A 42,574-nucleotide genomic window follows, 5' to 3' on the forward strand; every position below is an offset into this window, starting at 1 on the left:
AGCAGGGCGCGCAGCCGCGCCGCGACGTCCGCCACGCCCGCCTGCCTATCACGCGCCGCGGGTGGAGGCCTATCGTCTCGCAGGTGCCGCGTGACAGGTCAGCCGCTACGGTCGCGCTGCCCGCCCCGCAGGGTGGCGAAGACGTCGCCCGGACGCGCCCCCCGCGGCCGGCCACGCTCGACGAACCACTCCCGGCCGAAGGCCAGCCGGAACAGCCACGCCGGCAGCCGCAGGAAGATCGCCAGCGACCGGTCGCCGGCATCGGCCGTCGCCTGGCTCACGTGCGCTGCCATCGCGGCGCGCTTGGCGCCGATGTGCTGCCGCACGTCGATCCGATGGGTGATGTCGGCGGCGTCCGTGTAGGCGTGCGCGTAGCGCTCGGGCGACCAGTCCGGTGGCGAGAGCCGCACGGCGTGCAGCAGGCGCAGCAGCCGCAGCAGCCCGCGCCGGGGGACGGTGGCCTCGAGCACGACGGGCGTGCCGGCGAGCTCGGCCGCCCGCACCCCGACCCGGTGCACCTGGACGTGGTCGGGGTGCCCGTAGCCCCCGGCGGCGTCGTAGACCGTCAGCACGTCGACGCGCTCCTCCTGCAGCACCGCGGCCAGCCGGCGCGCGGCGCCGTCGACGTCGGCCCGGGCGAACGCGCACCCGTCGCGGCCGGCGGTGCCGTCCATGCCCGAGTCGTCGTAGCCGAGCCGCACCACGCGCGCGACGCCGAGCGCGCGGGCCGCGGCGTCGAGCTCGGCCGCGCGCCGGTCCGCCAGCCGGCCGTCGCCGGTGAAGGCCGCTGCGGCCAGGCCCGCGGCCCCGTCGGTCGCCACGACCAGCACGACCCGGTGCCCCTCGGCCGCCGCGCGGGCGAGCGTGCCGCCGGTGAGCAGCGCCTCGTCGTCGGGGTGCGCGTGGAAGGCGGCGAGGGTATAGGGCACGTTCGTATGGTCCGGTACGTGCGCGGCAGTGGGTCCAGGAGGGCGCGATGAGGATCGCGCACGTCACCGACTGCTACCTCCCCCGGCGCGGCGGCATCGAGCTACAGGTGCAGGGGCTGGCCAAGCGGCAGCAGGCCGCCGGTCACGACGTGACGATCGTGACGTCGGTCGCTGCCCCGCCCGGCTACGACGAAGGCGGCGAGCTGCCCGTCGAGCGGCCGGCGGCAATCGGGCACGACGAGGCGATCCGCTACGGGTTCGCATGGCGCGGGCGTACGGCGGTGCTGGCGGGTGACTACGACGTGGTGCACGTGCACGCGTCGACGTTCTCGCCGCTGGCGTTCTTCACCGCGCAGGCAACGGCCCGGGCGGGCGTGCCGACGGCGATGACGATCCACTCGCTGTGGCGTCGCTACACGCCGCTCTACGCGGCCGCCGAGCGGCTGACCGCATGGGGCGACTGGCCGGTCGCCTTCTCGGCGGTGAGCCAGGCCGCGGCAGATCCGCTGCGGCGAATTCTGCGCGGGCGGGCGGAGGTCACGGTGCTGCCGAACGGCGTGGACCCCGCCCGGTGGCGGCTGCGCCCGGTCTCCCGCACCGCCGACGAGGTCCGGGTGGTGGCCGTCATGAGGCTGGCCCCGCGCAAGCGGCCGCGCCAGCTGCTGGAGATCCTGAGGGACGTACGCCGGCGGGTCCCGGCGCGCGTGCGCCTGTACGCGGAGGTCATCGGCGAGGGCCCGGAGCGCCGGGTGCTCGAGCGCGCCATGCGCCGGCACGGCATGACGGACTGGGTGGCACTGCCCGGGTGGCGCAGTGCCGAGGAGATCGGCGACAGCTTCGCCCGGGCCGACGTCTTCATCGCACCCGCGACGCTGGAGTCCTTCGGGATCGCGGCGCTGGAAGCGCGCGCGGCGGGCCTGCCGGTCGTCGCCCGGCGCGACACCGGCATCGCCGACTTCGTGCGGCACCGGCGCGACGGGCTGCTCGGCGGGTCGGACCGGGAGCTGGCCGACGCGGTGGTGGAGCTGGCCGTCGACCGGGTGCTGCGCGAGCGGATCGCGCAGCACAACCGCACGGTGATGCCCCCGGTGACCTGGCGCGACGCGCTGCTCGGCGCCTCCGCGCTCTACCAGCAAGCCGCCGCGCTCGTCGGCACGCAGCTGCAGCACCCCACGCTGCGCGCGGCCGACGCCGCCTCCGGCCCGTGACCGAGGCCGTCGTCGTCGCCAGCGCTCTGGGTTCTGCAATGGCGGCGGCATCGTCCAGCGTGCTGCAACACCGCAGCGCGCGGAAGGCTCCGGCCGTCCACGCCCGCGCCGGCCGCCTGCTCGGACACCTGGCCACCCGGCCGGACTGGCTGCTCGGCCTGGTCTTCGCCGCCGTCGGGCTGGGCCTGCACACCTACGCCCTGGCAGGTGGGCGCCTCGCGATCGTGCAGCCGCTGCTCGTCTGCGGCGTGCTCTTCGCCCTGCCGGCGAGCGTCGCCCTGGAGGGCCGCCGCCCCTCGGCGACGCAGTGGCTCTGGGGCGTGGCGCTGCTGGCCGGGCTCCTGGTGTTCCTGCTCACCGCGCGGCCGAGCCCGGGCCGGGTCTCGATCGACGCCGACGTGCTGGCGGTCACCACCGCGGTGGGCGTGGTGGTCGCCGGAGCGGTGGCCCTCATCGGGTTGCGCTGGCCGCACGGGCACCAGGCCGCGCTGCTCGCAACCGCCGCCGGGATCGGCTACGGGCTGGTCGCCGCGCTCCTCAAGCAGAACGCCGCGCTCGCGGCCAACGGTCCCGCCGCCGTGCTGGGCGACTGGCCGCTCTACGTCCTGCTCGCCGTCGGTGCCGTGACGCTGTCGCTCACCCAGCACGCCTACCGCGCCGGGCCGTTGAGCGGCTCGCTCCCGGCGCTGACCGTGAGCGATCCCGCGGCCTCGGTGGCGATCGGCGCGCTCGCCTTCCACGAGCACCTCGCCCACTCCCCCGGCGCGGTCCTGCTCGAGGCGCTGGCGTTCGCCGTCATGGGGCTGGCCACCGCCCGGCTCGCCCTCGCCGACTGATCCGCCAACAGGCGATCGTCAACTAACGGTTGACGGCGAATCATGCGTCAACTTATGGTTGACCCATGACGCAGCACCCCGTCCGGCTGGGCGACCTCATCGACGAGGTCCTGGCCAAGAGCCCCGAGGGCGACGCCCTCCAGCACCTGGCCGACGCCGTCGACAGCTCGCAGCGGCTCGGCGAGCTCGCCGACCACCTCATCGGTCACTTCGTCGACCAGGCCCGCCGATCCGGTGCGTCGTGGACCGACATCGGCGCGCACATGGGCGTGACCAAGCAGGCCGCGCAGAAGCGCTTCGCGCCGCGGGAGTCCGAGGATCTGGACTTCCCGGCGGGTGGGCGGCTGAGCAGGTTCACCCCGCGGGCGCGCAACAGCGTGCAGGTGGCGAAGGCCGAGGCGCAGCGGCTCAACCACGACCGGGTGACGAACGCCCACCTGCTGCTCGGGCTGCTCGGTGAACCGGAGGGGCTGGCCGCGAAGGCGCTGGTGGCGCTGGGCGCGCCGGCCGAACGCCTCCGCGAGGCGACGCTCGCCGCCCTGCCACCGGGCCGGACGGCACCGAAGCACTTGCGGTTCGGCCGCGGCGCGAAGAAGACGTTGGAGCTCTCGCTTCGCGAGGCGCTGCGGCTCAACCACAACTACATCGGCACCGAGCACATCCTGCTCGGACTGCTGCGCAACGACGACGACGTCACCAGCGACCTGCTGCAGGGCTTCGGCATCACGCGCGACGGCGCGCACGACTGGCTCGTGCAGGAGCTGGCGACGATCGCCGCGGCGAAGCGGGGCTAGTCACTCCTCGAACATCGACATCGGGTCGAAGCCGGTCGGCGCCTCGACCTCGACGATCGGGTCGTCGCGGTCGTCGAACTCGACCCGCAGAGCGCGCGACATCACGGCGTGCATGAGGTAGAGCGACGTCGTGTAGGTCAACTCGAGCACCTCCTCGTCCGACAGGTGCTGCTGCAGCGCCTCGACGACCTCGTCGGCCACCCGGCCGCGGTCGTAGACGAGCCCGTCGGTGTAGGCGAGCACCGCGCGCTCGAGCGGCGTGAAGCAGTCGGCGACCCCCCAGTGCGGGATCGCCCGCACCTTCTCCTCCGGGATGCCGACGCCGCGGGCCGACTTGCAGTGCTGCGAGAACACGAACTGGCTGCCCACCGCCCAACCGGCGCGGGTCATGCCGAGCTCACGCAGCTGGGGGTCGAGCCGGCGGTCGGGGCTGCGGTAGAGACCGAAGCCCTGCACGGCGTGCTTGAGGACGTCGGGCACCAGCGCGAAGACCGTCCACCAGTCGCCGGGCGTGCCGGTCGCGGTGCCGGGCTCGGCGACCGGGTCGCGGTCGGGACCGAAGAGCCGGTCGTAGAGCCGGGTGGCCAGCGGGCCCGCCTCGGCCCGGCCGACCTGGCGCAGGCGGGGCATCAGCCGGCCACCGGGTTGCTCATCGCCAGCTGCACGGGGTTCGCCACGGTGGCCTCCTGTCGGGTCGTGCGGTCGACGCCGAGGATGCCACCACGCGCGCTCACCCCGGGAAGCCGTCGCTGCGGCGTACGACGCCGGCCCGGTCGACCGTGAGCAGCGTGTAGCCGTCGAGCCGGCCGAACCACGAAGGCTGCGGGTCGCCGCCCGCGATGACCGCGGTGGCGTAGGCGTCGGCCCGGGTCAGGTCGGGACCGACGACGGTGGCACTGAGCAGCCGGGTCGCCGGGGCGCCGGTACGCGGGTCGATCACGTGCTCCCCGCGCTCGGCGACTCCCGAGGTCGCGACACCTTCGTCGCGCGCCGGCACGACGACCAGCACGCGGTTGCGGTCGTACGGGTCCGCGACACCGACCCGCCACGGCTCACCGGGGCCGGGCTCGCCGGCGCAGGCGACGTCGCCGCCGGCGTTGACGACGTGGTCGGACAGGCCGGCTCGGCGCAGCAGGACGCTCGCCTCCTGCGCGGCCCAGCCCTTGACGATGCCGGTCGGGTCGACCGCGCCGCCGATCAGTGCGGTGAAGAACCCGTCGGTCTCCGCCGCCGCCTGGGCGCACAGGTCCAGCACGACGGCGACCTGCGGGTCGCAGTCACGCAGCCGCAGCTCGCCGCGGCGCAGCCGGCTGAGCTGCGACTCGGGCTGGTACGTGGAGAACGTCGCGTCGACCCATCGCAGCCAGTCGCAGGCCGCCTCGACCGCGCGCGCCGCGTCGTCGGGATCGATGCGGATGCGGCGTACGTCGAAAGAGGTGACCGTCCCCATCACCGGCAGGACGCGGCGGTAGCTGTCGCCGGCGGCCTGTCCGGTGCTGGTCACGCCTTCAGTCTGTCGAGCGCCGACTGCAACGACCTGACGTAGCCCTCGGAGGTGTAGGTCGCGCCGGACACCGCGTCGATCTGCGCGGACTGCGCCTGCAGCGCCTCGGCGCGCAGCTGCGGCACGGCGTAGTTGTCGATGTCGATGTCACGGCCGCTGCCCTGCGGCAGCTGCAGCGCCGCGACGTCGGTGATCCGGCCGTTCGACTCGGTGACCTGCACCTGCACCGGGCCGTACTGCGTGTCGTAGGTCCGGCCTGCGACGGTCCGTGGCCCGGACGCCGCCGGCGCGGCGCCGGCCTTCGTGCTGCCGCTCGTCGCGCCCGCGGGGGTGCCGGAACCTCCACTGCCGGACGCCGTCTTGCCCCCGGCGGTCGGGGCGAGGGCGGCGGTGCCGCCGCCGATGGCGGGGCTGCCGTGCGTCTTGAAGCCGAGCAGCAGCACGAGGCCGGCGATGGTGGAGACGATGGCGAGTGCGGCGCGACGCACGGGGCGGTCCTTTCGAGAGGGGGGGTCAGAACGCGAAGTTCTCGCTGTGGATGTGCCGCCGGCTGACGCCGAGCCGGCGCAGTGCGGCAGTAGCGGCGTTGACGAATCCGGGCGGGCCGCACACGTAGACGTCGTGCGCGCGCAGGTCCGGCAGCAGCCGGCGCAGCCGGTCGCCGACCAGCACGTCGCGGTCACCGCCGACACGACCGGGCAGGAAGTGTGCTGCCTGCTCCCGGCGCTCGGCCAGGGTCTCGATCTCGCGCCGCAGCACAAGGTCGTCCGGACGCTCGGCGCGGTAGACCAGCGTCAGGTCACCGGGTGCCGCCGGCAGCGACTGGAACAGCGCCCGCAGCGGGGTGATGCCGATGCCGCCGGCGAGCAGCAGGACCTTGCGCCGCGTGCGCCGCTGCGCGGTCAGCGCCCCGTAGGGCCCTTCGACCAGCACGCGGGTGCCGTGCCGCAGCGCCGGCATGTGACCCGTGTGGTCGCCGAGGTGCTTGACGGTGACGCGCAGCAGGTCGCCGTGGGGTGCGGCGGACAGGGAGAACGGGTGGGCCGCCCACCAGAGGTCGCGGCTCAGGAAGCGCAGCCGGACGAACTGGCCGGGCTGCACCCCGAGCTCGTCGACGTGCCGGCCGCGCAGGACGATCGACACGACACCCGGCCCCTCGGCGACGACGCGGCCGACCCGCATCCGGTGCCGCCACGTGCGGTAGGCCGGGGTGGCGATGCGGTGCCAGACGACGGCGCCCGCGGCGAACAGGTAGAGCGCCGACCACAGCACCCGCGCGAACGGGTGGCTGGCGAACTCCTGCCCGGTCGCGAAGACGTGCGCGAACGACAGGGCGATCGCGAGATAGGTGTAGAGGTGCAGGTAGTACCACGTCTCGTAGCGCATCCGGGCCCGCGCCGCGCGGGCCGACACGACGCCGACCCCGACCAGCAGCAGCCCGCCGACCGTCGCCATCAGCACGTCGGGATAGCTGAGCAGCAACGTCGACGCCTGGCGTACGACGCCGGTGTGGGCCAGCACGGCGTAGCCCCAGGTGACGAGCAGCCCGTGTGCCACGACGAGGCCGACCGTGTAGCGGCCGGCACGGGCGTGCCAGCGGGCGAGGACGTCGGCGCCGACGTGGTGCTCGAGCAGCGGCGTACGCGCCATCAGGATCAGCAGCCAGGCCAGCAGGTAGCCGGCGAGCAGGCCGGTGATGCGCCCCGCGTTGGTCAGCCAGTCGCCGAGGCCGTGGACGGTGGGGGTGTTCACCCACCACCAGCCGACCACCGCGGCGGCGCCGGCTGCGACGGCGAGCGCCGTCAGCGGAGCGACCAGCCGCCCGCGTCCCGGCCGCGCGGCGAGCAGCGGCCCACGCGTCGTGGCCGGAGTGTCGGCGAGAGCGGTCATGCATCCACCGTCGCCGCGGTTCCTTAAGGCACGCTCGCCCTTCGCTCTGTGTTTCCTCTGAACGTGCCGGCGAGGAATCTCAGAGCGTTCTCAGAGGTTTCGCAGAGCATCGCGTCACGTCCCCGATGTGAAGGTGACATCCGTGACCGCCTCCTCCGCCGCCTCGCCGCGTACCGCCCCCGACCTGCGCCGCCCCGACGGCTCGCCGATCCGGGTGCTCGTCGTCGACGACGAGCCGAGCCTCGCGGAGGTCCTCGGCAGCGTGCTGCGCTACGAGGGTTGGGATGTCCAGGTGGCCGGGTCAGGGCAGGAGGCCGTGCGGACCGCGCGGGAGTTCAAGCCCGACGCGGTGATCCTCGACGTGATGCTGCCGGACTTCGACGGCCTGGAGGTGCTGCGCCGCATCCGCGCGGATCAGCCGCACGCCTGCGTGCTCTTCCTCACCGCGCGCGACGCGGTCGAGGACCGCATCGCCGGCATCACTGCGGGCGGCGACGACTACGTCACGAAGCCGTTCAGCCTCGAGGAGGTCATCGCCCGGCTGCGCGGCCTGCTGCGCCGGGCCGGGCTGGCCCGGGCCAAGGCGTCGAGCAACCTGCTGAGGTTCGCCGACCTCGAGATGGACGAGGACGCACACGAGGTACGCCGCGGTGGTGACCTGGTAGAGCTGACCACGACCGAGTTCGAGCTGCTGCGCTTCCTCCTGCGCAACCCGCGCCGGGTGCTGTCCAAGGCGCAGATCCTCGACCGGGTCTGGAACTACGACTTCGGCGGGCAGGCGCACGTGGTCGAGCTCTACATCTCCTACCTGCGCAAGAAGATCGACGCAGGCCGCGAACCGCTGATCCACACCGTCCGCGGTGCCGGCTACGTGTTGAAGGCAGTAGGCGGGTGACCTTGCGGTTGCGCCGGTGGTGGACGGCGCGGACGTTGCGCTGGCGGCTGATCGCCGGGCTGCTCGTGCTGCTGCTGGCGACCTGCGCGGCGATCGGCATCGCGACGACGCTCGCGCTGCACAGCTTCCTGATCCAGCGGCTCGACCAGCAGCTGGCCGACGCCGGGCCACGGCTGGCGTTCAGCCTCGAGCACGACAACAGCGGCGGCCGTGGCGGCGCGCCCACCGACTTCGACGACAGCCTGCTGCGCGGACAGCAGCTCGGCACCTTCGCCGCCCGGCTCAGCGGCGGTCGGGTGACCAACGCAGCGGTGGCCCGCGAGTCCGACCACCAGGTGCAGCTCGTGCAGGTGCCCCTCGGCGGCGACGAAGCCGCGCGCCTGCGCGCGCTGCCCACCGACGGCCGGGCGACCTCCGCGCAGCTGGGCGTGCTCGGCGACTACCGGCTCACCGCGGTGCACGGCGCGGACGGCGACGTGCTCGTGACCGGGCTGCCGCTCGACAGCGTCGACAGCACCATGCACCGCCTGGAAGGCATCGAGGTCGTCGTCTTCCTGTGCGCGCTGGCACTGGCGGGTCTGGTGGGCGCGGCGTCGGTCCGGCTGTCGCTGCGACCGCTGCGCCGGGTGACGCACACGGCGCTCGACGTGGCGCGCACGCCGCTCGCCAGCGGCGAGGTCTCGCTGCCCGCGCGGGTCCCCGACAGCGATGCCGATCCGGCGACCGAGGTCGGCCAGGTCGGCGCCGCGGTCAACCAGATGCTCGGCCACGTCGAACGTTCGCTGGCCGAGCGGCACGCGACCGAGGAGCGGCTGCGCCAGTTCATCGCCGACGCGAGCCACGAGCTGCGCACCCCGCTGGCCGCGATCCGCAGCCACGCGGAGCTGGCCGGCCGCGACGAGGAGACCCTGCCCGACGGCGTACGCCATGCGCTGCGCCGGGTCGAGGCGGAGGCGTCGCGCATGGGGGTGCTCGTCGACGACCTGCTGCTCCTGGCCCGTCTCGACGCGGGCCGCCCGCTGGCCAGGGAGGCCGTCGACCTGACCCGCGTGGTGATCGACGCCACGAGCGACGCGCAGGCGGCCAGCCGCGGCCACCGGTGGATGCTCGAGCTGCCCGAGGAGCCGATCGTCGTCACCGGCGACGGGCACCGCCTGCACCAGGTGCTCGCGAACCTGCTGGCCAACGCCCGCACGCACACCCCGGCCGGTACGACGGTGACGGTGGCGCTGCACATGGATGTCGCGAACGACCTTGCGCTGCTGCAGGTCTGCGACGACGGCCCGGGGATACCGCAGGAATTGCAGGACCGGGTCTTCGAACGCTTCGCGCGGGCCGACGCGGCGCGCACCCGCACCGCCGGCAGCACCGGGCTGGGGCTGGCGATCGTCGCCGCGGTCGTCGAGGCGCACGGCGGGACCGTGCGCGTCAGCAGCCGGCCCGGTCGCACCTGCTTCGAGGTGTCGCTGCCACTGGCTCCGGCGATGCAACCGGCGCGCTAGTCAGGACTCGGCGAGGACGGCGGCGAGCTGGTCGAGTGCCCAGTCGAGATCGCTCTGCTCGATGACCAGCGGCGGAGCCAGCCGGATCGTCTGCCCGTGGGTGTCCTTCGCGAGCACGCGGTGCTGCAGCAGCCGCGCGCAGATCTGCCGGCCGGTGCCGACCCGCGGATCGATGTCGATGCCGGCCCACAGGCCGACGCCGCGGACCGCCGTGACGCCGGACCCGACGAGCTCGCCCAGCCGTGCGTGCAGGCGGGCGCCGAGGTCGCGGGCACGCTGCTGGTAGGTGCCAGTGGCAAGCATGCGTACGACGGTGCGCCCGATCGCGCAGGCCAGCGGGTTGCCGCCGAACGTCGAGCCGTGCTGGCCGGGGCGCAGCACGCCGAGCACGTCGGCATCGCCGACCACGGCCGAGGCCGGGACGATGCCGCCACCGAGCGCCTTGCCGAGCAGGTAGAGATCCGCCTCGACGTGGCTGTGCTCGCAGGCGAGCGTCGCGCCGGTGCGGCCGAGCCCGCTCTGGACCTCGTCGGCGACGAGCAGCACGTCCTGCGCGGAGCAGATGCGCCGGACCGCGGGCAGGAACTCCGGCGGCGGCACGATGACGCCCGCCTCGCCCTGGATCGGCTCGAGCAGCACGGCGACGGTGTCGCCGTCGACGGCCCGGGCGACCGCGTCAGCGTCCCCGTAGGGCACGGTGACGAACCCCGGGGTGAACGGGCCGAAGCCGTCGCGGGCCTCGGGGTCGTCGGAGAACCCGACGATGGTCGTCGTACGCCCGTGGAAGTTGCCCGCCATCACGACGATCTTCGCGCGGTCAGGCGCCACGCCCTTGACCTCGTAGCCCCACTTGCGGGCGACCTTGATGCCGGTCTCGACGGCCTCGGCACCGGTGTTCATCGGCAGGACCATCTCCTTGCCCACGAGCGCCGCGAGCTCGGCGGCGAACGGGCCCAGCTCGTCGTGGTGGAACGCCCGGCTGATCAGCGTCAGCCGCTCCAGCTGGTCGCGGGCGGTCGCGAGGAGCTCGGGGTGCGAGTGACCGAAGTTCAACGCCGAGTAGGCGGCCAGGCAGTCGAGATAGCGGTCGCCGGCGACGTCGGTGACCCAGGCGCCGGAACCGCGGGCGGCGACGACCGGCAGCGGCGCGTAGTTGTGTGCGACGTGGGCGTCGACGAGCGCCAGGTGGTCGGCGGCGTCGGGCATCGGTGCGATCTCATGCAGGGTCAAGGAGCACCCCCGGGTTGAGGATGCCGCCAGGATCCACCGCGGACTTGGCGGCGCGCAGCGCTTCGGCGAACAGGTCGGGGCGTTGCCGGTCGTACTGCGGCCGGTGCATGCGGCCGACCGCGTGGTGGTGGGTGATCGTGCCGCCCGCGTCGAGCACGGCCTCGGCCGTCGCGTGCTTGATCTCCTGCCACATGGCGATCTCGCTGCCCTGCCGGCCGACGCCGGACCACGAGTAGTAGGGCGCGGGCCCGTCGGGGTAGACGTGAGTGAACCGGCACGACAGCAACGGGGCGTGGCCGAAGACCTCACGCAGCGCGGCACCCACCCGCTCGCGGACCGAGGCGTCGAAGTCCGGCCAGCGGTCCCAGGTGATCGACGTCTCGAACGTGTCGGCGACGACGCCGAGGCTGGTCTCGACCCCGGGGCGTACGCCGATGAACGCGTCTCGCCACGCGCCGACGGCGCCACCGCGCCCCGTCGGCGTGCCCTCGCCGTCGTCGACCGCCACGTCGCCGTCGTCGATGTGCCCGCCGCAGCCACGAGCGATCTCGACCGCTTGACCGATGGGGCCGCGCTGCGACAGCTCGGCCGACTCGAAGCCGATGATGAGCAGCGACTGGTCGCCGTCGAGCCCGGCGGCGCGACCGGCCTCGGCCGGGTCGAGCAGCCGCAGGTTGGCCGGCCACAGCTTCGCCTGGGCGATCTGCCGGGCGGCGTCGTAACCGGCCGGCCACGAGTCGAAGACGACCCCGGCGGTCGCGCGGAACGCCGGCCGCTTCTGGATGCGCATCCACGCCTCGGTGACGATGCCGAGGATGCCCTCGCTGCCGAGGACCAGCCGGTCCGGTGACGGCCCCGCTCCCGAGCCCGGCAGCCGCCGCGACTCCCACCAGCCCTGCGGCGTCAGCATCCGCACCGACTCGACGAAGTCGTCGATGTGGGTGTGGTTGGTCGCGTAGTGACCGCCCGAGCGGGTCACGATCCACCCGCCCAGCGAGGAGAACCGGAACGACTGCGGGAAGTGCCGCAACGTATAGCCGTGCGGCCGCAGCTGGTCCTCGAGGTGCGGGCCGAAGACGCCCGCCTGGATGCGCGCCGCCCGCGAGGTCTCGTCGAGCTCGAGCACCCGGTCGAGGCGATCGAGCGCGATCGTGACGATGCCGTCGGCCTCGGGCGGGTTGACGCCCCAGACGACCGACGAGCCGCCGCCGTAGGGCACCACCACGTGGCCCTTGTCGGCGCACCAGTCGAGGGTCGCCTCGAGCTCGGCCTCCGTGCGCGGGTGCGCAACGATGTCGGGCGGGTTCGGGAAGTCGAGGTTGAAGGCGCGGGTGCGGTCGGTGAACGCCGCGCCGTAGGAGTGGAACGCCCGCTCCCAGGCGTCGGTCGTGCACCACCTGGCGACGGCGTCGGGTGCCTCGATCCGTGGGTCGCGCAGCTGCGCGTCGGCGAGGTCGGGGATCGGCCGGGGCACGATCTCGACACCGGACCCCTCGGACAGCCGCCGGGCGAGCTTGGCGCGCTCCTGCGAAGTCGGCTCCTCCGACTGCAGGCACCAGGCCCAGAACGACCGCCGAGCGGGTGCCTCCGTCGTTGCCATGCCGATCCTCCTGCGAGCGGCCGACTTATCGTCCTGCCGCTTCCTCGTCCGCCGCTTGCTCGTCGAGCGGATCCCGGGCGCCGGCCGCTCTGCTCTGACGATCCCAGGTGCGCGCCCGAAATGCGACGACCTCACGAACTCCACGTCGAGGCGCGTCGGCCGGACGCCGTTCACCCGAACGGCTGGTTGCCTCGGCCGGCGGCCGGGGCACGCTGGACGTGCGCCGCCCGGCAAACCCCCGTGGCCGGGCGGCGCGTCCCTGGCCCACCGGGTCGAGGCGTCGGTCGTCGCCTGCCTGCACGCACCGACCGCGCCACGGCCGGAGCTGATGCCGCGGTGTGACGTCCGGGTGACAACTGCCTGGCACCCGACAAGTTGAGGAGCGCGATCGGTGCCGCCGCCGTCAACGCGGGTAGGGCGAGGGTGTCCACGAGAGTCGCCCGTGAGGACGTCGCATGAAGCCCGCCGCAGCCGCGCTGCCGGCGATTGCCGCCATCGGTGTCGGGCTGGCGGTCTCCGTGCCGTCCATGTCGGCGACCAGCGCCGACTCGGCGACTCGGGTGTCGTGCACCGCGGCCCAGCTGCGTCCCGGCGTCGCCGCGGAACAGGGCGCGACCGGACACCTTCAGATGGTCATCGCTCTGCACAACCTGTCGGCGACGAGCTGCCACCTCACCGGCTACCCCGGCCTGCGGCTGCTGGACGCGCACGACAAGCCGATGACCACCAAGGTCGTCGACGGTGGCACCTACGACGCCCCGTCGTACACCCCGCGCACCGTCACGCTGCAGCCCGGCGGTGTCGCGTCGTTCGCCGTGGCGTGGGACCACATCCCCGGCAGCACCGGCACCTCGTGCCCGGCGGCGCAGAAGCTCGCGATCCTGCCGCCCGGCAGCAGTGACCACCTCACCATCGACGCGCCGGTGGACGCGTGCGGGGGCGTCGTCCACGTGTCCGCGATCGCCCGAGGGTCCAACGGCCCGTCCTGACCCGGCCCCGGGTCACGTACCGAGAGTCCCCAGGCTGACGCGACGTCCGGAGAAGAGCACTGAGGGCCCGACCCGTGGTCGTGACCCTCAACGCGGGCGGGGATCAACGCGACGACGGGCGCCCACGCGCCTTCAGCGCCGCTTGAGTGCGATCCGAGACCTGCAGCTTGTCGAGGATTCGCGACACGTAGTTCTGCACGGTCTTCAGGCTCACGCCCAGGGCACGGGCGATCTGGGCGTTGTTGGCTCCTTCGGCCAGCAGCGCCAGCACCTCGCGCTCCCGCTCGGTCAGCCCGTCGTCCTCGCGCCCCGCTCCCCCACCCGGCGACGCCAGGGCCAGAACCTGCGTAGCGACGCCTGCACCGAACACTGCACCACCCGCAGCGACAGTGCGCACCGCCGCCACGATCTCCGCTCCCACCGAGCCCTTCAGCACGTAGCCGCGGGCGCCCGCGCGCATCGCCGCGAGCACCGTGTCGTCGTCGTCGACCATCGTGACCGCGAGGACTGCGGGCGGGTCTGGCAGCGCGGCCAGCCGTGCGGTCGCCTCGATGCCCGACATCGTCGGCAGGTTGAGATCCATCAGCACGACGTCGGCGCAACCGTCGGACAGCGCCTCGATCGCTTCCGGGCCGTCCCCCGCCGCCCCGACGACGTCCAGGTCCTCGACCGAACCGAGCAGCGCCACGAGGCCGTCGCGGAACACCGGGTGGTCGTCGACGACGAACACGCGCGTGCTCACCGCTCCGCCGCCAGCACCGGGGCGCTCGGGGCGCGAGCAGCAGGCGGCAACGGCAGCTCGGCGACGACCGTCGTACCGCTGCCGGCTTCGATCCGGAGCCGGCCGCGCAGCTCCTCCGCGCGCTCCCGCATCGTGTGCAGGCCGTTGCCCGCCGGAGATGCGACGGCCATCCCGCATCCGTCGTCGGTGACGGTGACCCGCAACATGCCGTCGACCCCCACGAGACACACCGTGCACTGCGCGGCGCCGGCGTGGCGGACGGCGTTGGTGACCGCCTCCGTGACGATTCGGAAGGCCGCCACCTCGATCGCGGCCGACAACGGGGGCAGCTCCTCGACGTGCAAGCCGACGCGCACGGCGCTGCCGGCGCTGAGCCTTTGCAGCACCTGCGACAGGGCGCCGGCCAGCCCCAGCTCGTCGAGCGCCGGCGGCCGCAGCCCCTCGACGACCCGGCGAACCTCGAGCACCGTGCCACGCAGCTCCTGACGCAGCCGGTCGACCTCGGCGTACGCCGCGGGATCGTGATCCACCTTCGACGCGATCAGGTCCAGCCGCAGCAGGTGCCCCGCGAGGGCCGGCCCCAGCCCGTCGTGCAGGTCCCGGCGCAACCGGCGGCGTTCCTCCTCGCGCGCGAGCACCTGGCGCTCGAGCGCCCGCTGCAGGTCCGCGGTCAGGTGGCGCGCATGCAGCACGCCGCCGAGGTGACCGGCCAGGTCCTCGAGCAGTCGACGGTCCCGCTGGCGCAACGGCTGGCCGGGCCTTTGGTAGCGCAGCGTTCCTACCGGACGACCGAACGCCGCCAGGGGTTGGGCAACCAGGTGGTCGGTCGTCGCAACATCTCCCGCGACGACCCGCCCGTCGGCGTCGTAGACGGCAACGGCGCCGAGCCCGAGCCCGTGCAGCTCGCTCACGACGTCGGCGAGCAGCCGGTCGACGTCTACGCTGGCCTCGAGGCGCTGTCCGAGCGCGGCGAGCACGTCGTAGGGCTCGTCCCAGCGACCGAAGGTCAGCCGGTTGATGCCCCGCTGAAGCACGTCGCGCAGCGGGGCGAACGCCACCGCGACGACTCCGGCGGCCACCCAGGCCAACCAGGCTGCGCCGTGAACGTCCAAGCGGCTGCCGAGACCCTGGATGACCAACGCGTACAGCCCGACGATGAGGGCCGACAGGGTCACCCACACCAGCGTCCGGTTGGCCGCGGTGCGCAAGTCGTAGAGATCTCGCGCCAGCACGGCAAAGCCGATCGCGATCGGCAGCGGCACTGCAGCCGCCCCGAACACCCAGTCCCCGTGGGCCGTGCCAAGGGCGAACACGACCGGCACCGCGAGGATCCCGATCGCCGCGGCACCGATGAACAGCTGCAGCTGCTGGCGCAGCAATGGACCGCCCTGCCGCCAGCGCCGCACCAGCTGGCCGACGATGGCGACGGCGACGACAAGCCCGAGCGGCGCCTGAAGGATGAACGCGAGTGCCTGGAAGAACTGCCAGCCGCCGGTCGGTGCGATCGGGTTCTGCCAGCTTCCCAGACCGGTGAGGTCCGCCTGCTTGTCGGTGATCGGGCCGACGACCGAGGCGACCAGCACGACACCGAGCAAGGTCGGCAACCAGCGACGGCGGCTGGCCAGGAACTTGCCGTCCGGGAACACCGCCGGCACGCCGAGGGTCAACAGGTACCAACCCAGCGAACGGCACGATTGGCCGGCGACCGCGAACGCCGAGGCTCCGGGCAGGCTGCCCGGGTCCACGACGATGCCGTGATGGGCCAGCGATGCCCCGGCGTTGCCGAGGCTCGACACCGCAGCGCCGGCCAGCATGAGCCAACCGACGCCGTTGCCCGGCCGGGCCGCCGCAACGACGGCGCCGGTCGCCGCGAAGGCCACCATGAAAGATGCGACCAGCGCCGTGGAGGCGACCGACTGGTGATCCTGGACGGCCGCCCAGAGGGAACCCGCCACCCCGGTGAGCGACAGGCCGACGGCCGCGGCGATCACCGCGGCCGTCGGCCCCACCCCCCGCAGCCTCACGTCGTCCATAGTGACGCTCTCCGGGAGATCGCGGAACCCATTCAGGCAGGCACGGCGACGGCGCTCTGCGCCGGCAGCTCCACGGTCGACCGGGAGCGCCGCAGCAGGACGACCCCGAGCGCCACGAGCCAGGCGAACCACAGCAGCGTCTGCGGCGCACCCGCCTTCGCCGCCGGCACCGCGGCGATGCACACGACGCCCACGACGTAACCCGCGTAGGCCAGCCACCTCGGCAGCCGTCGCGTGATCTGCCCGGACGCCGATGCGGTGATCGCGATGACGCCGGCAACCCCGCCGGTCAACGAGAATCCGATGTTGCGCATGTCGTTGACCGTGGTGATCGTGCTCAGTGGTGCCCCGTGGTGCCCGTCGTAGAGCGCGGCTGCACCGGCAGCACCGCCGGTCGCGAGCATGACCGCGGCGTAGACGACCGCCGCGCCGGCCACGCAGGAGGACAACCACTGCGTGGTCTGGTCACCGCCACGCAGCAGCCGTGCCACCAGCAGCGCCGCCACGAGGAAGACCAGCGTCGCGACGAACTCGATGTAGCCCCCGGTGAACTGCTTGGTCATCGAGGAGTCGACCAGGGCGGACGCGACCTTGGCGGGCTTGTCGCCGAGGACCGGCTGGTTCTGGAACGCAGTGCCGGCGAACGTCAGCACCACGTAGCCGATCACCAGCCAGCCGGCGGTGAGCCACAGCCGCCGCGGCGTGGCCGCGGTCACGGGAGGCAGTCCAGGACGGAGCCGTGGTTCTGTGCCATCGAGCTGCTGAACTCGCCGACGGCGCCGGGCCCGTCGGTGGTCGCGTGGCCGGACACCGAAGGACCGACCTGCCCGTGCACGATCGGCGGAACGCCGTCGCCACTGCCCGTAGGGTCCACACCGTAGTGGGCCGCGAAGTCGTACGCCGCTCCCATGCACGATGCGCCGCTGCTCGGGAAGCCCGGGGCCGGGTAGAACTGCCCGGCCAGCGCGGGGGTCACCGTGACCACACCGACGCCACCGGCGGCCACGATCGTGAGCGCGGCCTTGGCAATGATTCTCTTCATCTGCTGCTCCCCTCCTGGTTGTCGTTGCAGCACCAGGAGGCTGCAGCCGGCGGTTTCCCACCGCCCAGAGCAGCGGCACTGTCGGGCACCGGGAAGTTGTCCCGGCAGTGTCGGGAACGAGTCCTAGAGCAGGCCGGCGGCCCGGTCGCGTAAGCGCATCTTCTGGATCTTCACGCCGTTGGGCCCCGACACCGTGGGCCACTCGTCGACCACGTGCACGGCGGCGGGCACCTTGTAGTTGGCCAGCGCCCGGCGGCAGTGGTCGACGAGCTCGGCAGAAGTGGCCGTGGCCGCGGCGCCGGGCTCGAGCTCGACGAAGGCGACGGCGACGTCGCTGCCGTCCGGGCCGCTGACGCCGACCACCTGGGCCAACCGGACCGCCGGGTGCTGCTGCAGCTGCACCTCGATCTCGGCCGGGTCGGTCAGGAACCCGCGCAGGCGCAAGGAATCCTTGAGCCGCGACAGGTAGAGAAAGCCCCCGTCGTCGCGGGTGCTGCCGAGGTCACCACTGCGGTACCACCCGTCGGGCGTGAACGCCGCCGCGGTCGCCGACGGGTTGCCGTGGTAGCCGCTGGTCACCGTGTAGCCGCGGAACTGCAGCTCGCCCGGCTCGCCGTGCGGCAGCACCTCACCGCTCTCCGGGTGCACCGCCCGGACCTGCAGGTCGGGCGAGACCGGGATGCCGCCGCAGACACCGCGCCGGTCGGGATCCCACTCCCGCGCCCAGCGCGCCAGCAGGGCGAACACTTCGCTCGCGCCGTAGACACCGGTGACCCGGGCTCCGACCGACTCCTCGATCTCCCGCACGAGATCGGGGCCACCACCGGCGAACGCGGCGTAGGCCCCCTCCCGCCAGCTGCGCAACGACAGACCCTCCGCCGCGGCCACGTCGAGGACGCCGCGCATCATGCCGTCGGCGGCGTGCCAGTGGGTGACGCGGTGCTCGTCGATCGCGTGCGCCGCCTCCGCCGCATCGAACGCCGCCGGGAGCAGCACGGTCGACCCGGCGGCGAGTGCCGACATCACCGCGTTGAAGCCGAACACCCCGCACAGGGGCAGCGCGCACAGCGACACGTCGTCCGGTCCCATGGCGAACGCCGTGGCGTCGTTGCGGGCGTGCGCTACGACACTGGCCTGCCGGTGGGTCGCCAGCTTCGGGATGCCGGTGGACCCGGACGTGGAGAACAGGTTGCAGACGTCGTACGCCGTGCCGAGTTCGGCGTCGAGGGAGCCGTGGTCGAACAGCGACGACCACGGCTGCGCCCCTTCGGGCACGTCCGAGCCGACTCCGACGACCAGCGGCGGCCGCCGGTCCGTCTCGGCGAGGATGCCGGCGAAGTCGATGTCGCGGAACCCCTGGGCCATCACCAGGCAGGCCGGCTCGGCTGCGGCCAGGATCGCGTCGAGCTCCGCCGAGCGGAAGCGCGTGTTGACCCCGACGACGACGGCCCCCAACCGGCCGGCCGCGAACTGCAGCACCAGCGCCTCGGGCAGGTTGGGCAGCCACAGCGCGATCCGGTCGCCGTGCTCGACCCCGAGTGCCGCGAGACCCGCCGCGACCTGCCGTGACCGGCGGTCGAGCTCGCTGTAGGTCAGGCGGCGGCCCGTCTCGGGCACCAGCACGGCCGTGCGGGCGGGCCCAGCCGCGGCGACGGCCGCCAGCAGCCCGGCGACCGTCTCCGTCATGCCGGCAGCATCCCGCGCGGCGAGCCCGGTGTCGCCACCGGGCTCGCAACGAGGTCCGGCTAGCTCTGATCACCCGACGGGAGTGAACTCCCTGGGTGCCGACTGCGGGGTCGGCGGACGCCGGCGGCTCATGAAGAGTCCGACGACGCCGAGCAGGACGAACAGCACCCCGCCGGAGGCCAGCGCGATCGGCAGCGTGACGTAGGCCAGCGTCACGGCGTCACCCTTGTCACGGGCGTCCTGCGCCGCAGCGGCGAGGGTCGCCGGCGGGGACGTGAACGTGAGGTCGAGGACCCGCGTCACGGGCACCGCCGTCGTGCCGGTCACCAGCGCGATGGTGCGCACCTGGTGCTCGGTGGCGTCGACCACGATGCCGCTGTCCGGGGCCACCCAGTAGGTCGCCGTCGCCTGGTAGTTGTAGGCGAACTTCACCGGGTCGGGCAGCGCGGGCAGCAGCTGCTGCAGGCCGGCCAGCTGGTCGCTCGGGAGTCCCAGGCCGCCGGCGAGCTGCACCAGCGCGGCTTTCGGCATCGACGTCGGCAGCTGGCTCAGCAGCTGCGGGTCGGTGATCGGGGCCACCTGGGTGTTGGCGGTGAAGACGTAGGTCTGCACGCCGCCGCGCGTCGCCGTGCCCTTGTAGTGCAGCACGGTGGTGCGGCCGGTGTCCGCGACCCAGCCGGTGTAGTCCTTCTGCTGCGTGCGGATCGGCCAGTTGAACGTGATGCCGGTCTGCTTCACCACGCCGGAGTACCCGGCGCCTTCACCCATGTCCGTCCGGTTCACCGCGTAGCGGTAGTCGACGGCCGCCACGGTCGTCCCACCGGTCCGGACGGTCTTCGCGTCGGACACCAGCGCGTTGTCGCCGCTGGTCCCGAGCACCTTGGTGTGGTGCACGACCGTGATCGGCGCGTTCGTCAACAGCACCTGCCCGCCTGAGGCGATCGCCGCCGGGTTGAGCAGCACCGCCGCGGTGCCCGAATAGGTCCGGGTCGTGTCGGTATCGCCCGGCAGCACGGCCATCGCCGGTGCGACGACCCACCTCATGAGGCCGCCTCCCAGCGCCAGCAGCAGACCGAGAGCGATGCCGGTGATCGAGAGCTTCCTCCACACGGCTCTCACCTCTTCTCCATCTCGAGGAGTTCAGCGTGCGCGCGCCGGAAGCGCGCCCGGTAGAGGCGAACTGCCCGGGCTTCTCCGGCGCCGACCTCGCGAACCTGGTCAACGAGGCGGCCATCGCCGCGGTGCGTGCCGGCCGGCACGTGCTGCGGCCGGTCGACTTCGACGACGCCCGCGACCGCATCCTGCTGGGCCGCCGGGACGGGTCCAACGTGCTGCTGCCCGACGAGAAGTACGCGGTGGCCGTGCACGAGGCGGGCCACGCGCTGGTAGCGGTGTACGCAGAGAAGGCCGAGCCGGTGGCCAAGGTGACGATCCTCCCGGCCGGGCAGACGCTGGGCGTCACCGAGCAGCTGCCCGTGGTCGAGCGCCATCTGTACGGCGAGGACTACCTGCATGACGCCCTCGCCGTTTACCTGGGCGGGCGGGCGAGCGAGCTGCTGGTGCTCGGCCAGGGGTCGACCGGCGCGAGCAACGACCTGTCCCGCGCGACGGAGCTGGCGACGAAGATGGTCCGCGAGTTCGGGCTGTCCGCGAGGGTGGGCCCGGTGAGCTACCCCACCGGTGGCTCGGTGTTCCTCGGCGAGGGCGGCAGCGCGTTCAGCAGCCGCCCGTTCGCCGAGCAGACGCAGGCGGCGATCGACGGCGAGGTCGCCGAGTTGCTGCGGCGGGCCGAGCGCGACGCCACGGAGAAGCTGGAGATGCACCACGACGTGCTCGACGCCCTCATCGCGCGGCTCGTGGCGCTGGAAACCGTCGACGGGCCGGAGGTCTACGAGCTCGCCGGGCGGCCGCTTCCGCAGGATCCGGCCTGGCAGTCCGCCCTGCAGCCGCCGTCGCTGCGCCACACCGGCAGCCCTCCCGGCGAGCGACGCGGCACTACCCGACCTGCGCCCTGAGCCCCGGGACTGGCCTAGTCTCCCGATCATGCAGACGTCGTTCACCCGCCTGGTCGGGTGCCGCCACCCGTTACAGCTGGCCGGCATGGGTGCCGTCGGCAGCGTCGAGCTCGCCAGCGCCGTCACGGCCGCCGGCGGGCTCGGCACCGCCGGTGTCGCCGGGCTGCCCGCCGACCTGGTCGCGACGCTGCTCGACCAGGCGGCCCGGCCACTTGCCGCGAACTTCCTGATGCCGTTCGTCGACCCGGCCGCCGTCGAGGCAGCCGCGTCGCGGGTGCGGGTCGTCGAGTTCTTCTACGGCGACCCCGACGGGTCACTGGTCGACCTCGTGCACGCCGGCGGAGCACTCGCCTCCTGGCAGGTGGGGTCGCTCGAGGAGGCGCGGCGGGCGGCCGACGCCGGCTGCGACTACCTCACCGCCCAGGGCACCGAGGCCGGCGGACACGTCCGCGGCAAGCAGCCGTTGCCGCAGCTGCTCGCTGAGGTGCTGCAGGCGGTCTCGGTGCCGGTCGTCGCGGCGGGTGGCATCGCCACCGCGCAGCAGGTCGCCGGCCTGCTCGCCGACGGCGCCGCCGGGGTGCGCGTCGGCACGCGGTTCCTCGTCTGCCCGGAGGCCGACGTGCACCCGGCCTACGTCGAGGCGCTGCTGGCAGCCGACGGCGACGACACCGTGCTGACCGAGGCGTTCGGGGTCGGCTGGCCGGACGCCCCGCACCGGGTCCTTCGCGACTCCGCCGAGCGCGCGCGGGCCGGGAGCTCCGACGTGGTAGGCACCCTGCAGATGGGCCCGGTGCAGGTGCCCGTGCCGAGGCTGTCGACGCTGCCGCCGACGCGGACCGCCGAGGGCGACGTGGCCGCGATGGCGATGTACGCCGGGATCGGCGTCGGCCACGTCACCCGCGTGCAGTCGGTCGCCGAGGTCGTCGACGACCTGATGCGCGAGGTCTCCGGCTAGTGCCGGTCAGTTGTTGATCAGCGGGTCGCGGGGCAGCCCGAGGAGCCGCTCGGCGATCTGGTTGCGCTTGATCTCCGAGGTGCCACCCGCGATCGACATGCCGCGGTGCATCAGCACGAGCGGGCCGGTGATCGCGCCGGCGCCGTCGAGGTAGGCCGTCTCGGCCCCGCTGAGGTCGGCGAGGATCTCGGCGGCGTCGTGGCCGATCTCCGACAGCACGAGCTTGGTCATCGCACCCTCGGGGCCGGGGCCACCGCCCGCGACCGCTCGGTGCGCGCTGCGCAGGTTCAGCGCGGCCATCGCGTGCTGGTTGGCGATGTAGCGGCCGATCCGCACGGGACCGCCGGTGAGCCGCTCGGGGTGCGCGTCGTACATGCCGATGAGCCCGTCGGCCGGCATCGACCGGCCACCGTCACCGCCGCCGATGCTGACGCTCTCGTTGCCCAGCGTCGCGCGCGCCACGGTCCAGCCGCCGTTGACCGGGCCGACCACGTCCTCGTCGGGCACGAAGACGTCGTTGAAGAAGACCTCGTTGAAGTCAGACGCTCCGCTGGTCTGCCGCAGCGGGCGCACCTCGACGCCCTTGGCGTGCATGTCGATGACCATCATCGTGATGCCCTGGTGCTTGGGCACGTCGGGATCCGTGCGCACGGTCGCGAAGCCCTTGCCGGCCAGGTGCGCACCGCTGGTCCAGACCTTCTGGCCGTTGACGATCCAGCCGCCCTCGACCTTGGTGCCCTTGGTCCGCACACCCGCGGCATCGGAGCCGGCGTTGGGCTCGCTGAAGAGCTGGCACCAGATCAGCTCCTGGCGCAGCGCCGGCGGCACCAGCCGCTGCACCTGCTCGGGAGTGGCGTGCTGGATCAGCGTCAGCAGCACCCAGCCGGTGATGCCGTAGGCCGGCCGCTTGACCCCGGCCGCCGCGAACTCCTGCTCGATGACCAGCTGCTCGACCGCGCCGGCGTCACGGCCCCACGGCTTCGGCCAGTGCGGCATGACGTAGCCGCTCTCGATCAGCGCGTCGCGCTGCCCGGCGGCGTCCTTGTCCTTGATCTGCGCGGCGAACTCCCGCACCTCGGTGCGGATCGACTCCGCCTCGGGCGGCAGGTCGACGCTGCGCTCGCGGCGCACGCCCTTGCGGACGAGGTCGGTCACGTCGGTCGCCGCGGCGTCGGGGTCGAGCAGCCGGCGCAGCACGGTCGCACGACGCATGTAGAGGTGTGCCTGGTGCTCCCAGGTCATCGCGATGCCCCCGTGCACCTGCGTGTTGAGGTTGGCGCAAAGGTAGGCCGCTGGGCCCGCGATCGACGCGGCGACCGCCGCCGTCAACGCACGCTGCTCACCACCGGTGGACGCGGCCCGGGCGGCGTCCCAGGTGACCGCGGACGCGAGCTCGGTGGCGACCGCCATGTTGGCGCAGTGGTGCTTGACCGCCTGGAACATCGCGATCGGGCGGCCGAACTGCTCACGCACCTTGGCGTAGGCCGCGCCCATCTCGGTGCACTCGCGGGCGACGCCGACCGCCTCGGCCGACAGGATCAGCCGGGCGAGGTCGCGCAGCGCCGCACGGCCGCCGGTCAGGACGGTCGCGGCCGCACCCGACAACGTCACCCGGCCGGAGCGACGGGTCGGGTCGAGGTTCGGCGGGATCGACACTTCGACCCCGCTGCCGCCCAGCTCCACGAGCGCGACGTCGTCACCCACGCCGAGCATGAGCACGTCGGCCATCCCGGCACCGAGCGCCAGGTCGACCGTGCCGGTCACGGCGTCCTGCGCGAGCTCGACCGTGCCGTCGAGGGCGATCGCCGCCGTGCGCGAGCCGTCGGCGAGCCCGGGCAGCCAGGCCTTCTTCGCCGCGTCGTTGTCCGAGGCGAGCAGCACGGAGCTGGCGATCACCGTCGGCACGAACGGCCCGGGGGCCACGGCCTTGCCGAGCTCCTCGACCGCGACGACCAGGTCCTCGATGCCGCCGCCGGCTCCGCCGTACTCCTCGGGCACGTGCAGTCCGGTGAGCCCGAGCGAGACGAGGTCGGACCAGAACGCCGGGCGTTCCTCGGTCGGCGCGTCCAGCAGCGCATGTGCGGCGGCGCGCGCGTCGCGGCGGCGCAGCGTCTGCGCGACGGAGTCGGCCAGTGACCGGTGGTCGTCGGTGATCGCGATCGACATGACGAGCCCTTTCTGAGGCTGGTGTCAGGTTGCGCTGGGACGCATCGTGCCACGGCGACGACCACCGGCGCGGCGGAGGTGTCGAACCCGCTGCGAACGGCCCGGCTTGTCGCGAGAATGCAACGGATGACGACGCATCTTCGGCCGCGTCGGGTCGCTCTGCTCCTCGCCGCCGTGGCCGCGACCGGCCTGGTGGCGTGCTCCGGTTCGCCCGCCGCGCCGGCAGCGCGCTCGACCCCGTCAGCGCACTCGACCTCCGGCCGCGCCGCTTCGGCGCCGGCCACGGTGTGGCTGTGCCGTCCGGGTCACTCTCCCGACCCCTGCACCTTCGCCGAGCGCGCCGTCTCGGTCGACGCCGCCGGCCGCACCCAACCCGACCCGGCGCCCTCGGCGGACCAGCGCGACCTGGACTGCTTCTACGTCTATCCCACGGTCAGCACGGAGACGACGGCCAACGCGGACCTGACGATCCAGAAGGCGGAAGACGACGTCGCGGTCGCGCAGGCGTCGCGGTTCTCCTCGGTCTGCCGGGTCTGGGCGCCGATGTACCGGCAGCGGACCCTCACCGACCTGTTCAACCTCGCGCACGCCGCGCCCGACTCGCCGCAGAACCTGCTCGCGCTGTCGAGCCTGCGCAGCGCGTGGCACGACTACCTGGCGCACGACAACCACGGCCGCCGCGTCGTGCTGATCGGCCACTCGCAGGGGGCCGCGATGCTGATCCGGCTGATCCGGTCCGACATCGACTCCGACCCGGCGATGCGCGCCAAGGTCGCACTCGCCATCCTGCTCGGCGGCAACGTGACCGTGCTCTCCAGCCGGACGGTCGGAGGCAGCTTCCAGCGCATCCCGCTGTGCACCCGGCGCGGCGAGAGCGGCTGCGTCATCGCCTACTCGTCGTTCCTGACGCCGCCCTCGGCCGGCGGGCTCTTCGGCACCGCCGGGACCGGCGTCAGCCTCCAGAGCGGGGAGACCGCGCGCGACCGCGAAGTGGCCTGCGTCAACCCGGCCGACTTCAGCGCCGCGCCGGCTCCGCTCCGCCCGTACTTCCCCAGCGTCCGGCTGACGGCAGGTGCCCACTGGGCCACGTACCCGGGTCGCTACGTCGCGCAGTGCCGCAGCGCGAACGGGGTCACCTGGCTGCAGGTGACGCCGCACGCGCCCGATGCCCGGCCCCTGGTGACCGAGGATCCCAGTCCGTCGTGGGGGCTGCACCGGGTCGACGTCAACCTCGCGTTGGGCGACCTCGTCGCGGCCGTCGCCGCACTCCCGTGACGCCCTGGCGGCCGTTCGCCGGGCCGCCCGTGCGAGCCGCGAGGAAGGAGCGACCCCTCCGGGCGTCGAAGAGGGCCGTCGAACAGGGTCGGGGAGCGACCCACGGGCGGTCGCGAAGGAGACGTCACCGGTGCGGAACCACGGCGCGCTCGTCCGGATCTCGCTGGCCGTCACGCTCATCTCTGGGCTCTTCGTCGCGGTCGACGCCGCGACAGCGGGTCCGCCACCCGCCGTCGACGCGCACGGCAGCGTCGGGCAGGTCTACGTCACCGGGCTGCACGCCGGGGCGCAGGCGGCGCTGCTCGACGGCACCGGCCACCAGGTCGCCACGAAGTCGGCCGACTCGCTCGGGGGCCTGATCTTCTACGGCGTCGCGCCGGCCCGCGGCTACCGCGTCAAGCTGCTGCCGCACGGGCCCGAATCGGCTCCGGTCACGGTGCACACCGACCGCCCGGCGCCGTGGGACCCGTCGACCTACCAGCAGTCGATCCCGGACCACGGCTACGGCTACCTGACCACCCGCGACGGCACGCGGCTCTCGATCTACGTGCACCCGCCCACGGCGCCGGCCGGCCAGAAGGTGCCCGACAACAACCTGCCGAGCGGGCTGCCCGACTACGCCCCGCCGTACCCCACGCTGATCGAGTACTCCGGTTACGGCTACTCCGACCCGGCCGGACCGCAGAACGGCATCGCCATCCTGGCCAACGTCATGGGCTTCGCCGTCGTCGACGTCAACATGCGCGGCACCGGCTGCTCGGGCGGCGCCTTCAACTTCTTCGAGCCGCTGCAGAACCTCGACGGCTACGACGTCGTCGAGACCATCGCCCACCAGCCGTGGGTGCGCGACCACAAGGTCGGGATGATCGGCATCTCGTACGGCGCCATCAGCCAGCTGTTCACCGCGCAGACCCGCCCGCCGTCGCTCGAGGCGATCGCTCCGCTGTCGACGATCGACGCGACCGCGACGACGCTCTACCCGGGCGGCATCCTCAACACCGGCTTCGCGGTGGGCTGGGCCCTGGAGCGCCAGCACGATGCGCTCCCCGCGAGCGCCAAGGGGGGCCAGTCGTGGGCCTACCAGCAGATCCAGTCGGGTGACCAGACCTGCACGCAGAACCAGGTGCTGCACGGCGAAGCCGAGAACCTGCTCGCGACGATCCGGGCCAACGCGCACTACAACCCGGCGGTCGCCGACCCGCTCGACCCGATCACGTTCGTGCACAAGATCGACGTGCCGGTGTTCATGGCCTGCCAGTGGGAGGACGAGCAGACCGGCGGCCACTGCCCCGACCTCGCCGCCCACTTCCGCGGCACGTCCAAGAAGTGGTTCACCTTCACCAACGGCGCGCACATCGACTCGCTCGACCCGGCGACGTACGACCGGTGGTACGACTTCCTGCAGCTCTACGTGGCGCACCAGGCGCCGATGCTCAACGCGGCCGTCACGGCCGCGGCCGCGCCGGTCATCTTCCAGCAGGCGATGGGGCTGCCGCAGGACGACGTCGTCACGCTGCCGCCCGACCCGATCCAGACGATCCCGACCTACGCCGCCGCGCTGGCGGCCTTCGAGAAGCTGCCGCAGGTGCGAGTGCTCTTCGACAACGGCGCCGGCCAGTCGCCTACAGGAACAGCAAGCGCCGGCGACCCCTACCCCGGTTTCGAGGCGTCGTTCGCGAAGTGGCCGATTCCCGGGACCGTCGCGCAGCGCTGGTACCTCGGACCCGCCGGCACGCTGACCGACACGCCGCCGCGGGGCCACGGCGTCGACGGCTACACGTCGAACGCGAAGGCGCTCCCCCTCACCGACTTCGGCGACAGCACCGGCGGCGGCGGGCTGTGGGGCAACGCGTCGCAGTGGCAGTGGAAGTGGCAGCAGAACCCGGCGGGCACCGCGGTGGCCTACCTCACCGCGCCGCTCAAGCACGACACGACCGTCGTCGGCGCCGGAGCCCTCTACCTGTGGGTGCGCTCGTCGACTCCCGATGTCGACCTGCAGGCGACGGTCAGCGAGGTCGACCCGGACGGGCACGAGACGTTCGTGCAGAACGGCTGGATCCGCGCCAGCGAACGCAAGCTGGCAACCGGTTCCGACACGATGCTCGCCCAGCCCAGCACGCTGCTCGAACCGATCCCGAGCATGCTCGCCTCCGACGTGCAGCCGATGCCGAAGAACGGGTTCGTCCCGGTGGCGATCCCGCTGTTCTACGAGGGGCACGCCTACCGCGCCGGCAGCCGCATCCGGGTGACGATCGCCGCGCCCAACGGCACGCAGCCGGTCTGGTCGTTCGGCGAGACCGAGCCGGCGGGGACCGCCCAGGTGGCGATCGCCTTCTCACGGCAGATGCCGTCGAGCCTGGTGCTGCCCGTGGTGCCCGGCGTCAGCGTGCCGACCGGCTTCCCCGCCTGCCCGAGCCTGCGCAACGAGCCGTGCCGCGCCTATGTGCCGATGGCCCGGAGGTAGCACCGGTCCGCGAACCGGGTGACAGGAGCAGCTCAGCCGGCGAGATGCTGCCAGTCGGCCGCGAGCTGCGACCACGGCCCGACTGCCGCGATCCGGCCGTCGACCAGCACGAGCACGCGGTCCGCCTGACGCAAGGCCGCCCGCTTCGACGTCGAGGCGATGACCGTCGTACCGCGGGCCCGCAACGCGCCCCACAGCTCGACCTCGGTGCGCGCGTCGAGCGCGCTCGACACGTCGTCGGCGAGCACGAGCTCGGCCTCGGTCGCCAGTGCGCGGGCGAAGGCGAGCCGTTGCACCTGCCCGCCGGACAGCCGCACGCCGCGGTGCCCGACCACCGCGTCGAGCCCGCCGGCGTCCGCGACGTCGAGCGAGAGCCGCGCGTCGGCGATGGCGCGGTCGAGCGCGCGCCGGTGGTCGAGCCGCACGTTGTCACCGAAGGTGCCCGACAGCACCCGCGGCATCTGCGCGACGTAGGCCACCTGGCCCGGCCGCAGGAACACCTGCGGGTCCTCGACGTCGACGCCGTTCCACCGGACGTGGCCGCTGTGGTGCACGAGCCCGGCCAGCGCGGCGAGCAGCGACGACTTGCCCGAGCCGATCGGGCCGAGCAGCAGCACCAACTCCCCCGCGTCGACGGTGAACGTGACCCGCTCGACGCCGATGGTGCCGTCGGCGTGCATCGCGGTCAGACCGACGACCGACAGTCGTCGCAGCGGTGTGCGTGGAGGCAGCGGCGGCGTCGGCGCGGTGCCGCGCACCAGGTCGACGCCCGGGGGGACCGCCATCAGGTCGACACCCCCGGCCAGCGAGGCCGTGGCGTCCTTCCACGCCCGCACCCCGGGCGCCTCCGTGATCACCGAGCCGGCGACCCGGCCGAACCAGTCGAACCCGTTGACCGCCGTCGTCACCAGCAGCGCGGTCGCCAGCCCCCAGCCGCCGGCGAAGTAGACCAGCCAGCCGGCGACGACACCGCACTGCACCATCACGATCGGCACACCGTCGAGCGCCGCCTGGACCCGGTGCTCCCGGACGGCGGCCTCGACACGGCCGGCGTCGACCTGCTGCAGGTGCCGGTGCACCGCCGGGGTGGCGGCGGCGAGCTTGACGGTGCGGGCCGCGTCGAGCGCCGACACGAGTGAGCGGCCGAAGCGCGCCCGGGCCGCGGACGACGCGGCGGCGGAGCGGCCGGCGCGCGGCGTGCCGATGGTCGAGGCCAGCGACGACACCGCCATGACCGCGACGAGGACGACGCCGGCCAGGACGTTCCAGCCGGCGAGCATCGTCACGGCGATGATGGCCATGCCGTTGACGAAGTCGACCCACCGGTCGGCGTAGCGCGCGAAGCGGTCGGCGTCCATGGCGCGGGCGACCACCTCGCCGGGCGGGGTGCGCGGCAGCCGGTGCTGCATCGTCTGGCCGCGCAGCACGGCGTGGCGCACCCGCAGCATCACCGCCGACCACCACTGCGGGTAGACGCGGAACGCGACCGACAGCGCGAGTGGCGCGACGAGCAGCGCGACCACCAGGGCACCGGTCAGCGTCGTGACAGCGCGGCCCGCCCGCAGGTCCGCGACGAGGTGGCCCCAGATCCACCCGGTGATCGCACCCCACGCTCCGGTCACGGCCGCGGTGAGGAACAGCGCCGCCCCACCGATGCCCCACGCCGGATGGATGCGCAGCATCGACACGGTGCTGCGCGCGAGCCCCGGCCCGGTGCCGGGTTCGTCCTCCGGCGGCACGTCGCCGACGCGGCGGGCGGTCGCGGTGACGGCCGACGGGCCGGTGATGTCGAGCGCCTGTGTCTCGGTGCCGGCTGCGACGAGCAGGTCGCGAAACGCCCCGGGGGTGGCGGCCAGCACCGCGCGCTCCCCCAGCTGCACGATCCGGCCGCCGGCGAGGACCGCGACGACATCGGCGCGCGCGGTCGTGGACAGGCGGTGCGCGATGAGTACGCCGGTGCGCCCGCGCAGCAACCGCTCGGCGGCGCCGACGACGCGGGCCTCGGTGACCGGGTCCATCCGCGCGGTGGCCTCGTCGAGCACGACGATCCGCACGTCGCGCACCAGCAACCGCGCGAAGGCCACCAGCTGCTCCTCGCCCGCCGACAGGCTGGTGCCGCCCGGCCCGAGAGGCGTGTCGAGCCCCTCCGGCAGGCCGGCGACCCAGGCCGTCAGGCCGAGCTCGTCGATCGCCGCCGCGACGGTCGCGCGGGGCAGGTCGGCGAACAGCGTGATGTTCTCCGCCAGCGTGCCGGCCAGGATCTCGGTGCGCTGGGTGACGACGCCGACGGTGCGGCGCAGCTGCTGCAGGTCGATCGTCGTGACGTCGACGCCGCCGAGGAAGACGGTGGCCGCGGGCGGTTCGACCGCACGGGACAGCAGCGCGGCAAGCGTCGACTTGCCGGAACCGGTGCGGCCGACCAGCGCGATCGTCGTGCCCGCCGCGACGTCGACCGTGACGTCGCGCAGCTCGAACGTGCCGTGCGGGTAGGCGAAGTGCAGGTGGCGCACCTGGATGCCGAGTAGACCGTGGGGTACGCCGCGCCCGCCGCGCGGCTCGGCCGGGACGGCCATCATCGCGCGAAGCCGGGTGAGGGCACCCAGGCCCTCCTGCAGGTCGGGCATGTGCCGGGCGACCTGGTCGACCTGGCCGACGAACGACGTCGTCACGAGGAACAGCGTCACGAGCCCGGCGGTGGACAGGCGGCCGTGGACGGCGAGCGCGACCCCGGCGACGGCCGTCGCGGCCAGCAGGCCGTGCAGCACCAGGCCGGCCCGGCGGCCGAGGATTCCCGCGGCCCGGCAGGTCGCGCCCACCTTGGCGTGCACCGCGGCCGACAGCTCGGCGCAGCGCCGGATCAGGTAGGCCTGGCCGAGGCTCGAGCGCAGGTCGTCACGCGCTGCGATGCCCTCCTCCATGACCGCGGCGTGGTCGGTCCAGGCGATCTCCTCCTCGACCTTCAGGCGCGAGACCTCTGCCGCAGGACCGCGGATGACGAGCGCCGTGAGGGCCGCCGTGACCGGGAAGAGGGCCCAGGCCGGCCACCAGGTCAGCCCGGCGACCACCCACAGCGGCAGCGCCCGCAGCGCGGTGCGCACGAGGTCCCACGCCACGCGCCGCAGCAGCAGGCCGAGCTCGTGCGTGTCGTCGTCGATCCGGTCGAGGATCTCGCCTACCGCCGTCTCGGACAGTGCCGACAGCGGCTGGCTCAGCGCCGCGGACAGCAGGTCGCCGCGCAGCCGGCCCTCCGCCCGGTCGACGACGCCGGCCCACGCCGTACGACCGGCCGTGTCGAGCACGGCGCCGCCGACGACCGACAGCGCGAGCAGCCCGAGCGCCAGGCCGGTCGGCCGGGCGGCCAGCCGGCCCGCGACCAGGGTGCCCAGGGCGTAACCGACGGCGGCGACAGCGGCGGACGCCACGCACCACCAGGTGACGGCGCCACGCAGCCGGGCGAGGGTGATGCGACGGTCGGCCGCGTCCTCCGACGACGGCACGCCGGGCCGCGCGTGGACGGCCTGAGTGGTCAGCTCGTCGACGCTCATGGCGCGCTCGACGCTACGCGCGCGCGCCCGTGGCAGTCGCCCCGATTTTCGCGCGCGCCCGCACACTGGTGGGCATGGCTACGGGACTGCGTGCAACCAGTGGGGTGTCCGGCGTACGACCGCTCGGCGTCCGCTGATGTTCGACCAGTTCACCCATCTCGTCGCCAACGCGTCCGCCTGGGCCTACGTGGTCGTGCTGCTCTTCGCGATCACCGACTCCGTGTTCCCGATCGTGCCGAGCGAGACAGCCGTGATCACGGCTGGAGTCGTCACGGCCGCCGGCGACCTGAACCTTGCCTTGGTCATCGCGGCAGCCGCCGTGGGCGCGTTCGTCGGCGACAACCTCGCCTACGCGATCGGCCACCGCTACGGCGACCGGGTGCAACGACGGTTCTTCTCCGGCGCGAAAGCGCAGCACCGGATCACCTGGGCCCGTGGCCAGCTCGACCAGCGCGGTGGGCAGCTCATCGCGGTGGCCCGCTTCATCCCCGGTGGGCGGACCGCGGTGACGCTGACCGCCGGGCTCACCCACTTCCCGTGGCCGCGGTTCGCGGTGTACGACGCCGTCGCGGCGATCGTCTGGGCCGGCTACGGAGCGCTGCTCGGCTACTTCGGCGGGCGCGCCTTCGAGCACCAGGCGTGGAAAGGCCTGCTGCTCGCGCTCGGGATCGCGTTCGCCGTGACCGCGCTCACCGAGCTGATCCGCTGGCTGCTACGCCGGCGAGTGCAGGGCATCGGCCGGAAGCGACCGACCGCCCGCACCTGAGGGCCGGCGAGCAGAGGTGGTGCCGGCTACTTCTTGGCGTAGCCAGCCATCCCCTGCCAATCGATCATGACGACCGTTTCGTCGCCGATGACCCACCCGTCGTGGCCGGCCGGGATGCTCACGAAGTCACCCGGCCCGAACTCCATCTCCTCGCCATCGTCCAAACGCACACCCATACGTCCCGAGATCTGGTAGCCGACGTGCGCCACCTGGCAGCTCTCGGTCCCGGCGATCGGCCGCACGTGCTCGGACCACCGCCACCCGGGCCGGAACGTCGCACGGCCGACCGCGCCGTCTTCGACGTTCACCAGTTCGATGTGCCCCATTCCGCCTTCGACCTTGCGGACCTCGTCCGGCGCGTCGAAGTTCTTGCGCACGATGCGTCCCATGGCGCCCCTCCCCGGGTCGATGCCGCGCTGAAGAAGCAACGGTAGGCCCGTCCGATCGGCTTGAACAGCCTGCACTTAGCGCGCGAGAACGGTGCGTTCCAGGCGCGCGTAGCTGGCTTCCATCCCACCGACCATTCCGGTGCCCAGGACCTCGTCCCGGGTCTCGGCATCGGGGTAGGTGACCACCACCGTGACCAGGGTGCCGCCCTCGACGGGGATCAGCGTCATCTCGTTGACGGTGCCGGCGGCGTCGTCGGGGATGCCGTCGCCGTACATCCGCTCGGTGGTCACGGTGCGGTGCGGCGCCGCGAACTCGACCACCTCGCCGGTCGAGGCGAAGCTCCGGTCGCCGGTGTCCTCCCGCCACACGTAGCGGTAGGTGCCGCCGACCTCGGTCGCGACCTCGCAGACGGGCATCGACCAACCGTCCGGGCCCAGCAGCCACCGCGAGACCAGGGCCGGGTCGTGGTAGGCGGCCCACACCTGCGCGACGGTGCCGCGGATGACCCGGCTGATCCGGACGGTCGTGTCACTGAGGACCCCGGCGGCTGCCGGCAGGTCCGCAGCGAAGCTGCGCAGATCGTCGAGCACCGCGTCGATCTGCCCCATGGCCTGGCGCATGCCCTCTTCCATGCCCATACTCATCAGCTGCTCGAGCTCGTCGACGGACGTGAAGAACGTGGTGGTCGTCAACCGCGAGCCGGACGCTGTTGCCTCGAACGCGAACGTCATCCGCATGGTCGGCATCTCGGTGTCGGGCGTGCCGTCGGGGCGGCAGAAGCCGTCGAGGACCTCGAACGAATGCGGCGCCTTGACGTCGAGGAACTCCCAGTAGCCACGGGACACGTCGCCCTCCGGCCCGACCATGGCGTACGCCGACCGGCCACCCGGGAACATGTCGTGCCGGGTGAACGTCGCCGGATACGTCGGGGGCCCCCAGAACTTCTCGAGCTGCCGCGGGTCGGCGTAGGCGTCCCAGAGCCTTTGCAGCGGCGCCGCGAAGTCCGCGACGACCGTCATCGTGAGCGTTTCCGGGTCCTTGTGCACCGAGGTGATCGGCATGACACGGGTCCTCTCCTTGCCGGGCCGGCTCTCGCCGGTTGGTCAGTGGTCGTCGTGTTCGAGCAGTGCGTCGAGGCGGGAGATGCGCGATCGCCAGAGCTGCTCGTAGGAGTCCAACAGCGCACGCGCCCGCTGGATCCCCGCCGGGTTGCCGCGGACCAGACGTTCTCGACCGTGCGCTGCCTTGGTTACGAGCCCCGCCCGTTCCAGCACCGCCACGTGCTTCTGCACCGCAGCGAAGGACACGTCGTAGTCCTGCGCCAGCTGCGACACGGAGTGCTCACCGACCAGCGTGCGACGGACGATGTCGCGGCGGGTCGCATCGGCGAGGGCCCGGAAGATCCGGTCCACCTCGTCGTCGGTCAGATCATTTCCTACAACCATTTGGTTGTACGTTAGCGAGCAAGGTGCGTCGGGTCAATGCCCGCCGTGGCCGGGGGCAGGTTCATCAGCCGGCGAGGAAGGACAGTCGCAACGTGCGCACCGGGTTGTCGCCGTTGGGGTCGACGACGACCACGCTCTGCCAGGTGCCGAGCATGACCCGGCCGTCCACCACCGGCAGTGTCAAAGAAGGGGAGACGAACGCGGGGAGGACGTGGTCGCGCCCGTGACCGGGCGACCCGTGACGGTGCCGATAGCGGCCATCCGCTGGAAGAAGACGAGCGACTGCGTCCTCGAGATCGCTCTCGCTACCCGACCCCGTCTCCATCAGCGCCAGCCCGGCGGTGGCGTGCGGCAGGAACACGTGAACGAGCCCGTCGCCCCCGCCCGCACAGAACTCGCGCACCAGACCGGTCACATCGTGTACGACGCGGGTGCCGGTCTCGATCCGCAGCTCAACCGTCTTCATGACCACATCTTCACCGGCGGTCGTCGACACCGAGACGGAAGCCTTCGGGACAGCAGCGCGGTCACTCCGTAGCCCGTCGGGTGACCTCCGGAGGTGTCGCGCCGTGGGCGAACCGGACGTTGGGCAGGACGCGACGCAACCAGCTCGGGCCGGCCCAAGCCGCGCGGCCGGTCAAGCGCAACAGCACCGGCAGCAGGAGCAGGCGGATGAGCAACGCGTCGAGCAGGACCGCGATGCCCAGAACGATGCCCATCTCCTTGGGTGGCAGCGGTCCGGACAGCGCGAAGGTGAAGAAGACCGCAACCATGACGCCGGCGGCGGCGAAGATGACCCGGCCCGAGTGCGCAACGCCGCTGATCATCGCGTCGCGGGCGTTACCGCGGCTGGCCTCCCAGTGTTCTTTTGCGCTGGACAGCAGAAACACGGTGTAGTCCATCGAAATCGCGAAGATCATGGCGAAGAAGAACACGGGCGCCCACGCGTCGAGAAAGTGCTGAGGTTCGAATCCGAACAGGCTCGCGCCGAGACCGTTCTGAAAGATCAGTCGGGCCACACCGAATGCGGCGCCAACCGCGAGCAGGTTGGTCACCACACCGAGCGCCGCGATGAGCGGCGCCTGCAGCGCGACGAGCAGCAGCAGGAACCCGAGGCCGAGCACGACGCCGATGACGAGCGGCGTGCGAGCGGAAAGCAGCTTCTCCAGGTCGTGGTTCTCCGCCGCAGCACCGCCCACGAGCGCCCCGGGAGGCATCTGTGCGCGGAGCTCGTCGACGATGTGGCCGAGTGTCTTCGATGACGGGTCGACGGTCGGGATGGCTTGGATCATCTGCCAGCGTCCGTCGGCAGAGGGCATCGCCGGCGTCACCTGTGCGATGCCGGGCGAGTGGGTGAGTACCTGTGTCGTCCGGGCGGCTTCGGTTGTCGACGTGACGACCTGCAGTGCGCCCGGGGCGCCGGGACCGAACGCGGACTGGACAAGGTTGTAGCCCACGCGGGCGGTGGCCGTGGTGGGGATGACCTTGATGCTGGGCATGCCGGTCCGCAACCCGAGAATCGGCAACGCAAGGGCAAGAAGGGCGATCAGCGCTGCTGCGCCGTACACGACCGGTCGGCGCCACAGCCGTTCGGCCCATGCCTGGAACCGGAGCGAGCGGTGTTCGCCGGTGTGCACCCACGGCAGCGCGACGCCATCGACGCGCGCACCGAGCTTCGCGAGGACCGCAGGCAGCAACGTCAGGGTCGCGGCGAGGACGAAGATGACGGCGAGCATGATGCCGAGAGCCATCGACCGGAACGCCGGTGACGGCACGAGCATGACCGCGGACAGGGAGACGAGCACGGTCAGGCCGGAGAACAGCACGGCCTTGCCGGCGGTGTCCATCGTCTCGGCGACCGCGTGCCCCTCGTCCTCGTGTCGGCCGAACCGGGCGCCACGGAAGCGGACGACGAGAAACAGGGCGTAGTCGATGCCGAGCGCGAGCGCGAACATCAGCGCGAAGTTCATCGCCCAGATCGAGATCGCGCCGATGTGCGTACCGAGCCACAGCGAGCCGGCAGCCGCCATCAATCCGATGATGGTCAACATCAGCGGCAAGCCGGCGGCGACGAGCGATCCGAACGCGACGACAAGGATCGCCATCGTGACCGGCCAGCTGAACAGCTCCGAGCGCATCATCGCGGTGTGGTTGGCGGCGTTGAAGTCGCTCCACAGTCCGGACGAGCCGGTGAGCGCGACGGTCGTGCCGTTGCCGGACAAGTGCGTCAGCGGCCCCTTGAGCGCGTCGGCGGCGCGGACCATCGCGTTGGTGTCGCCGGCTGCACCGGCCTGGATGACGGCGGTGTGCCCGTCCCGGCTGACCGAGACACCGGCAGTCGGGGGTACGACGCGGCTGATGCGGTCGTCCGTGCGCAGCAGCTGCTCGGCGCGGGTGATGACGGCCTGGACCGTCGGGTCGTGAATGGTGTGGCGGTTGGAGTGGACGACGACCTGCAGGGCGGCGCTGGACAGGCCGGCGAACTGCTTGTCGATGAGCTGACGGGCGGCAACCGACTGCGACCCGGAGGCCTCCCACCCGGCGCCGGCGAGCGCATGCTGCGCCTTCGGTGCGAAGAAACCGAGGCCGAGCGCGACGACGACCCAGGCGAGCAGGACCGCGCGGAAGTGCCTGGCGGTCCAGAAGCCAAGCCGGCCCAACGGCCCGTACGACGCCTCGTCGACTGCGGCTGTGGCTGCTGGGCGGGCAACTGCAGGTTGTGCGGTCACCGCTGGCGCCTCGGCGCGACTCCGGCGCGGCGCAGCACCAGGAACAAGCGACTGACGGTCATGGTCAGCATCACGCTGAGCGCGACCATCGTTCCGGCGGGTGCGAAAAGCACTCGCTCCAGTGGCCAGCGACCGGTCATGCGTTTGCTCCCTCGATCGCCGCGGCGAGCCGGCCGATGTCGCGTTGCACCACGCCGCAGACCTGCTCGCAGATGGCGACCACCGACGCGTCGGTGATCCGGTAGTAGGCGAACGTGCCGTCCTTGCGCCGGCCGACGATCCCAACCCGCGCCAGGACACCGAGGTGCTTGGACACGTTCTGCTGCGAGGTGCCGACGTGCTCCGCGAGCTCCTGCACCGACGCCTCGCCGTCCCGCAGGCGCTCGAGCAGGCGGATGCGGGTGGGGTCTCCGATGGTGCGGAACCGTTCGGCGATCAGCTCGACCAGGGGGTCCGGGAGCGGATGGGGCATCGACATAGTTGCTTATGTAACTGTGTAGTTGTGTAGTTGTCAAATGGGCGGTTGGTCGAGGCTCCGAACCGGCCGGCTGGGAAGGAGAAGACGCGCCGTCCGCGAACTAGAGAGCAGCTGACGCTGCCCCAGGGGAGGACTCGTGTTGCGCAGGACCGCTGTCGCTTTGGCCTGCGCCGTGTCATTAGCCGTCGCTGTGACGCCGGCGCTCGCCGGTGGCGCCGCGCCGGATCCGATCGACTGCGTCGGTCCGGCGGGTGATCCGGCACCCGGCACAGCGGCGTGGCACCAGCGCGACTTGGCCAACGTCTGGTGCGCTACGCAGCGAGAGCAGGACGAGCTGGACAGCCCGGCGTTCGCGTCGGCGTTCGCCCGCCAGACGCCGGGCATCTACGCGACTCAGCTCGGAGAGCAGCTCCAGGAGCCGACCCGACCGCGACTGACGCTGGGGCAGCTGGTCGCCGGCGGGACGACTGCTGATCCTTTCCGCACGCTGTCGCGCTGGCAGGACGACCTGCATCGGGGTCGGGTGTTCCCAGTGCAGTTCACCGCGAGCGATGGCGCGCTGCTGCACGGACACGTCTTCCTCCCGTCAGGCGGCAACGGTCCCTACCCGTCGATCGTGATCACGACCGGGTCCATCCAGGGCTACCAGCAGATGTACTGGTGGGCAGCCGAAGGACTCGCCGAGGCCGGCTACCTGGTGCTCACCTTCGACGTGCAGGGCCAGGGCGCCTCGGAGACCTTCGCCCATCCGTGCAGCGCGACGGCATGCCCAGGGGTGCCGTTCCAGCAGGACTACAACTTCGTGCAGGGCACCCGCGACGCATTGAACTACCTGTTCTCGAGCCCGTCCGCGCCGACCAAGAACGGTGACGTCAACCCGTTCTGGGCATCGGTGGACCGAAAGCACGTGGGCCTGGCGGGTCATTCGCTCGGCGCCACCGCGGTCAGCGTGGTGGGCCAGGAAGACCGACGCGTCTCGGCCATCGTCGCGTGGGACAACCTCGCGACCCCGCCCAAGGGGACAGCGCTGCGCACACCCGCGATGGGCATCAACTCCGAGTACTTCTTCAACCCGCAGCCCATGCAGGCAGCCCCCGATCCGCATGCGGACGACGCAGCGTTCCGACAGCTGCGGGCTGCGGGTGTCGACACCATGCAGGTCGCGCTGCGCGGATCGACTCATCTGGAGTACTCCTACGTTCCCTACATCCTTCCGGCGAGCCGGCTCGGCGAACGCGTCGCCTTCTACTACACGCTCGCCTGGTTCGACCGCTACCTGCGCGGCGACCGTTCGGCGACCGAGCGACTCACGGCCACAAGGTTCGACAAGTCATCCGATGTGCACTCCATCGGCGCCGGCCCCTTCGACCCGCAGCAGGCCGCTGCCGCGGGCAACGTCGAGGCCGGCAACACGCCGCCCACGATCAACGGCATGCCGGTCGCCGATCGCCTGTCCTTCTACTACCTGTCGGGCTACTCGCTCGAGCACGGCCGCCTGGCCTGTCAGGACCTACGCCATGGCTGCCACGGCAGCGCGGGAGGCACCAGCGCGCCGTGACAGTAGCCCGGCAGCTACGGCGGGTCTGCGCCAGCTGACTACCGCGTCACCCGCCCAGTCCGAAGTCGCCGCCCGGCGGCGTCCAGCCCGCGTTCCTGCGTCGAGCAGCCGAGCGCACACTGGCACGAGCTATCCACCACCCGCTTCGGCACGGCCGGCGACCGAGGACCGAAGAAGTTCTTGTGTCTCAGGGTCCACCGAGTGCACGACGGTGCCCACCATGCCTCGTGTCAGCAGAACCTTGTAGACGTTGCGGAGCAGCGGGCCAGCTTCGTCCGGGGAGAGACCGCGCAGGGCTGGGTCTTTGGACCCCTTCGGCTGTGCAACCCATCGGCCCTCCCGCCAGACGAGGTCCGGACCGAGGATGACGCCGTTCCAGTCGTACTCGAAACCTTGAGCGGTGTAGATGCATCCGACCTGGCCGAACCCGGCCGGGTCGGTTGCCCACAGGCTGGCCGGCGGCGCACCGCCGACACCTCGCTCGCCGCGGAGGTTCCAGGGCCGTCGCCAGTTCCCGATGGTCACGTCGTCGACGAGAGAGCCGTCCGGCCTCGGATCACTCCACGGCCAGCAGAACCCGGCGGTCATCCGGGCTCCGTACCCGGCATCCGCCTTCGCCTGCAGGGCGCGCTCCAGCTCGGCCGGTGACGACGCGACCTGCAGCTCGAAGTACGTGTCTCCCGTCCACGGGATCGGGCCGCCGGGATCGAGGCCGAGCAGCCGCAACACCCACTCCTCGAAGGTTCGAGACCCACCGCAGCGGAACTGGGCGTCGAGTGCGATCTCGACGACGTCGAGGCCGAGCTCGCCTGCGTGTTGCCGAATCAGCTGTGCCGTGCCGGTCTCGCCCGGGCGAACGACCTGGTGCTGGTCCAGCAGAAACACGGGCACGCGCGCGGCGTCGATGAGCTCCCGGACCTGCGGCCTACCCGTCCGGAGCTCCGCGCGGGTGTAACGGTTGGCGGAGGTCTCCCGCATCCGGTGCGCCTCGTCGCAGACGAGGACGTCGAAGCCGTTGCGTTCGGCCGTCATGAAGCTGTTGAAGTACTTGAACAGCGCCTTCACCCGCGTGTTGCGGCGGCCGGCCACCTTGCGCAGCGTCTGTGTGAAGGACTTCGAACCGGTCGCGTGCAGCGCCGACCGACCCTGTCGCCACAGCTCGCCGACAAGCGACAGCGCGATCACGCTCTTGCCCGATCCTGGACCACCGGTGATCACGATCACCTGCTTGGCGTCGGAGGCCCTCGCTCGCTCCACCGCAGTGAGCACGAGCCGGTAGGCGACCTGCTGCTCGTCCAGCAGCGTGAACTGCTCGCGGGTCTGCACCTCGTCCGCGGCGACCTTCAGCAGCTGCCGACTGGGTGCGACGCGGCTGGCCAGCAGGAGATCGGCCGCTTCGACGCCCGGCTCAGGGGCAAGCCGGGACTGCAGGAAGTCGACAAAGTCTTGCCGTCGCTCACGGGTGAACAGCCGACCGTGCTCGTCCTCGGGCAGCGCCCGAAGCGACCCGACCCCGAACTCGGTGGCGTTGTGTAGGTACGCCGCACCCGCGACCGGGTCCGGCGCATCCTCGAGCGCGCCGCTGAAGTCGGCGAGGAAGGTGCAGTATCGCCGGACCTGCTCGGCCGGGTGCAGCACCGGGTGGCGTCCGTAGGTGTCCACGTAGCAGAGGTCATGGGCGTCCTCGTGTGCCTCGGCCTGGGTCCACTGCTTGAGCTCGACCAGCACGTACGACGGCGCCCCTGTCTTCGGGTGCACACCCGCGAGCAGCGCATCAACGCGCTTGCTCGACAGCGGAAGCTGGTACTCCGCGAGCACCTCTACCTGCCCAAGGCCGGCTTCCCGGAGATCGTCCGCCAGCACCGGCAGGCTTCGCTCCCACGAGCGCCGCTCAGAATCGGCGGCACGCCGTCCAAGGGCGAAGGAGTACTGCTCCGCCAGATGCGCAGCCAACCGCCCCGCCTGTGCCTCCGACCGCAGCGATTCCGCGGACGCGCGGTACAGCAGCACCGGACTCCCCAGGCAGCACGAACTGGTCGTGCGGGTGGGGGCATGTCCGGTGAGGAAGCCCGTCGGGCCGCAGTCCTTCGCACCTTACCCACGGGAGTGCGGCATCCACAGATGTTCTGCCGGACGTGTCGTCGCGACCCATTGCTGGCCACTCTCGACCACATGGCGAACTGGTTGGACGACCGCATCTACGGCCTGCGGGGGCGCCTTACACCCGCGGACGAAGGCTCGCTCTGGCTGCTCTTCCTGGACGGGCCGCGGGGCGAGGTGATCCTGGCGTCCGCCTTCGCCGACGCGATGGCGCACGTCGATGCGCAGATGACGCGCAATCTGGTCCGCATCCTCGACCATGTCCCCGCTGTGGCGGTGCTGCTGGCGGTGCCGCGCGCGGATGGTCGGCCGCTTCCCGTCGACAGGCAACTATGGTCCGACCTCGAAGGTCACGACGCGATCCCCTTGGTCGACCTGGTTGTCGTTGGCGAAACCGACTACTGGTCGGCGCGAAGCGCCGCGGCTTAGCGGCTCGTCAGACGACGCCGCGACGCGTCACGCCTCTCGGCGATCTGCGCCCGGCTCATTCCACGGTCCGCGAGCGCAGTGCGCCTACGGTTCGGCCATGGCGTCAGACCATCCAGGTGTGCTCGGCCCCCTGCTTGCTGGGCCGCCTGCATCCGACCTGCCGGTGCCCGAGGTGGTGCTACGCATCGCGGCGGGCCGCCCGGTCCGGCCGGTTTGGCTCAACCAGCTCGGCGGCGTCACGTGCGAGATCGTGGGCGACGACGGGCACTGGTTCGTGAAGTGGGCGCCGGCGAACAGCGGCCTGGATCTGGCGGCGGAGGCAGCACGGCTCGCCTGGGCCGCGGCGTACGCGCCGGTGCCGCGCGTGCTCGACCAGGGTGCCGACACGGCTGGGTCGTGGTTGGTGACGGCCGGGCTGCCGGGCGAGACAGCGGCCAGTGACCGCTGGAAGCGAGAGCCGGGCCTGGCAGTAACAGCGATCGGGGAGGGGCTGCGCGCGCTGCACGAGGCGCTGCCAGTCGCCGAATGCCCGTTCTCCTGGTCCGCGGCCGACCGGCTGGCGTCTGCGCACGCGTGCGCTCGCCAGGACCTGCTCGACCCGGCGAGGTGGCACCCCGATCATCGCCACCTCGACGTCGACGAGGCTCTCGGTCTGCTGGCGGATGTCCCCGACGCCGACGTGCTGGTGGTCTGCCACGGCGACAGCTGCGCGCCCAACACGCTCGTGGGCGAGGACGGCCGCTGCACCGGGCACGTGGACCTCGGCCGCCTCGGCGTGGCGGATCGCTGGGCGGATCTCGCGATCGCCACCTGGAGCACCGTCTGGAACTACGGGCCCGGGTGGGAAGGCCGGCTGCTCGACGCCTACGGCGTACGACCCGATCCGGATCGCACCCGCTACTACCGGCTCCTCTGGGACCTGACGCCCTGACCGCACCACGGCACAATCGGTCGACGAGCCAGGAGGTGGCGCGCATCGCGCAGCACCCGTTCGTCGACGTTGCTCCTCGGGCACCCGATGACTGCTCTGCAGAACGATGAGTGATTCGGTCCGCCATCGTGTGGTCCAGCTGGGATGCGCGCTGCCCGAGGTCATCGCCGATGAGTCGCACGAGCCGCACGTGGCCTTCCGGGTCGGCAGCAAGAACTTTGCTTGGTACGTCGAGAACGAGCACGGCGACTGCCGGGTCGCATTGCTGGCCCGTGTGCCGCCCGGGGAGAACGCGGCTCTTGTCGCGACCGACGGGGAGCGGTTCGCGTTGCCGAAGTACGTGGCGCGCCACGGCTATGTGAGCTACTACCTCGACCTGCCCCACCGGCCGGTGGATTGGGCGGAGGTCACGGAGCTTCTCGCGGACAGCTATCGGTTGCAGGCTCCC

38 protein-coding genes are annotated in these 42,574 nt (G+C 72.4%); 15 read left to right on the plus strand and 23 right to left on the minus strand.

Annotation, left to right across the window (positions count from 1 at the left end; all coding sequences use genetic code 11):
- Nucleotides 1-98: 98 nt before the first annotated feature.
- A complete protein-coding gene (locus VFJ21_06300) occupies nt 99-929 on the minus strand; it encodes a PIG-L family deacetylase (protein HET7406733.1) in 831 nt (276 codons plus the stop codon).
- A gap of 47 nt (nt 930-976) precedes the next feature.
- Between VFJ21_06300 and VFJ21_06305 the strand changes: the two genes are divergently transcribed.
- The 3 genes from VFJ21_06305 (at nt 977) to VFJ21_06315 (ending at nt 3,767) form a co-directional block, all read left to right on the plus strand.
- Complete coding sequence (locus VFJ21_06305) at nt 977-2,137, plus strand: glycosyltransferase family 4 protein (protein HET7406734.1); 1,161 nt, start codon at nt 977-979, stop codon at nt 2,135-2,137.
- Nucleotides 2,134-2,973: a DMT family transporter gene (locus VFJ21_06310; GenBank protein HET7406735.1), complete on the plus strand. Its 840-nt coding sequence runs from the start codon at nt 2,134-2,136 to the stop codon at nt 2,971-2,973. Before VFJ21_06305 ends, VFJ21_06310 begins: the two co-directional genes overlap by 4 nt.
- Before the next feature lie 65 nt (nt 2,974-3,038).
- Entirely contained in the window at nt 3,039-3,767 is a 729-nt protein-coding gene (locus VFJ21_06315) for a Clp protease N-terminal domain-containing protein (GenBank protein HET7406736.1), read from the plus strand.
- Here VFJ21_06315 and VFJ21_06320 read toward each other — a convergent pair whose 3' ends face one another.
- The 4 genes from VFJ21_06320 to VFJ21_06335 all read right to left on the minus strand — a co-directional run bounded on the left by VFJ21_06320 (nt 3,768) and on the right by VFJ21_06335 (nt 7,161).
- Complete coding sequence (locus VFJ21_06320; GenBank protein ID HET7406737.1) at nt 3,768-4,397, minus strand: carboxymuconolactone decarboxylase family protein; 630 nt, start codon at nt 4,395-4,397, stop codon at nt 3,768-3,770. It abuts the gene before it with no gap.
- A gap of 100 nt (nt 4,398-4,497) precedes the next feature.
- Nucleotides 4,498-5,271 (minus strand): FAD:protein FMN transferase, encoded by a 774-nt coding sequence (locus VFJ21_06325; protein HET7406738.1) that lies wholly within the window; start codon nt 5,269-5,271, stop codon nt 4,498-4,500.
- Nucleotides 5,268-5,759, minus strand: a complete 492-nt coding sequence (locus tag VFJ21_06330) for an FMN-binding protein (protein ID HET7406739.1) — start codon at nt 5,757-5,759, stop codon at nt 5,268-5,270. The genes VFJ21_06325 and VFJ21_06330 overlap by 4 nt, the downstream gene beginning before the upstream one ends.
- A 25-nt stretch (nt 5,760-5,784) precedes the next feature.
- Complete coding sequence (locus tag VFJ21_06335; GenBank protein ID HET7406740.1) at nt 5,785-7,161, minus strand: ferredoxin reductase family protein; 1,377 nt, start codon at nt 7,159-7,161, stop codon at nt 5,785-5,787.
- 184 nt (nt 7,162-7,345) lie between these two features.
- Between VFJ21_06335 and VFJ21_06340 the strand changes: the two genes are divergently transcribed.
- Complete coding sequence (locus tag VFJ21_06340; protein ID HET7406741.1) at nt 7,346-8,056, plus strand: response regulator transcription factor; 711 nt, start codon at nt 7,346-7,348, stop codon at nt 8,054-8,056.
- On the plus strand, nt 8,053-9,558 hold the full coding sequence (locus VFJ21_06345) for a HAMP domain-containing sensor histidine kinase (protein ID HET7406742.1): 1,506 nt from the start codon (nt 8,053-8,055) through the stop codon (nt 9,556-9,558). The genes VFJ21_06340 and VFJ21_06345 overlap by 4 nt, the downstream gene beginning before the upstream one ends.
- Here the strand turns inward: VFJ21_06345 and rocD are convergent, their stop codons facing one another.
- Both rocD and VFJ21_06355 read right to left on the minus strand, forming a co-directional pair.
- A complete protein-coding gene (gene rocD, locus VFJ21_06350; protein ID HET7406743.1) occupies nt 9,559-10,764 on the minus strand; it encodes an ornithine--oxo-acid transaminase in 1,206 nt (401 codons plus the stop codon).
- A 10-nt stretch (nt 10,765-10,774) separates the two neighbouring features.
- A complete protein-coding gene (locus tag VFJ21_06355; GenBank protein HET7406744.1) occupies nt 10,775-12,388 on the minus strand; it encodes an FAD-binding oxidoreductase in 1,614 nt (537 codons plus the stop codon).
- 455 nt (nt 12,389-12,843) lie between these two features.
- On the opposite strand from VFJ21_06355, the gene VFJ21_06360 reads away from it, so the two are divergent.
- Entirely contained in the window at nt 12,844-13,377 is a 534-nt protein-coding gene (locus VFJ21_06360) for a DUF4232 domain-containing protein (protein HET7406745.1), read from the plus strand.
- A gap of 103 nt (nt 13,378-13,480) precedes the next feature.
- Here VFJ21_06360 and VFJ21_06365 read toward each other — a convergent pair whose 3' ends face one another.
- The 6 genes from VFJ21_06365 to VFJ21_06390 form a co-directional block, all read right to left on the minus strand.
- Complete coding sequence (locus tag VFJ21_06365) at nt 13,481-14,119, minus strand: response regulator transcription factor (protein ID HET7406746.1); 639 nt, start codon at nt 14,117-14,119, stop codon at nt 13,481-13,483.
- On the minus strand, nt 14,116-16,143 hold the full coding sequence (locus tag VFJ21_06370; protein ID HET7406747.1) for a histidine kinase: 2,028 nt from the start codon (nt 16,141-16,143) through the stop codon (nt 14,116-14,118). Before VFJ21_06370 ends, VFJ21_06365 begins: the two co-directional genes overlap by 4 nt.
- A gap of 41 nt (nt 16,144-16,184) precedes the next feature.
- Nucleotides 16,185-16,868 carry a hypothetical protein gene (locus tag VFJ21_06375; protein HET7406748.1) on the minus strand — a complete coding sequence of 228 codons (684 nt, stop codon included), beginning with the start codon at nt 16,866-16,868 and terminating at the stop codon, nt 16,185-16,187.
- A complete protein-coding gene (locus VFJ21_06380; GenBank protein HET7406749.1) occupies nt 16,865-17,194 on the minus strand; it encodes a hypothetical protein in 330 nt (109 codons plus the stop codon). Before VFJ21_06380 ends, VFJ21_06375 begins: the two co-directional genes overlap by 4 nt.
- A gap of 123 nt (nt 17,195-17,317) precedes the next feature.
- Nucleotides 17,318-18,880, minus strand: coding sequence for an AMP-binding protein (locus VFJ21_06385; GenBank protein HET7406750.1), 1,563 nt, complete (start codon nt 18,878-18,880; stop codon nt 17,318-17,320).
- 69 nt (nt 18,881-18,949) lie between these two features.
- On the minus strand, nt 18,950-19,999 hold the full coding sequence (locus VFJ21_06390; GenBank protein HET7406751.1) for a porin PorA family protein: 1,050 nt from the start codon (nt 19,997-19,999) through the stop codon (nt 18,950-18,952).
- A gap of 26 nt (nt 20,000-20,025) precedes the next feature.
- Here VFJ21_06390 and VFJ21_06395 point away from each other — a divergent pair, with 26 nt between their 5' ends.
- Both VFJ21_06395 and VFJ21_06400 read left to right on the plus strand, forming a co-directional pair.
- Entirely contained in the window at nt 20,026-20,895 is an 870-nt protein-coding gene (locus tag VFJ21_06395; GenBank protein ID HET7406752.1) for a hypothetical protein, read from the plus strand.
- A 28-nt stretch (nt 20,896-20,923) separates the two neighbouring features.
- Nucleotides 20,924-21,850 carry a nitronate monooxygenase gene (locus tag VFJ21_06400; protein ID HET7406753.1) on the plus strand — a complete coding sequence of 309 codons (927 nt, stop codon included), beginning with the start codon at nt 20,924-20,926 and terminating at the stop codon, nt 21,848-21,850.
- 6 nt (nt 21,851-21,856) lie between these two features.
- Here VFJ21_06400 and VFJ21_06405 read toward each other — a convergent pair whose 3' ends face one another.
- A complete protein-coding gene (locus tag VFJ21_06405; protein ID HET7406754.1) occupies nt 21,857-24,016 on the minus strand; it encodes an acyl-CoA dehydrogenase in 2,160 nt (719 codons plus the stop codon).
- Between the two features lie 126 nt (nt 24,017-24,142).
- Between VFJ21_06405 and VFJ21_06410 the strand changes: the two genes are divergently transcribed.
- On the plus strand, nt 24,143-25,291 hold the full coding sequence (locus VFJ21_06410; protein HET7406755.1) for a DUF3089 domain-containing protein: 1,149 nt from the start codon (nt 24,143-24,145) through the stop codon (nt 25,289-25,291).
- A 130-nt stretch (nt 25,292-25,421) separates the two neighbouring features.
- Nucleotides 25,422-27,755 (plus strand): CocE/NonD family hydrolase, encoded by a 2,334-nt coding sequence (locus VFJ21_06415; protein HET7406756.1) that lies wholly within the window; start codon nt 25,422-25,424, stop codon nt 27,753-27,755.
- 32 nt (nt 27,756-27,787) lie between these two features.
- Here the strand turns inward: VFJ21_06415 and VFJ21_06420 are convergent, their stop codons facing one another.
- Nucleotides 27,788-31,300: an ABC transporter ATP-binding protein gene (locus tag VFJ21_06420; protein HET7406757.1), complete on the minus strand. Its 3,513-nt coding sequence runs from the start codon at nt 31,298-31,300 to the stop codon at nt 27,788-27,790.
- A 136-nt stretch (nt 31,301-31,436) separates the two neighbouring features.
- Here VFJ21_06420 and VFJ21_06425 point away from each other — a divergent pair, with 136 nt between their 5' ends.
- Nucleotides 31,437-32,066, plus strand: a complete 630-nt coding sequence (locus VFJ21_06425) for a DedA family protein (GenBank protein ID HET7406758.1) — start codon at nt 31,437-31,439, stop codon at nt 32,064-32,066.
- Nucleotides 32,067-32,092: 26 nt separating this feature from the next.
- On the opposite strand, the gene VFJ21_06430 is transcribed toward VFJ21_06425, so the two are convergent.
- From VFJ21_06430 to VFJ21_06460, 7 genes are all read right to left on the minus strand, one after another.
- Nucleotides 32,093-32,455, minus strand: a complete 363-nt coding sequence (locus VFJ21_06430) for a cupin domain-containing protein (protein HET7406759.1) — start codon at nt 32,453-32,455, stop codon at nt 32,093-32,095.
- 75 nt (nt 32,456-32,530) lie between these two features.
- Complete coding sequence (locus VFJ21_06435; protein HET7406760.1) at nt 32,531-33,517, minus strand: SRPBCC family protein; 987 nt, start codon at nt 33,515-33,517, stop codon at nt 32,531-32,533.
- 42 nt (nt 33,518-33,559) lie between these two features.
- Nucleotides 33,560-33,901 carry a metalloregulator ArsR/SmtB family transcription factor gene (locus tag VFJ21_06440; GenBank protein ID HET7406761.1) on the minus strand — a complete coding sequence of 114 codons (342 nt, stop codon included), beginning with the start codon at nt 33,899-33,901 and terminating at the stop codon, nt 33,560-33,562.
- 64 nt (nt 33,902-33,965) lie between these two features.
- Nucleotides 33,966-34,367: a YjbQ family protein gene (locus tag VFJ21_06445; GenBank protein HET7406762.1), complete on the minus strand. Its 402-nt coding sequence runs from the start codon at nt 34,365-34,367 to the stop codon at nt 33,966-33,968.
- A 61-nt stretch (nt 34,368-34,428) separates the two neighbouring features.
- Nucleotides 34,429-36,561: an MMPL family transporter gene (locus VFJ21_06450; GenBank protein HET7406763.1), complete on the minus strand. Its 2,133-nt coding sequence runs from the start codon at nt 36,559-36,561 to the stop codon at nt 34,429-34,431.
- Nucleotides 36,562-36,626: 65 nt separating this feature from the next.
- Nucleotides 36,627-36,770, minus strand: a complete 144-nt coding sequence (locus tag VFJ21_06455; protein HET7406764.1) for a hypothetical protein — start codon at nt 36,768-36,770, stop codon at nt 36,627-36,629.
- On the minus strand, nt 36,767-37,102 hold the full coding sequence (locus tag VFJ21_06460; GenBank protein HET7406765.1) for a metalloregulator ArsR/SmtB family transcription factor: 336 nt from the start codon (nt 37,100-37,102) through the stop codon (nt 36,767-36,769). The genes VFJ21_06455 and VFJ21_06460 overlap by 4 nt, the downstream gene beginning before the upstream one ends.
- 196 nt (nt 37,103-37,298) lie before the next feature.
- Here VFJ21_06460 and VFJ21_06465 point away from each other — a divergent pair, with 196 nt between their 5' ends.
- Complete coding sequence (locus VFJ21_06465) at nt 37,299-38,666, plus strand: acetylxylan esterase (GenBank protein ID HET7406766.1); 1,368 nt, start codon at nt 37,299-37,301, stop codon at nt 38,664-38,666.
- A gap of 129 nt (nt 38,667-38,795) precedes the next feature.
- Here VFJ21_06465 and VFJ21_06470 read toward each other — a convergent pair whose 3' ends face one another.
- The gene (locus VFJ21_06470) at nt 38,796-40,529 is read right to left on the minus strand and encodes a DUF2075 domain-containing protein (GenBank protein HET7406767.1); all 1,734 of its coding nucleotides are present in this window, start codon (nt 40,527-40,529) and stop codon (nt 38,796-38,798) included.
- Between the two features lie 309 nt (nt 40,530-40,838).
- Here VFJ21_06470 and VFJ21_06475 point away from each other — a divergent pair, with 309 nt between their 5' ends.
- The 3 genes from VFJ21_06475 to VFJ21_06485 all read left to right on the plus strand — a co-directional run.
- Nucleotides 40,839-41,195: a hypothetical protein gene (locus VFJ21_06475; protein ID HET7406768.1), complete on the plus strand. Its 357-nt coding sequence runs from the start codon at nt 40,839-40,841 to the stop codon at nt 41,193-41,195.
- Between the two features lie 118 nt (nt 41,196-41,313).
- On the plus strand, nt 41,314-42,126 hold the full coding sequence (locus VFJ21_06480) for an aminoglycoside 3'-phosphotransferase (GenBank protein HET7406769.1): 813 nt from the start codon (nt 41,314-41,316) through the stop codon (nt 42,124-42,126).
- A 106-nt stretch (nt 42,127-42,232) separates the two neighbouring features.
- The coding region (locus VFJ21_06485) for an MmcQ/YjbR family DNA-binding protein (GenBank protein HET7406770.1) at nt 42,233-42,574 on the plus strand (342 nt) is incomplete at its 3' end.

This window comes from Mycobacteriales bacterium (assembly GCA_035690485.1).
In the GTDB taxonomy this organism is placed as follows: Bacteria; Actinomycetota; Actinomycetes; order JAFAQI01; family DASSKL01; genus DASSKL01.

Bases quoted from the DNA above. Each gene is read 5' to 3' on its own strand.
- VFJ21_06380 (HET7406749.1), bottom strand. From the start codon at position 17,194: ATGAAGAGAATCATTGCCAAGGCCGCGCTCACGATCGTGGCCGCCGGT.
- VFJ21_06425 (HET7406758.1), top strand. From the start codon at position 31,437: ATGTTCGACCAGTTCACCCATCTCGTCGCCAACGCGTCCGCCTGGGCC.
- VFJ21_06315 (HET7406736.1), top strand. From the start codon at position 3,039: ATGACGCAGCACCCCGTCCGGCTGGGCGACCTCATCGACGAGGTCCTG.
- VFJ21_06410 (HET7406755.1), top strand. From the start codon at position 24,143: ATGACGACGCATCTTCGGCCGCGTCGGGTCGCTCTGCTCCTCGCCGCC.
- VFJ21_06400 (HET7406753.1), top strand. From the start codon at position 20,924: ATGCAGACGTCGTTCACCCGCCTGGTCGGGTGCCGCCACCCGTTACAG.
- VFJ21_06305 (HET7406734.1), top strand. From the start codon at position 977: ATGAGGATCGCGCACGTCACCGACTGCTACCTCCCCCGGCGCGGCGGC.
- VFJ21_06430 (HET7406759.1), bottom strand. From the start codon at position 32,455: ATGGGACGCATCGTGCGCAAGAACTTCGACGCGCCGGACGAGGTCCGC.
- VFJ21_06320 (HET7406737.1), bottom strand. From the start codon at position 4,397: ATGCCCCGCCTGCGCCAGGTCGGCCGGGCCGAGGCGGGCCCGCTGGCC.
- rocD (HET7406743.1), bottom strand. From the start codon at position 10,764: ATGCCCGACGCCGCCGACCACCTGGCGCTCGTCGACGCCCACGTCGCA.
- VFJ21_06435 (HET7406760.1), bottom strand. From the start codon at position 33,517: ATGCCGATCACCTCGGTGCACAAGGACCCGGAAACGCTCACGATGACG.
- VFJ21_06455 (HET7406764.1), bottom strand. From the start codon at position 36,770: ATGACCGGTCGCTGGCCACTGGAGCGAGTGCTTTTCGCACCCGCCGGA.
- VFJ21_06355 (HET7406744.1), bottom strand. From the start codon at position 12,388: ATGGCAACGACGGAGGCACCCGCTCGGCGGTCGTTCTGGGCCTGGTGC.
- VFJ21_06385 (HET7406750.1), bottom strand. From the start codon at position 18,880: ATGACGGAGACGGTCGCCGGGCTGCTGGCGGCCGTCGCCGCGGCTGGG.
- VFJ21_06335 (HET7406740.1), bottom strand. From the start codon at position 7,161: ATGACCGCTCTCGCCGACACTCCGGCCACGACGCGTGGGCCGCTGCTC.
- VFJ21_06460 (HET7406765.1), bottom strand. From the start codon at position 37,102: ATGCCCCATCCGCTCCCGGACCCCCTGGTCGAGCTGATCGCCGAACGG.
- VFJ21_06440 (HET7406761.1), bottom strand. From the start codon at position 33,901: ATGGTTGTAGGAAATGATCTGACCGACGACGAGGTGGACCGGATCTTC.
- VFJ21_06360 (HET7406745.1), top strand. From the start codon at position 12,844: ATGAAGCCCGCCGCAGCCGCGCTGCCGGCGATTGCCGCCATCGGTGTC.
- VFJ21_06445 (HET7406762.1), bottom strand. From the start codon at position 34,367: ATGAAGACGGTTGAGCTGCGGATCGAGACCGGCACCCGCGTCGTACAC.
- VFJ21_06475 (HET7406768.1), top strand. From the start codon at position 40,839: ATGGCGAACTGGTTGGACGACCGCATCTACGGCCTGCGGGGGCGCCTT.
- VFJ21_06405 (HET7406754.1), bottom strand. From the start codon at position 24,016: ATGTCGATCGCGATCACCGACGACCACCGGTCACTGGCCGACTCCGTC.
- VFJ21_06420 (HET7406757.1), bottom strand. From the start codon at position 31,300: ATGAGCGTCGACGAGCTGACCACTCAGGCCGTCCACGCGCGGCCCGGC.